Origin of the sequence: Rathayibacter sp. VKM Ac-2926, from assembly GCF_022815565.1 — a bacterium.
Taxonomy (GTDB): Bacteria; Actinomycetota; Actinomycetes; order Actinomycetales; family Microbacteriaceae; genus Rathayibacter; species Rathayibacter festucae.
This window is the reverse complement of record NZ_JALGRS010000009.1, coordinates 57410-114654: the sequence shown is the minus strand read 5'-3', so window position 1 is coordinate 114654 and position 57245 is coordinate 57410. Positions and strand designations below refer to the sequence as shown.

Sequence of the window (57245 nt, the reverse complement as noted above, 5' to 3'; positions counted from 1 at the left end):
GCACCTCCTCGAGCGTGAAAGTGCTGTTCGCCTCGTCCTTCGGCTCGACCCGGAAGAGCCGCAGCACCCCGTTCGAGATCGCGTTGAGCGCGACGATGATCGGGCTGATCACGCGGGCGATCGCGACGAGCGGCGGCGCGAGCAGCAGCACGGCGCGGTCCGGCATCGAGAACGAGATGTTCTTCGGCACCATCTCGCCGAGCACGACGTGCAGGAACGAGACGATCACCAGGGTGATCACGAAGGCGACCGTGCCCGAGAACTCGTCCGGGATGCCGACCGCGTGCAGCGGCACCTCGAGCAGGTGGTGGATCGCCGGCTCGCTGACGTTGAGGATCAGCAGCGAGCACACGGTGATGCCCAGCTGCGTCGTCGCCAGCATCAGGGTGGCGTGCTCCATCGCGGCGAGCGCGGTGATCGCGCTGCGGCGTCCGCTCTCGGCGAGGGGCTCGATCTGGGAGCGGCGCGCGGAGATGACCGCGAACTCCGCTCCGACGAAGAAGGCGTTCGCGGCGAGCAGCACCACGAGCCAGGCGATTCCTGCCCAGTCACTCATGGTCGGCCTCCTGGCGTCCTCGGTGCGGCCGGCCCACGTCGGCGAGCGGGTCGGGGATGCCCTCGCCCGCAGCGTCGGGGTCCGGGGTGAAGCGGAGCCGGTCGATGCGCCGGCCGTCGAGCCGCTCGACGCGGAGCGACCCGCCCTCGACGGGCACCTCGTCGCCGACGGCGGGCAGGCGGCCGAGCTCGCTCATCACGAACCCGGCGACCGTCTCGTACGGCCCCTCCTCGGGGATGACGACGCCGGCGCGGTCGCGCACCTCGTCGGGCCGCAGCATGCCGGGGAAGGTGGTCGAGCCGGGCAGCTTCACGACGTCGGGGCGCGAGCGGTCGTGCTCGTCCGCCACCTCGCCGACGAGCTCCTCCACGAGGTCCTCGAGCGTCGCGACGCCCGCCGTTCCGCCGTACTCGTCGACGACGACGGCGAGCTGGAAGCCGCGGCCGCGCAGCTCGGTGAGCAGCACGTCGAGCTTCATCGTCTCGGGCACGCGGAGCGGCTCCGAGCGCAGGGCGGTGACGGGCACCTCGGAGCGCTTGCCGCGCGGCACCGCGACCGCCTGCTTGACGTGCACGACGCCGACGATGTCGTCGATGTCGTCGTCCGTGATCGGGAAGCGCGAGAGGCCGGTGGTCCGGGCGAGGTCGAGGACGTCCTGGGCGGTGCTGGAGCGCTCGAGCGTGGACAGCCGCAGCCGCGGCGTCATCACGTCGCCCGCGGAGAGCGCGGAGAAGCGGAGGGTGCGCCCGAGCAGGTCGGCCGTGTCCTCCTCGAGCAGTCCGGCGCTCGCGGAGTGGCGCACCAGGCTCGAGAGCTCCTCGGCGCTGCGGGCGCCCGAGAGCTCCTCCTTCGGCTCGATGCCGGCCAGGCGGAGCAGGGCGTTGGCGCTGCCGTTCAGCAGCGCGACGGCGGGGCGGAAGACGGTCGTGAACGCGGTCTGGATCGGCACGACCAGCTTCGCCGTCGCCCGCGGCAGCGCCAGCGCGAAGTTCTTCGGCACCAGCTCGCCGAGGATCATCGACAGCAGCGTCGCGATGACGATCGCGAGCACCGTCATGATCGGCGTCAGCACCTCGTCCGGGATCCCGAGACCGCCGAACGGCACCCGCAGCAGGGTCGAGAGCGCCGGCTCCATCGTGTAGCCGGTGAGCAGCGTCGTCAGCGTGATGCCGAGCTGCGCGCTGGAGAGGTGCGTCGAGGTGACGCGGAGGGCGGCGATCGTCATGCCGAGGCGGGTCTCGCCGCGGTCGCGGCGGGCCTCGAGATCGGCGCGGTCGAGGTTGACCAGCGCGAACTCGCTCGCGACGAACACGCCGGTGCCGAGCGTCAGCAGCAGGCCGACGCCGAGCAGGAGCCACTCAGTGCCCACGGGGATCACCCCCGGTCAGCGGAAGCGGGAGCGGCTGCAGGATCGTGCCCGAGGGGATCGGGGAGATCCGAACGAGCCGGTGCGAGGGCGGATGCGCAGAAGGGGGGTCGTCCATTGTGGCGTCGAGTCTAGCGGCAGCCCGGCTCCGGCAGGGCCGCGCTCAGAGCCACTTCTTGCGCTTGAACACGGCGTAGAGCACGAAGCCGAAGACCAGCATCAGCCCGATCGCCCACGGGTAGCCGAGCCGCCAGTGCAGCTCCGGCATGTCGTCGAAGTTCATGCCGTAGATGCCCGCGACGAGCGTCGGCGCGAACAGGATCGCGGCCCAGGACGAGATCTTCCGCACCACGTCGTTCTGGGCCAGCCCGGTCTCGGTCTGCCGCCGCGAGACCAGCGTCGAGTGCACGGTCAGCGCCTTGTCCAGGATCGCCCGCAGCGCGTCGACGGCCTCCGTCACCCGGATGGTGTGGTCGAGCACGTCGCGGAGCGAGCGGTGCAGCTCGACGTGGTCGAGCGTCGCGTCGGCGCCCGGGGCCGCGTCCGGCGCCTCGGCGAGCTCGCGCAGCAGCGCCGTCAGCGGCTGCACGGAGCGCTGGAAGTGGATGACCTCGCGGGAGAGCCGGTAGATGCGCTCCGAGAGCCCGTCGTCCGAGCCGTCGCCGAAGAGCTGGTCCTCGATCTCGTCGACGTCGCCCTGCACGCCCTGCACCACCGGCGCGTACTCGTCGACGACCTGGTCGAGGATCGCGTAGAGCACCGCCTCCGGTCCGCGGGAGAGCAGCGACGGGTCCCCCTCGAGCCGCTTGCGCACCGCCGCCAGGTCCGGCGAGTCCGCGTGCCGGATGGTGACCACGAAGTCGGGGCCCACGAACACGTGCAGCTCGCCGAAGACGACCGTCTCCGCCGAGTCCACGTAGCGCGCAGGACGGAGCACCACGAAGAGCCCGTCGTCGTAGCGCTCGAGCTTCGCCCGCTGGTGGCCGCTCAGCGCGTCCTCGACGGCGAGCGGGTGCAGCCCGAACTCCTGGGCGACCGCCTCGACCTCCTCGCGGCTCGGGCGGTAGAGCCCGATCCAGGCCATGCCGTGCTCGTCGCGCATCAGCTCGAAGGTGTCCTCGAGCGAGTCGGGGTTCCGGATGCGGTGACCGCCCACGTACACGGCGTTGTCGACGATCGTCATGGGCTCGGTTCTAGCACGCGCGCGCCGGGCACCGGCTGACGGTCACCGGCGAGCGGTCACCAGCTGACCGGCAGCGCCTTGCCCTCCTCGTAGCCCGCCGCCGACTGCAGGCCGACCAGCGCGCGCTCGTGGAACTCGGCGACGCTGCGCGCCCCGGCGTAGGTGAAGGAGGAGCGCACGCCCGAGGTGATCATGTCGAGCAGGTCCTCGAGCGAGGGGCGCAGCGGGTCGAGGTAGATCATCGACGAGGAGATGCCCTCCGCGAAGAGCCGCTTGCGGGCGAGCTCGTAGGCGTCGAGGCGGTCGAAGCGCTCCTGCACGGCCTTGGCCGAGGCCATCCCCCAGCTCTCCTTGTAGATCCGGCCGGCCGCGTCGCTGCGCAGCTCGCCCGGCGCCTCGATCGTGCCGGCGAACCAGGAGCCGATCATCACCGAGGCCGCACCGGCCGCGAGCGCGAGCGCCACGTCGCGCGGGTAGCGCACGCCGCCGTCGGCCCAGACGTGCGCGCCGAGCTCGCGGGCCCGCTCCGCCGTCTCGAGCACCGCGGAGAACTGCGGCCGCCCGACAGCGGTCATCATCCGCGTGGTGCACATCGCGCCCGGGCCGACGCCGACCTTGAGGATGTCCGCGCCCGCGTCGACGAGGTCGTGCACCGCGTCGGCGGTGACGATGTTGCCGGCCGCGATCGGCACGCCGAGCTTCAGCGCGGAGACGGTGCGCAGCGCGCGCAGCATCCCCTCCTGGTGGCCGTGGGCCGTGTCGAGCACGAGCACGTCGACGCCCGCGGCGACGAGGGCGCGCGCCTTGGCCGCGACGTCGCCGTTGATGCCGACCGCCGCGGCGATGCGGAGCCGCCCGTCGGCGTCCAGCGCGGGGTCGTAGATGGTCGAGCGCAGCGCGCCGGTGCGCGAGAGCGTGCCGACGAGCGTGCCGTGGTGCAGCACCGGGGCGAAGTCGAGGTCGGCCGCGACCATCAGGTCGAAGGCGGCGCGCGCGGTGGTGACGTCATCGGCGTCGATCGAGGCGGAGGCGCCGTGCACGAGGTCGCCGAGCCTGGCGTCCTCCAGGGCAGTGGCGAGCCGCGCGGCGGGGACGCAGCCGAGGATCGTGCCGTCCTCCTCCTGCACCACGAAGCCGTGGCCCGCGACGGCCGGGAGGATCGCGAGCGCCTCCTCGACGGTCGTCGACGGCGAGGCGGTGAGCGCCCCGGAGAAGGCGACCGGCTGGTCCTTCACCCAGCGGATCGCCGCGTCGAGCTGCTGCAGCGGCATGTCCTGCGGGAGGACGCCGAGCCCGCCGCGCCGGGCGAGCGTCGCCGCGAGCCGGGGCCCGGTGACCGAGTTCATGTTCGAGGAGACGATCGGGATGCTGGCTCCGGTGCCGTCACCGGGGGCGAGCGACACATCGAGCCGGCTGGTCACGGAGGACCGGCCGGGAACGAGGAAGACGTCCGAGTAGGTGAGGTCGCCGGAGGGTGTTCCACCGTAGAAGCGCATGGAGACGACGCTACTCCGGCCCGGCTGGGGACCTTCGCCGGAGGATCCGGGCTAGGCTTGACGACCGGGACGGGACCGGGCGACGACGCCCAGATGCGTGTCGGATGCGACGGTGCCGTCCGGATGATCGAGAACGAATCAACGGAGAGAGTGGGCGATCGGCTGTGTCGAGCCAGTTGACCGGAGCGGGAACAGATCAGGGCTCGGAGGACTTCGGGGCCAACGAGTGGCTGGTGGAGGAGCTGTACGAGCAGTACAGCGCCGACAAGGCCTCGGTGGACGAGTCCTGGTGGCCGATCCTCGAGCGCTACGGCAAGCAGCTCGGCGGTGCCGCACCCGCCGGCGCGGAGGCCCCCGCGGCCGCCGCCCCCGCCGCCCCGGCGAAGGCGCCCGTCGCCGAGCGCGTGTCGACGAGCGCGGGCGGAGCGGTGAGCCACCCGGCCACCTCGGCGACCAGCACGGCGAAGACCACCTCGAAGCAGCCGAAGGCGCAGCCCATCCCGGCCGACGCGCCCGTGAGCAAGCCGGCCGAGCCCGCCGCCGCCGTGGAGGAGGACGTCGTCTCCCCCCTGCGCGGCATGGCCAAGAGCCTCGCCACGAACATGGACGCGAGCCTGTCGATCCCGACCGCCACCAGCGTCCGCACCATCCCCGCGAAGCTGATGATCGACAACCGCATCGTCATCAACAACCACCTGCGGCGCACCCGCGGCGGCAAGGTGTCGTTCACCCACCTGATCGGCTGGGCGCTGATCCGCGCGCTCAAGGACTTCCCGAGCCAGAACGTCTACTACGACGAGCCGGACGGCAAGCCCTCGGTGGTCGCCCCCGCGCACATCAACCTCGGCATCGCGATCGACATGCCCAAGCCCGACGGCACCCGCGCCCTGCTCGTCCCGAGCATCAAGCGCGCCGACACGCTGAGCTTCACCGCCTACCTCGCCGCCTACGAGGACCTCGTCAAGCGCGCCCGCGGCAACAAGCTCGCCGCCGGCGACTTCGCCGGGACCACCCTCTCGCTGACCAACCCGGGCGGCATCGGGACCGTGCACTCCGTGCCCCGGCTGATGAAGGGCCAGGGCTGCATCATCGGCGCCGGCGCCCTCGAGTATCCGGCGGAGTTCCAGGGCTCGTCCGAGAAGACCCTCGTCGAGCTCGGCATCGGCAAGACGATCACGCTGACCTCGACCTACGACCACCGCGTCATCCAGGGCGCCGGCTCGGGCGAGTTCCTCAAGATCGTGCACGAGCTGCTGCTCGGCAAGCGCGGCTTCTACGAGGACATCTTCTCCGCGCTGCGCATCCCCTACGACCCGATCCACTGGTCGACCGACATCGCCGTCGACCTCGCCGAGCGCGTCTCGAAGACCTCGCGCGTGCAGGAGCTGATCAACTCCTTCCGCGTCCGCGGCCACCTGATGGCCGACGTCGACCCGCTGGAGTACGTCCAGCGCTCGCACCCGGACCTCGCCATCGAGAACCACGGCCTCACCTTCTGGGACCTCGACCGCGAGTTCGTCACCGACGGCTTCGGCGGCTCCCGCCAGCTGAAGCTCCGCGACATCCTCGGCATCCTGCGCGACTCCTACTGCCGCACCGTCGGCGTCGAGTACATGCACATCCAGGACCCGGAGCAGCGCGCCTGGATGCAGCAGAAGCTCGAGCGCGGCTACGAGAAGCCGGGCCACGACGAGCAGCTGCGGATCCTCGGCCGTCTCAACGAGGCCGAGGCGTTCGAGACCTTCCTGCAGACCAAGTACGTCGGCCAGAAGCGCTTCTCGCTCGAGGGCGGCGAGTCGCTGATCGCGCTGCTGGACGCCGTCCTGCAGGGCGCGGCGGACGCGGACCTCGACGAGGTCGCCATCGGCATGGCCCACCGCGGCCGCCTCAACGTGCTGACCAACATCGCCGGCAAGACCTACGGCCAGATCTTCCGCGAGTTCGAGGGCACTCAGGACCCCAAGACAGTCCAGGGCTCGGGCGACGTGAAGTACCACCTCGGCACCGAGGGCACCTTCCGCGGCGCCGGCGGCGAGGAGATCCCCGTCTACCTGGCGGCGAACCCCTCGCACCTCGAGGCCGTCAACGGCGTGCTCGAGGGCATCGTCCGCGCCAAGCAGGACCGCAAGCCGATCGGCACCTTCACCACCCTGCCGATCCTCGTCCACGGCGACGCCGCGATGGCGGGCCAGGGCGTGGTCGTCGAGGGCCTGCAGATGTCCCAGCTGCGGGCGTACCGCACCGGCGGCACGATCCACATCAACATCAACAACCAGGTCGGCTTCACGACCCCGCCGCACGAGGCGCGCACCTCGATCTACTCGACAGACATGGCGAAGACGATCCAGGCGCCGATCTTCCACGTGAACGGCGACGACCCCGAGGCCGTCGTGCACGTCGGCCAGCTCGCGTTCGAGTACCGCCAGCGGTTCAACCGCGACGTGGTCATCGACCTGATCTGCTACCGCCGCCGCGGCCACAACGAGGGCGACGACCCCTCGATGACCCAGCCGCTGATGTACAGCCTGATCGAGGCCAAGCGCTCGGTGCGCAAGCTCTACACCGAGGCGCTCGTCGGTCGCGGCGACATCACCGAGGAGGAGTACGACCGGGCGCACCAGGACTTCCAGGACCGCCTCGAGCGCGCCTTCGCCGAGACGCACGCCGCGCAGACCGGCGCGATCCCGGTGATCAGCGCCGACGGCGACTCCGTGGCCGACCTCGAGCTGCCGGACGCCCAGCAGGGCGAGGACTACCCCGGCGAGCCCGAGGTGACCGGCGTCAAGGCCGAGGTGGTCACCCGCATCGGCGACGCGTTCACCTCGCCGCCCGAGGGCTTCACCGTGCACCCGAAGCTGCAGCAGCTCCTCACCAAGCGCCAGGAGATGAGCCGCTCCGGCTCGATCGACTGGGCGTTCGGCGAGCTGCTCGCGCTGGGCTCGCTGCTGCTCGAGGACACCCCGGTGCGCCTCGTCGGCCAGGACACCCGCCGCGGGACGTTCGTCCAGCGCCACGCGGTGCTGCACGACCGCGAGAACGGCCAGGAGTGGCTGCCGCTGATGAACCTGTCGGACTCGCAGGCCCGCCTGTGGATCTACGACTCGCTGCTCTCGGAGTACGCCGCGATGGCGTTCGAGTACGGCTACTCGGTCGAGCGTCCCGACTCGCTCGTGCTCTGGGAGGCGCAGTTCGGCGACTTCGCGAACGGCGCCCAGATCGTCATCGACGAGTTCATCTCCTCCGCCGAGCAGAAGTGGGGCCAGCGCTCGTCGCTCGTGCTCCTGCTCCCGCACGGCTACGAGGGCCAGGGCCCGGACCACTCCTCCGCCCGCATCGAGCGCTACCTGCAGATGTGCGCGGAGCGGAACATGACCGTCGCGCGCCCGTCGACCCCGGCGTCGTACTTCCACCTGCTGCGCCGCCAGGCGTACTCGCGGCCGCGCCGCCCGCTGGTGGTCTTCACGCCGAAGGCCATGCTGCGCCTGCGCGGGGCGTCGAGCCCGGTCGAGGACTTCACCTCGGGCCGCTTCGAGCCCGTGATCGACGACGCCCGCATCCAGGACGCGTCGGCCGTGACCCGGGTGCTCCTGCACGCCGGCAAGGTGCACTACGACCTCAAGGCCGAGCTGGAGAAGAAGCCGGACGACGGCATCGCGCTGGTCCGCGTCGAGCAGTACTATCCGGCGCCGATCGAGGAGCTGCGCGCGATCGCCGCGCGCTACCCGGACGCGGAGTTCGTCTGGGTGCAGGACGAGCCCGAGAACCAGGGCGCCTGGCCGTTCATCGCGCTGAACGTCGCTCCGCAGCTGGACCGGCCGATCCGCGTCGTCTCGCGCCCGGCCGCGGCCTCCCCCGCCGCGGGCTCGGCGAAGCGGCACGCGTCCGAGCAGGCCGACCTGCTGGGCCGCGCACTGCAGCGCTGACCGACCGACCGGAGCCGCCCCCTCGGCGGCGGCTCCGGCTCGCGGAATCGACTTCGGCTCGTCGGAATCCTCGGATCCGGCGAGCCGGACGTCGTTCCACGAGCCGGACCTCGGCGACCTCTCGCCTCACGAGAGTCCGGCACGCGGAAAGACCTCCGGCTCGCCGGAACGGGCGGCTCCAGCGAGCCGGGCACGTTCCGACGAGCCGGAGGTCGTCGAGCAGGGAGTGCGGAGCGCTAGACCCGCGCCGGAGCAGCCGCGTGGCTCGCCTGCGCATCGCGCAGCATGCCGAGCACCTGGGCGCGGAGGTCCTCCGGCGCCGTCTCCTTGCACGCGCGCTGCACGGCGACGGTCAGCACGACGCCGACCTTCGCCTCACCGGAGCAGTCGGGGCAGTTCGCCATGTGCTCGCGGATGTCGGCGGCGTCCTCCTTGCACAGCTCGTTGTGGAGGTACTCCTCGAGCTCGGCCTTCGCCTTCGTGCAGCCGCAGTCGGTCATTTCGTGCTCCCGGTGGTGAAAGCGGCGCGGATCCCGCGCTCGCGTGCGTAGTCGGTGAGTCGTTCGCGCAGCATGCGCCGGCCGCGGTGCAGCCGGCTCATCACGGTCCCGACGGGGGTCTTCATGATGTCGGCGATCTCCTGGTACGAGAAGCCTTCGACATCGGCGAAGTAGACGGCGAGCCGGAAGTCCTCCGGGATCGCCTGCAGGGCCTCCTTGACGGCGGTGTCGGGGAGGTGGTCGATCGCCTCGGCCTCGGCCGAGCGGCTCGAGGTGGCGGTGGTCGACTCGGCGCCGCCCAGCTGCCAGTCCTCGAGCTCGTCGATCGCGCTCTGGTACGGCTCGCGCTGCTTCTTGCGGTACGAGTTGATGAACGTGTTGGTGAGGATGCGGTAGAGCCACGCCTTGAGGTTCGTGCCCTGCTCGAACTGCTTGAACGCGCCGAACGCCTTCGCGAACGTCTCCTGGACGAGGTCCTGAGCGTCGGAGGGGTTCTTGGTCATCCGCAGGCCGGCCGCGTAGAGCTGGTCGATGAAGGGCAGCGCCTGCTGCTCGAACAGCGCGCGGAGATCGACCGGAGCGTCGGGAGCGGCGTCGTCGAGAGCCTCCTCGACGGTCTCCTCGATCGTCTCGGTCTCCTCGATCGCCTGCGCCTCGTCGGCGGTGCTGGGGCGTGTGCTGTCGTCGCGAGTCATCACACGCGATTCTAGGCCGCGGCGCCGGGAGGCGGCCGGTCGGGCCGGCCGGGGTCGCACGAGGTCGATCGTCGCCGTCATGCCTCGCCCTCCGCCTGATCCTGCCGTCGGTCCGTTCGCCGACTACTCTGACAACCGATGGTCTTCTCGCGTTATTCCGCTCCCGAGTTCGATCCGTACGGCGACGCCCGCGCGCTCCCCGGCGAGGAGGACTGGTCCGCGCCGTCCGCCGCCGGCGCCCTCGACGCCGTGGTCGAGCTGCCCGGCTCCAAGTCGCTGACCAACCGCGAGCTCGTCCTCGCCGCTCTGGCCGACGCTCCGTCCGTGCTGCGCGCAACGCTGCACTCGCGCGACAGCGCCCTGATGATCGAGGGCCTGCGCTCGCTCGGCACGACGATCCGCGAGGAGGGCGCCACCGGCTCCTTCGGCGCCGACCTCGTCGTCGAGCCGGCCGAGGAGCTCTTCGGCTCCACGACGATCGACTGCGGCCTGGCCGGAACGGTGATGCGCTTCCTGCCGCCGCTCGCCGGGCTCGCGCTCGGGCCGACCACCTTCGACGGCGACGCCTACGCCTACAAGCGGCCGATGGGCGCGACCATCGCCTCCCTCCGCTCGCTCGGCGTCGACGTGGCGGACGACGGGCGCGGCTCGCTCCCCTTCACCGTGCACGGCTCCGGCTCGATCCGCGGCGGCGACGCCGTGGTCGACGCCACCCGCTCGAGCCAGTTCGTCTCGGCCCTGCTCCTCGCCGGGGCCCGGTTCGACGAGGGCCTGCGCCTGACGCACGAGGGCGGCGCGCTGCCGAGCCAGCCGCACATCGACATGACGATCGCCGCCCTCGCGGCCCGCGGCGTGAGCGTCGACGCCTCGACCCCCGGCACCTGGACGATCGCGCCGCAGCGGATCGCCGGTGCCGAGGTCCTGATCGAGCCCGACCTCTCCAACGCCGCGCCGTTCCTGGCCGCCGCACTCGTCACCGGCGGCACCGTCCGCCTCCGGCACTGGCCGGCCGAGACCACCCAGGTCGGCGCGCACCTCGAGCGGATCCTGCCGCTGTTCGGCGCGAGCGTCGAGCGCGACGGCGAGGACCTCGTCGTCCGCGGCGGGGACGAGATCCTCGGCGTCGAGCTCGACCTCTCGGAGGGCGGCGAGCTCGCCCCCGCGCTCGCGGCCCTCGCCGCGCTCGCGAGCGGCCCGAGCACGCTGACCGGCATCGGCCACATCCGCCACCACGAGACCGACCGCCTCGCCGCGCTCGCCGCCGAGATCAACGGCCTCGGCGGCTCCGTCACCGAGCTGGAGGACGGTCTGCGGATCGAGCCCGCGCCGCTGCACGGCGGCCGCTGGCGCACCTACTCCGATCACCGCATGGCCCACGCCGGTGCGCTGATCGGCCTGGTCGTCCCCGGCGTCGCGATCGAGGACATCGCGACGACCTCGAAGACCCTGCCGCAGTTCCCCGAGCTCTGGACCGCACTCGCGGGCGGGGTCTGACCCGTGTCGTGGTGGACGGACAGCGGCCTCGACGCCGACGGAGTGCTCGACGACTTCGACGGCTACGACGAGTCGGACGCGCGAGTGCGGCCGAACCCCAAGGGCACCAAGCCGCGGACGAAGAACCGGCCGGCCTACGAGGACGCCGAGATCGCGATGGTCCTCGGCGTCGACCGCGGCCGCTACACGGTGATGATCGGCGACGGCACCCCGGAGGAGCACGAGTTCACGGCGGCGCGCGCCCGCGAGCTGCGCAAGCAGGCGATCGTCCCCGGTGACCGCGTCGACGTGGTCGGCGACTCCAGCGGCGACGAGGGCACCCTCGCCCGCATCGTCCGGATCCGCGAGCGCTCGACGCTGCTGCGCCGCAGCGCCGACGACACCGACGCGATCGAGCGGGTGATCGTCGCCAACGCCGACCAGATGGTGTGCGTGGTGGCCGCCGCCGATCCGGAGCCGCGCACCCGGCTGGTCGACCGCTACCTGGTCGCCGCCTTCGACGCCGGCATCACCCCGATGCTCTGCATCACCAAGACCGACCTCGCCGACCCCGCGCCGTTCCTGCGCAACTTCGAGGGCCTCGACCTCCGCGTCTTCCTCTCCAGCCAGGACGAGCCGCCCGTCGACGAGATCGCCGAGGCGCTGCTCGGCCACGAGACCGTCGTGGTGGGCCACTCCGGAGTCGGTAAGTCGACGCTCGTGAACAAGCTCGTCCCCGACGCGCACCGGGCGATCGGCCGGGTGAACACGGTGACCGGGCGCGGCCGGCACACCTCCTCCTCCACCGTCTCGCTGCGCGTCGAGCGCGGCGACCGGCACGGCTGGGTGATCGACACCCCGGGCGTGCGCTCCTTCGGCCTCGGCCACGTGAACACCGACAACATCCTCGGCGCCTTCACGACGCTCGCCGTGCTCGCCGAGGACTGCCCGCGCGGCTGCACGCACCTCCCCGACTCCCCCGACTGCGCGATCATCGAGGCCGTCGAGGGCGGGCTGCTCGGCGCGAGCGGGCCGGAGCGCCTCGACTCGCTCCAGCGCCTCCTGACCACCTTCGCCACCACCGACGGAAGCAGACGATGACCGACACCGCCCTCCCCCCGATCCCCGTCGACGAGCGCCTCGCCGCGGGCGACGCCGCCCCGGACTTCACGCTGCCGGATCAGGACGGCCGACCCGTCGCCCTCGAAAGCCTGCGCGGCCGCCGCGTCATCCTCTTCTTCTACCCGCAGGCCGACACCCCCGGCTGCACGACCGAGGCGTGCGACTTCCGCGACAGCACCGCGGCCCTGCAGGCGGCCGGCTACGAGGTGCTCGGCGTCTCGCGGGACACCCCGGAGGCGCTGCGCCGCTGGGCCGACGAGCACGGCCTCGCCTACCCGCTGCTGAGCGACCCGGACATGGCCGTGCACCGCGCCTACGGCGTCTGGGGCGAGAAGAACAGCTACGGCAAGACGGTCGTCGGCGTGCTCCGGTCGACCTTCGTCGTCGGACCCGAGGGCGCCCTCGAGTTCGCCCAGTACAACGTGCGCGCCACCGGCCACGTGCAGGCGCTGCGCAAGAAGCTCAAGCTGGCCTGATCCGCCGGGTCTCGATACGCCGCCTCCGGCGGCTACTCGACCAGCATGCATTGCAGCCGCCCGCCCCTTCGGGCGATCCATGCAGGGCACCCGCCCGCCGTTTCGGTGATCCATGCAAGGCGGCCGCCCGCCATCCTGGCGGTACATGCTGATCGAGTAGCCCGCGCAGCGGGCGTATCGAGATCCGCCGGCGGCTAGAAGCCCTCGTTGAAGCGAGGGGCGTAGTCGGCGCCGAGGGCGTCGAGCTCGTCGGCCGTCAGCTCGACGTCGACGGAGGCGACCGCGTCCTCGAGGTGCTGCATCTTCGTCGCGCCGACGATCGGCGCGGTGACCGCCTCCTGCTGGCGCACCCAGGCGAGGGCGACCTGCGCGCGCGGGACGCCGCGCTCGGCCGCGATCCGCTCGACCGTGCCCGCCGTGCGGCGGTCGGCCTCCTCCTGCTGGTGGTAGAGCGTCTTGCCGTAGAGATCGGTCTCGGTGCGCGACGTGGTCGCGTCCCAGTCGCGGGTGAGGCGCCCGCGGGCCAGCGGCGACCACGGGATCACTCCGACGCCCTGGTCGAGGCAGAACGGGTGCAGCTCGCGCTCGTCCTCGCGCTGGATCAGGTTGTACTGGTCCTGCATCGAGACGAAGCGGGTCCAGCCGCCGAGGTCGGCGGTGTACTGCGCCTTCGCGAACTGCCACGCCCACATGCTCGACGCGCCGATGTAGCGCGCCTTGCCGGAGCGGACGACGTCGTGCAGAGTCTCCATCGTCTCCTCGATCGGGACCTGCGGGTCCCAGCGGTGGATCTGGTAGAGGTCGACGTAGTCGGTGCCGAGGCGGCGGAGGCTGTCGTCGATCGCGCTGAGGATGTGCCGACGCGAGAGCCCGCCACCGTTCGCGCCCGGGCGCATCGTGCCGTGCACCTTGGTCGCGATGACGACCTCCTCGCGGACGGCGAAGTCCGCCAGCGCCCGGCCGACGAACTCCTCGCTCGTGCCGTCGGAGTAGACGTCGGCGGTGTCGAAGGTGGTGATGCCGAGCTCGAGCGCCCGGCGGAGGAAGGGCCGCGACTCCTCCTCCCCCATGCTCCAGCCGTGCGCACCGCGGTCGGGCGCGCCGAAGCTCATGCAGCCGAGGATGATCGGGGAGACCTGGAGGCCGCTGAGGCCGAGTCGGGTGGAGTCCATCCTCCGACGCTAGCCCAGTGACGCCGGCGCGGGGCGGCCGGCTCGGTGACGCTAGCCCAGCCCGGGGTCGCGGCGGGTGGCGGCGACCGTGCTCGGCAGGAAGAGCAGCACCACGGCCAGCAGGGCCGGCGCCAGCAGCGCCCAGCCGATGTCCGGCACGGCGTACTGCCCCTGGAACGCGCCGAGGGCGACGGCCATCATCACCAGCTGGATCGTCAGGGCGGAGGCGCGGATCCAGCTGCGGCGCCGGGCGGTGCCGACGGTCGTCGCGGCGACCCAGGCCAGGGCGATGAAGGAGAGCGCGACGATCGCGATCCCGCCGCCGATGGAGCCGGCCCGGGTGGTGAGGAGCTCGATCACGAGCCACCCCGTGATGCACGCCACGGCAGCGGTCTCCAGCGCCAGAACAGCGACCAGGAGGAGCAGGCCGAGGGGCCGCCGGCCGCTTCCCGGCCTGGTCGGAGGCCGGTTCCCGTCCATGATCACAGCTGCATCCCATCCAGCACTCTTGATTCGAGCCTGCCTCCGTGACAGGCTAGTGCAGTTCGTTTCACCGCTCACAGGGTCGTGGGTTACCGCCGATGTGAACACCCCGATCCTGCCGTGCCGAGAGGCATGCGTGCGAGCGGGGCGATCTGTCGGGAAGAACCGAGCACCGTCCGGTCCCGCACCCGAACCGCCTTGCGCAGCTGCGCAGGGTCTCGTGGCGTGCGCCGGTTCGGGCGCCCGGTGCATACCGATGGTCCAGGCCGTCGGTGTGACTCGATCATCCCACCCGAACACTGCGTGGTTCCTCCACGCACGCTGTCACACAAGGAGCACCCGCATGGACTGGCGCGACAAGGCCGCTTGCCTCACCGCTGACCCCGAGCTTTTCTTCCCGGTCGGCAACACCGGACCCGCGGTCGACCAGATCGAGAAGGCGAAGACCGTCTGCGGTCGCTGCACCGTCACCGAGGTCTGCCTGCAGTACGCCCTCGAGACCGGTCAGGACTCGGGCGTCTGGGGCGGCCTCAGCGAGGACGAGCGCCGCGCCCTCAAGCGCCGCGCCGCCCGCGCCCGCCGCGCCTCGTAGCGCCGGCACCGGGACCGCCCGGCACCGCACGACCCCGGCCCCCGCTCGCCCTCCGGTAGCGGGGGTCGCGTCGTTCCCGGAGACGCCCGGCGGGAGCCGCACCCGCGGGATCGGACCGGTCCGGCTCAGACCCGCGGGCCCTTCAGCCAGCGCAGCGGCACCTCGATGGTCACCTCGGTGCCGCGGCCGACCAGCGTGTGCCAGTCGATCGTGCCGCCGAGCTCGCCCTGGATCAGAGTGCGCACGATCTGCGTGCCCAGACCCGAGCCGACCTTGCCCTCCGGCAGTCCGACGCCGGTGTCGCGCACCTTGACGGTGAGCTCGTCGTCGCCGCGGGTCGCGACGATCTCGACGTCGCCCTCCCGGCCGGCGAGGCCGTGCTCGACCGCGTTGGTGACCAGCTCGGTCAGCGCGAGGGCGAGCGGAGTGGCGTACTCGCTCGGCAGGTCGCCGAAGCTGCCGGTGAAGGTGGGGTGCACGGTGGTGTTGTGCGTCGAGGCGACCTCGGCGATCAGCAGCAGCACCCGGTCGAACACCGCGTCGAAGTCGACGTTCTGCGCGAGCCCCTCGGAGAGGGTGTCGTGCACGACCGCGATCGCCGCGACGCGGCGCATCGCCTGCGTCAGCGCCTCGCGGGCGAGATCGGAGTGGGTGCGCCGGGCCTGGATCCGCAGCAGCGACGCGACGGTCTGCAGATTGTTCTTCACCCGGTGGTGGATCTCGCGGATCGTCGCGTCCTTGGTGATCAGCTCCCGCTCCTGGTGGCGCAGCTCGGTCACGTCGCGGCAGAGCACGACGGCGCCGACGCGCTCCCCGCGGTCGCGGATCGGGATCGCGCGCAGCGAGACGGTGACCCCGCGCGCCTCGATGTCGGTGCGCCAGGGCGCGCGGCCGGTCACGACCAGCGGCAGCGACTCGTCGATGACGACCTTGCCGGCGACCAGGCCCGTGGTGACCTCGGCGAGCGACTCGCCCTCGAGCTCGTCCGCGAAGCCGATGCGGTTGAACGCCGACAGCGCGTTCGGGCTGGCGAAGGTCGTGATCCCGTCCACGTCGAGGCGGATCAGGCCGTCGGAGGCGCGCGGGGCGCCGCGACGCGGCCCGGTCGGCGCGCCGAGGTCGGGGAAGTCGCCCGAGGCGATCATCGAGAAGAGGTCGTTCGCGCAGTCGTTGAAGGTCAGCTCCTGGCGGCTGGGCGTGCGCGTCTCGCTGAGGTTGGTGTGCCGGGTGACGACCGCGATCGGCTGATCGGTGGTCGCGCTGTCGGAGCCGCCGAGGCGCCGGATGACCGGCACGGCGCGCACGCGGGTGGGCGTCTCCTCGAACCAGTCCGGGGCCGAGGTGTCGACGATGCGGGCGCTCTCGAAGGCCTCGGCGACCTGGGCGCGCCACTCCGCCTTGATCTTCTGCCCGACGAAGTCGCGGTAGAAGAGCGTCGCCGCACTCGAGGGCCGGGCGTGCGCGACCGCGACGAAGCCGCCCTCGGCGGTCGGCACCCAGAGCACGATGTCCGCGAAGGCGAGGTCGGCGAGGAGCTGGAGGTCGCCGACGAGGAGGTGCAGCCATTCGACGTCCGCGTCCGTGGAGCGGCCGTGGGAGAGGACGAGATCACTGAGGGTCGACACCCGACAAGCCTAGGTCCCGTCATCGCGCGCACCGCACCTGCGGTGCCCCGCGCCCGGTTATCCACAGTCCGGCGCTGAGCCCGACGTGAGCATCGCTCGGCTGCTTCGATGAGGGCACCCCGTCGCGCTCGTCCTGCTGCGGCACGCACCGCCCGAGCCGAGAGGAGATCCGAACCGTGAGTCGCTCGTCCTGCCTTTGGAGCACGCCGCATGATCCACCCCACCAACGCGTTCGACTACCGCACCCTGCCGCTCGATGCGGACGCGGCGGCCTCCGCGACGTCGGCCGCCGCGTTCTTCGCCCCGCAGCCGGCGACGCGGGCGGAGCTGCCCGATCCCGAGCCGATCCTCGCCTGCCTGACGCTGCAGGTGGTCGAGGTCCTGGCCGGCTCCCGCGAGATCGACCAGCTGGCCCGCTGGCTGAGCGACGACGTCTACCGGCATCTGCAGAAGCGGGTGGTGATGGCCGCCCGCGCCCGCAGCCTGAAGGGCCGGTCGACGCAGCGCCTCCCGTCCACGGTCGGCCGGGTCGTCGTCACGGAGCCGCGGGACGGGATCGTCGAGGCGGTCGTCCTCGTGCACAACCGGGTCCGCACCCGAGCGGTCGCCATCCGGCTGGAGGGCACGGACGCCCGCTGGCGCGCGACCGCGATCAACGTGCTCTGAGACCGGTCAGCGCTCGCGGCTCGGCACTAGCACGCCGGCACTCCCGGGTCAGCGCTCGCGGGCGGGAGCCACCGGAGGCAGCACCACCTGGACGCCCTTCTCGCGCAGCGCCTCCTCGAGCTCCGGCGGCGGCGGCGCGTCGGTGACGAGGTAGTCGGCCCGGCCGAGCTCCGCCACCTGGGCGAAGAGGGTCCGGCCGAACTTGGTCTGATCGGCCAGGATCGCCACGCGCTCGCAGCGGGCGATCATCTCGCTCATCATCACGCCCTCCGCCAGATTGCTGGTCGAGTAGCCGTTCTCGGCGGACACGGCGCCGACGGAGATCAGGCCGATGTCGCAGTGCAGGTCGACGGCGCCGCCCGGCTCCGCGGCGGCGAAGCCCACCGGCCCGACCGTCGACTGGCCGCCGAGGCGGACGGCGCCGCCGAAGACGAAGAGGTCGCGGCAGGTCTTCGAGCCGATCTCGGCGGGGACGCGCAGGTTGTTCGTCGCGATGGTCAGCTCGCGGTGGTCGTTGAGATGCCGGACGACCGCCAGCGAGGTGGTGCCCGCGTTCAGCATCACCACCGCCCCGTTCTCGACGAGGCCGGCGGCGAGCGCGCCGATCTTCTCCTTCGCGCCGCGCTGGATGCCGAGGCGCACGTCCAGGCGCTTCTCCGTCGCGGGCATCACCGAGAGGCTCACCGCGCCGCCGTGCGTGCGGACGAGGTAGCCGTCCGCGTCGAGCTGGTCGAGATCGCGGCGCACGGTGTCGGCCGAGACGGCGAAGCGGCGGGCGAGCGTGGTGACCGTGACCTCGCCCGCCTCGGCGACGTAGGCGGCCAGATCGGCCTTCCGGCCGGCCGGCAGACGGAGCGGGACGTCGTTCGCGGCGGGGGCGTCGTCGGTGTCGGGCATGTGCGTTGTCTAACACCGCTGTGCCGGATCCTGCAACTTGTCGCACTCGGGCCGCGTTGAATCCTGCGGTCTGGTCCTCTTTTGTCGCACATCTCGGCAATTTCCTGCCGGTTCTTGCATGACCACGCATCGCCAGGTACATTCGCAGAACACAAGCGCAAGAATGCGCACACAACAGCAGATAACTGCAGAGTTGCAGGGAGTGACATGAGCAAAGGTGCTCGCATCAAGAGAGCCGTCGTCTTCACCGTCAGCGCGGCGTTCGCCGCGACGATGCTGACCGGCTGCAGCCAGGGTGGCGGCGACTCCGCGGCAGGCGGAGACGTCACCCTCGAATTCGCGCAGTGGTGGGAGCCCGAGCTCTCGGACGGCGCCCTCCGCGGCCTGATGGACGACTTCGAGGCCGCCAACCCCGGCATCACGGTCGACCTCCTCAGCGGTCCGTACGCCTCGACCAAGGAGCAGCTCTTCGCCGGCGCCGCGGCCGGCACGATGTCCGACGTCGTCGGACTCGACGGCGCCTGGATCAGCGACTTCGCCAAGCAGGGCGCGCTGGCCGACCTCGGTCCCCTGCTCTCGGACGCGGGCTTCGACGAGAGCCAGCTCTCCTCGACCGTCGTCGTCGACGGCAAGACCGCGATGGTCCCCGTCGTCAACTTCGTCTACCCGCTCTTCACCAACGACGCCCTGCTCTCCGAGGCGGGCGTCAGCGCTCCGCCCTCGACCCGCAGCGAGTTCGAGTCCGCGGCCAAGGCGATCACGGCGCTCGGCGAGAACACCAGCGGCTGGGTGCTCCCGCTCTCGAGCGACGCGCCCAACGGGATCCAGAACGACGTCATGTCCTGGGTCTGGGCCTCCGGCGGCAGCATGCTCGACGACGGCAAGCCCGACCTCACCAACGACGCCGTCACCAGCGCGGTCGACTACATCGCGCAGCTCGACGCCGACGGCGTGATCGCCCCCGGTGCCGCGACGATGAAGGAGCAGGACAAGGTCGAGGAGTTCACCAACGGCCGGGTCGGCATGATGATCGACTCCCTCTCGCACATCGCCACCATCCGCGAGTCCAACCCCGACCTGAAGTTCAGCATCTCGGCCATCCCGGCCGAGGACGGCTTCAGCGGCGAGCGCGGCATCCCCTTCGCCTCCTGGGGCATCGGGGTCTCGGCCAGCAGCGAGCACCCGGCCGAGGCCGCGAAGCTCGTGTCGTTCCTGATGAGCGCCGACACCAACTCGACGCTGTCCACCCTGGCGAACGCCTTCCCCGGCAACACCGCCTCCACGCCGGACTTCTCGGACAGCGACCCGCTGTACCAGGAGGCCTTCGACATCTACTCGGCCGGCTACCCGGCGAACGAGTTCGTCGGCCTGCCCGTCGCGGAGCAGCTGATGCGCGACTTCGACGAGCAGCTGCAGGCCGCCCTCAACGGCGACCAGAGCGTCGACGAGGCGCTGGAGAAGTCCCAGGAAGCCTGGCTCGGCGAGTTCTGAGCCGTGACGCGTCCGTCCCCGATCGCGCCGCGGGAGTCCTCTCCCGCGGCGCGGTCCCCCCTCACCCCGTCCCCGATCGAAGGAGGAGCGCCGTGGTCTCCCTGCTGAGCGCCCCCCAGCGTCCCGTCTCCGGGACGCCCGCCCCCGCCCCCGCGGGCCGCCGGAGGCGCCGCGACCTCGCGCCCTACCTCTACCTCTCCCCCACGGCGATCGTGATGCTCGTCCTGATGCTCGTGCCGGTGCTGCTGGTGATCGGGTACTCGTTCTTCGACAACGTCATCACGAACCCGAAGCCCGCCTTCGTGGGCCTCGCGAACTACCTCGAGGTCCTCGGCGACCCGAAGTTCCGCACGGCCACCGGCAACACGATCGTCTTCGTCGGCGTCAGCGTCGCCGCCCACCTGGTGCTCGGCCTCGGCTTCGCGATGCTGCTGAACTCGCCGCTCGTGCCGACCGTCGCCAAGTCGCTCTTCCGCGTGGTCTACGTCCTGCCGTGGCTGTTCACCGTCGCGATCATCGCGGTGCTCTGGCGGCTGCTGCTGAACCCGAACGGCGTGATCAACTACGCGCTGATCTCGCTCGGGCTGACCGACAAGGGCATCGAGTGGCTCGCCTCCCCCGCGACCGCGCTGCTCTCGGTGACCTTCATCAACATCTGGGCGGGCTACTCGTTCTACATGATCACGTTGCTGGCGGGTCTGCAGGGCATCCCGCACGACCTCTACGAGGCGGCGAAGGTCGACGGGGCGAGCGCCTGGCAGCGGTTCTGGAACGTCACGATCCCGCAGCTCAAGCCGATCATCATCAGCATGTCGGTGCTCGACATCATCTGGACCTCGCAGCAGTTCGCGCTGATCTGGATGACCACCGGCGGCGGCCCGATCGACGCGACCGAGATGCTCAGCACCTACACCTACAAGCTCGCGTTCAGCCGCTACGAGTTCTCGGTGGCCTCGGCGAGCGCCGTCCTGATCCTCCTCCTCACCATGGTCCTCGCGTTCTTCTACGTGCGGAACCAGAAAGCCAGGGACTGACGTGACCGCCACCGCCACCCGCCCGGCCGTCCGCACGCCGCGGCTCCTCGCTGCGAAGGCAGGGGTCTGGGTCCTCCTCCTGATCGGCGCCGCCTTCGCGGGCCTGCCGATCGTCTGGATGGCCGCCAGCTCGTTCAAGTCGAACACCGAGATCTTCGAGTACCCGCCCCGGCTGATCACCGACACGTTCTCGTTCTCGGCCTACGCCGGGATCCTGGGCGACCCGACGAAGGTCCGCTTCTTCATCAACAGCTACGTCGTCGCGCTCGCGGTCGTCGCGCTGACGCTGGTCGTCGCGATCCTCGCGTCCTACGCGTTCAGCCGCTACGAGTTCCGCTTCAAGCGGCCGATCAACATCATCATCGTCAGCGTGCAGGCGGTGCCGCCGATCACCCTGCTGATCCCGTTCTTCGGGCTGATGGTGACGCTGCGGCTCTACAACACCTACCAGGGCCTGATCCTCACCTACCTGGTCTTCACGCTGCCCTACGCGATCATCATGCTGACCGGCTACTTCAACACCCTCCCCCGCGATCTCGACGAGGCGGCGCGGATGGACGGGGCCGGCCCGATGACGGTGCTCTGGCGGATCCTGGTGCCGGTCGCGATCCCCGGAATCGTCTCGGTCGGCGTCTACACCTTCATGATCGCGTGGAACGAGTACCTCTTCGCGCTCACCCTGACCCGCACCGACGACATGCGCACGGTGCCGATCGGCATCCAGCTGCTGATGGGCCAGAACTCCTACGAGTGGAACGAGATGATGGCGATGAGCATCCTCGGATGCGTTCCCGTCCTCCTCCTCTTCCTCTTCTTCCAGCGGTACTTCATCGGCGGCATGACCGCCGGGGCCGTCAAGAGCTGAGGCGCGCGTCCGCGCGTCCGGAACACCACCACCACCACGAGAAGGACAGTCAGAGAATGCTTGTTTCCGGAAAAGACCTGCTGGACGTCGCCAACGCGAACGGCTTCGCCGTCCCGGCGTTCAACGTCAGCGACTACGCCATGATGAACGGCCTCTTCGAGATCAGCGAGGAGAAGGCCTCCCCGCTGCTCATCGCGATCCACCCCGACGAGCTCAGCCACACCGGAGTGGACATCCTGCACGCGATCATCGCCCGCGCCCACCGCTCCACCGTCCCCGTGACCATCCACCTCGACCACGGCGCCACCTACGAGCAGGTCCTGCTCGCGATCAAGTCCGGCTTCACCTCGGTGATGATCGACGGCTCGATGCTCCCCTACGACGAGAACGTCGCGATCACCAAGCGCGTCGTCGACGCGGCGCACGCCGTCGGCGTCTCGGTCGAGGGCGAGCTGGGCACGATCGGCAAGACCGACAACGAGGCCGAGGACGGCGCCGCGAACATCATCTACACCGAGCCCGACGAGGCGGTCGACTTCGTCGCCTCCACCGGGGTCGACAGCCTGGCGATCGCCATCGGCACCAGCCACGGCCTCTACCCGGCGTCGATGAAGCCCGCGCTCAAGCTGGACCTGCTCGCCGAGATCAAGAAGCGCGTCGCCGTGCCGCTCGTCCTGCACGGCGGCTCGAACAACCCCGACGCCGAGATCGCCGAGTCGGTGAAGCGCGGAGTCAACAAGATCAACATCTCCAGCGACATCAAGGCCGCGTACCACAAGAAGATGCGCGAGGTGCTGGCCGACCCCTCCGTCCGCGAGCCGAACACGATCCAGCCGCCCTCCGTCGCCGCGATGAAGGAGACGGCCGCCGAGAAGATCGACTTGTTCGGCTCCGCCGGCAAGGCCGAGCTCTACTAGGCCCGGCGAGACGCAGGAGAGCAGCGCGGTGAACGAGAGGATCGTGCTCGGACTGGGCGGGACCGTCGACTACGAGATCGACTGGGACGACGACGTCGTCCAGACGCTCGCGGACGAGTACGGGATCCGCGCGGACGAGCTGACGAGGACGGCGCCGGTCAGCACCGAGCGCGACCTCGTCGTGGCGCTCCTCGCGTTCCTCGCCGACGGTGCGGGAGGGGAGAGATTCGCCTCCTCCTCCCGCATCGTCGAGGAGTTCGCGCAGCGCTTCCCCCGGCGCATCACCCTCGGCGGCACGGGAGTGCGGGCGGGCTACGCGCTCGCCGTGCACGGCCTCGCCGCGGTGCAGCACCTGGTGAGCATCGACGACCACGTCCGCCGGCTCCTGCCCGTCGGCACCGAGTACGTCTCGAGCGCGACCGCCGACAGCACCGACCCGCACCTGATCGTGCAGTTCCCGCGCGGCGCCCGCGTGCTCCTCGGCGACCGCGTGCTGGTGGCGCCGCACCCGAACCGGGTGATCTTCGCGAACGACCCGCCCAACCGCGAGCTGCTGCTGGCGGAGGGACTCGGCGGCGTGCTGGCCGACGCGGGCGTCTTCCTGGTCTCCGGCTTCAACAGCATCCAGGACGGGGCGGTGCTGACGGACCGGCTGGAGACGCTGCAGCGCCACCTCGCGGCGCTGCCCGCCTCCGCGGACGTGATCTACGAGGACGCGGGCTTCCACCTGCCCGCTCTGCAGGACCGGGCCCGCTCCGCCCTGCTCGGCTGCGTCGACGTCGTCAGCATGAACGAGGACGAGCTGCAGGCGCTGCTCGGGCACCGGCTCGACCTGCTCGACCCGGATGCCGTGGTCGAGGCGCTGGGCGCGGCCGCGGCGCTGCTCCCCGGCCCGGTGCTCGTCGTGCACACCCGGCACTGGTCGGCGGCCGTCGGAGCGGAGGCCGAGCGCTACCGCGCGGCGCTCCTCGGCGGAGTGACGATGGCGAGCACCCGCTACCTGCTCGGCGACGGCATCACCGCCGCGGACTACGACCGCGTCGCGCAACTGCCGGCGCAGCCCGGCGGAGTCACGGTCTGCACCGCGGTCACGGCTCGGCTGCAGGCCGTCTGCACGCCCGGCCTCGTGCTGGAGACCGACCGCCCCACCACGATCGGCCTCGGCGACACCTTCGCCGGCGGCTTCGTCTCGGCGCTGGTGCGGCACCGCGCCTGACGCCGCCGACCACGCGCCCGCGCTGTCGACGACGAAGGCCCCGCATCCCGCGCTCCGCTCGAGCGGAGTCGGGACCGGGGCCTTCGTCGTGCCGGTCGGCAGGGCCGGGATCAGCGGCGCTTGGTCTGCGCGCGGCGCTCCTGGCGGTTGTTCGGCGTCTCGTCGGAGCCGCCGGTCTGCTGGCCGAAGGCGCCGGTGGTCGCGGCGTCCTCCGCGTCGTCCGGACGCGCCTCGCGGGCCGCCGCGGCGCTGGCCTTCGCCGTCGCCGCCTGCTGCACCCGGCCGCGCTGGTCGCGGACCTCGACGCCGCCCGAGTCGCTCGGCGCGGAGTAGCTGAGCTTCTCGACCGGAGCGACCGGCTCGGAGAGGCCCTTCGCGGCGACGCCGGCGACCTCGCCCTGCTTCTGGGTGACCTCGACCTCGAGGTTGAAGAGGAAGCCGACGGTCTCCTCGCGGATCTGGCCCATCATCTGCTGGAACAGGGTGAAGCCCTCGCGCTGGTACTCGACCAGCGGGTCGCGCTGGGCCATCGCGCGCAGGCCGATGCCGTCCTTGAGGTAGTCCATCTCGTAGAGGTGGTCGCGCCAGCGGCGGTCGATCACCGAGAGCACGACGCGGCGCTCGAGCTCGCGCATGGCGGGGGAGCCGAGCTGCTCCTCGCGGCCCTGGTAGGCGAGCTTCGCGTCCGAGAGGATCTCGCGGCGCATGAACTCCTTGTTGATCCGGCCGCGGCTGCCGGCCTCCTGGACGACCTCGTCGATCGACAGGCTGACCGGGTAGAGCGTCTTCAGCTCGGTCCAGAGCGCGTCGAAGTCCCAGTCGTCGCCGTTGCCCTCGCCGGTGTGCACCTCGAGGATCTCGTCGATCACGTCGACGAGGAACTTCTGGGTGCGCTCGTGCAGGTCGTCGCCCTCGAGGATGTGGCGGCGGTCGGAGTAGATCGCCTCGCGCTGGCGGTTGAGGACGTCGTCGTACTTGAGGACGTTCTTGCGGATCTCGGCGTTGCGCGCCTCGACCTGCGACTGCGCGCTGCGGATGGCGCGCGAGACGACCTTCGACTCGATCGCCATGTCGTCCGGCACGTTGCCGCGGCCCATCAGGGCCTCGGCCGCTCCGGAGTTGAACAGGCGCATCAGGTCGTCGGTGAGCGAGAGGTAGAAGCGGCTCTCGCCCGGGTCACCCTGGCGGCCGGAGCGGCCGCGGAGCTGGTTGTCGATGCGGCGCGACTCGTGGCGCTCGGTGCCGAGCACGTAGAGACCGCCGGCGGCCTGGACCTTCTCGGCCTCCTCGGCGACCTTGGCCTTGACGCCCGCGAAGACGTCGTCCCACGCGGACTCGTACTCCTCGGGGGTGTCGACGGGGCTGAGGCCCTTCGTCGACATCTCGGTGACCGCGAGGAACTCGGCGTTGCCGCCGAGCATGATGTCGGTGCCGCGGCCGGCCATGTTGGTCGCGACGGTGACGGCGCCGAGGCGGCCCGCCTCGGCGACGATCGCGGCCTCGCGCGCGTGGTTCTTGGCGTTCAGCACCTCGTGCCGCACGCCCTTCTTGGCGAGCAGGCGGGAGAGGTACTCGCTCTTCTCGACGCTCGTCGTGCCGACCAGGACGGGCTGGCCCGCCGCGTGGCGCTCCACGATGTCCTCGACGACCTGCTCGAACTTGACCTGCTCGTTCTTGTAGACGAGGTCGGCGTTGTCGATGCGCTGCATCTTGCGGTTGGTCGGGATGGAGACCACGCCGAGCTTGTAGGTCGACATGAACTCGGCGGCCTCGGTCTCGGCCGTTCCGGTCATGCCGGAGAGCTTGCCGTAGAGGCGGAAGTAGTTCTGCAGAGTGACGGTGGCGAGGGTCTGGTTCTCGGCCTTGACCTGCACGCCCTCCTTCGCCTCGATCGCCTGGTGGATGCCCTCGTTGTAGCGGCGGCCGGCCAGGATGCGGCCGGTGTGCTCGTCGACGATCATCACCTCGCCGTTGAGGACGACGTAGTCCTTGTCCTTCTTGAACAGGGCGCGGGCCTTGATCGAGTTGTTCAGGAACGAGATCAGCGGGGTGTTCGCGGACTCGTAGAGGTTGTCGATGCCGAGGTAGTCCTCGACCTTCTCGATGCCGGGCTCGAGCACGCCGACGGTGCGCTTCTTCTCGTCGACCTCGTAGTCCTCGCCCTCGATGAGGCGCGTGGCGAGACCGGCGAACTCGGCGAACCAGCGGTTCGCCTCGCCCGAGGCGGGGCCGGAGATGATCAGCGGGGTGCGCGCCTCGTCGATGAGGATCGAGTCGACCTCGTCGACCACGGCGAAGAAGTGGCCGCGCTGGACCATGTCCTGCGCCTGCCAGGCCATGTTGTCGCGGAGGTAGTCGAAGCCGAACTCGTTGTTCGTGCCGTAGGTGATGTCGGCCGCGTACTGCTCGCGGCGCTGCTCGGGCGTCTGGCCGGAGAGGATCACGCCGGTCGTCATGCCGAGGGCGCGGAACACGCGCCCCATCAGCTCGGACTGGTAGTTCGCGAGGAAGTCGTTCACCGTGACGATGTGCACGCCGCGGCTCGCGATGGCGTTGAGGTACGCCGGCAGGGTCGCGACGAGGGTCTTGCCCTCTCCGGTCTTCATCTCGGCGATGTTGCCGAGGTGCAGTGCCGCGCCGCCCATCAGCTGGACGTCGAAGTGGCGCAGGCCGAGCGTGCGGCGCGAGGCCTCGCGGACGGCCGCGAAGGCCTCCGGCAGCAGGTCGTCGAGCGATTCGCCGTTCGAGTAGCGCTCGCGCAGCTCGACGGTCTCGTTCTTCAGCTCCTCGTCGCTGAGGTGCGTGAAGTCCTCTTCGAGGGCGTTGACGGCTTTCGCGTAGTTCTCGAGGCGGCGGAGGACCCGGCCCTCCCCGACGCGAAGGACCTTTTCGAGAACTGAGGCCACGGGGTACTCCAAAACGTAGAAGACAGGTGCCCGACGGCACGGCGCGGACGGAACAACACTAGCCGTGGCGGGCTGTGCGCGGTCCGACAGGGCGCGAAGAACCCCCCGGAGGCGGACCTCCGGGGGGCTCCCGGGTCAGACCGCGGCGGCCTCGGGCTGCGCGTCCGCCTCGTCGCCGAGGCCGATCACGCCGTAGTCCCAGCCCTTGCGGCGGTAGACGACGCTCGGGCGGTCGGTGTCCGCGTCGATGAAGAGGTAGAAGTCGTGGCCGACCAGCTCCATGTAGTCGACGGCGTCGTCGACGCTCATCGAGACGGAGGGGAAGACCTTCTTGCGGATGACGACGGGGCAGTACGGCTCCTCCGCGTCGTCCTCGTCCGCGGCGACAGGCTCCGGGGCCGGCTCCTCCTGCACGGGGATCACGCCCGTGCTCAGGCGCTCGAGCACCTCGGCGTCCGCCGGCTGGATCGCGACGACGCTGAAGTCGTCGGCCGCCGCGTCGCGCAGCGAGGTCGGCCGATGCTGACCGCGATGCACCTTCTTGCGGTCCTTGGCTCGACGCACCCGTTCGAGCAGGCGCCCGAGGGCGACGTCGAAGGCCGCGTACTTGTCGGCTCCGCTCGCCTCGGCCCGCACCACGGGCCCCTTGCCGATGAGCGTGAGCTCGACCCGGTCGCCGCCGGCGGCGCCCTTGCCCTCGCTGTGACGGCTCGCCTTGATCTCGAGCGCGAGCGCCCGGTCGGCGAGGTGGGCGATCTTCTCCGACTTCTCCGTCGCGTAGGCGCGGAAGCGATCGGTGATGCCCATGTTGCGGCCTGTGATGTCGATGTCCATGACAACCTCCCAGTCGAGTACGGCGTGCCGCCTTTCTCCGGGCGGACCGTTCACGCCGTCCCCCGAGCGTAGACCCGCGGTCACCGGATCGTCCTCGGGAGTTCATCAGGAAGTCGCGCTTCCCCGCTCCGGAGTGCCGGCGAGCGCGGCCGCCCCCGCCACGTCTCCCCCGCCCGCGCGGACGGCCCGGCGCAGCTCGAGCAGGGTCGCCCCCGAGGTGACCACGTCGTCCACCAGCAGGATCCGCTCGCCGTCGAGCGGACGCCTGGCGCGGAACGCGCCGTCGAGGTTCGCGTGCCGCTCCGCCCGGGCGAGGCCGACCTGGTCGAGCGCGAGCCGGGTCCTCGTGAGCGGCCGGGCGAGGCGCCCGCCCGCCGCGCGCACCAGCAGGTCGACGGGGTCGAAGCCGCGCCGCAGGTGCCGAAGGCGCGAGCCGGGCGGTGCGACCAGCAGCGCCGGAGCGCCGTCGAGCGCCTGGAGCAGCACGGGTCGCAGCAGCGCGCCGAGCGGTCGCGCGGCGGCCACCCGTCCCTCCGCCTTCAGCGCGACGACGAGCCGCCGCACCGTTCCGGCGTACTCCGCGCCGACGCGCACCTCGAGCGGGTCGTCCGCGGACCCCAGGCGGCGGACGTCCGGTCGCGCCTGCGCGGCGAGCTCCGCGGCGCAGTCCGGGCAGGGCACCCGCGTCGCCGGCAGCCCGCAGGCCGGGCAGTCGACCGGCAGCAGCACGGCGAGGGCGTCGAGGAGGTGATCGCGCAGCATCGGGCGAGTGTGCCCGGGTTCAGGACCCCATGCCGGTCTGCGTCGCGAGGAGCTCGATGCCTGTCGCGACCGTCTGCCACGCCGAGCCGCGCTGCTGTCGCAGCTCGCCGCCCTCGGCGAGGAGGCGGATCTGCGTCGAGGCGTTGCCGGCCGCGATCTGCACGGTCCCGGTGGTCGTCCCCAGCGGGGTGTCCCCTCCGCCGAGCTGGTTCATCGTCACCGTGTCCTCGCCGGTGGAGCCGCGGACGACCGAGACGACGTCGAGCTCGTCCGTCCAGGCGGCGGCGACCGCCGTGCCGAGGGTCGAGCGCAGCACGACCGGCTCGCCGACCGCGATCGGATCGCCGTTGGCCGAGCGGGTGACCCCGGCGACGAGCACGGTCGCCTGCTGCCCGTCCTGCGCGAGGGCGAGCATCCGCGTGCCGTCGCGGGACAGCGCGAACGAGGCGATCGACTCGATCTCCGGCCAGGCGGTCGCGACCTGCAGCGACCGGGAGCCGTCGGAGGAGTAGGCGACCAGCTGGCCCGGCGACGCCGTGGGCACCGACCAGACGTAGCCGAAGGGGTCCATGCCGGGGGCCGCGAGGCCGCTCCGGGCGTCGAGCAGCACGTCGTCGACCCCGGGGGTGAGCAGCGAGACGCCGGCCGAGGTGAGGACGGCCGCCGAGGCGCTCGAGTCGGCGCCCCGCTGCTCGCCCAGCACCGCGGCCCGCGGCGAGAGGGCCGCGATCCGGTCCGAGACGGCGGTCTCGGCGAGCCCCGAGGAGCCGAGGAAGCCGAAGTCGCCGTCGGTCAGCACCAGCGGCCGGGTGTCCACCCGCGGCGAGGTCGGCAGCCCGGTCACCTCGGTCGGGATCTCGATCGGGTTCTGCTGCACCGAGAGCGAGACCCCGGTGACGTTCGAGACGTTGGCCAGGCTCCTGCCGAGCTGCAGCGCCATCCGGCGCCACTGCCGCTCGTCGGCCTCGAGCGCCGCGGAGTTCAGGTCGACGACGGCCCGCTGCGCCTCGACCGGCACCGTCTCGGCGGCGAGCGCCGTCCCGGTCGGGAAGGCCGAGACGACGGCGGACGAGTCGCGGAGCCACGGCGTCGGCCCGCGCAGCAGCTCGGTGACGATCGTGGTGCTGGTCGAGCTGTCCGCGCGCGAGGCGAACCAGCGCAGATCCGGCACCAGGTAGGAGTAGCTCGGGTCGAAGAAGTAGAGCGCGTAGGTGGAGAAGACCTGCTCGAAGGTGGTGCGGTCGATGACGACGCCGCTGGGCGGAGAGCTGATCCGCCACTCGCCGTTCTCCTGGACGAAGCCGTAGTCCAGCTCCAGCGCGGTGGTCGTCGCGACCTCGGAGTAGACGCCGGTGGCGTCGACCTCGGCCACGGGGGTGATGGTGAGCGAGAGCGTCGACGCGCCGGGCTGGGTCGAGGAGCGCTGGCCCTCGTCGACGGTGACGTGCTCGCCCGGCGTCCAGTCGGCTCCTGTGGAGAGGAACTCGCGGGCGATCTTGTAGTTGTTCTGCGGGCTCGACGCCGCGTCGATGAAGCCGGTGAGGATCTCGAACTGGTCGGCGCCGTCGGCGGGGCCGGAGGGGAGGAAGTCGTACTGCAGGTCCTGCGGCGCCGTGTCCGGGCGGCCGACGCCGACGTCGCCCCCGCGCGGGATGCCCGCGCAGCCGGCGAGCGCGGCCAGCAGCAGCACGGCGGCGACCGCGGAGCGCAGGCGCCTCACTGGACGACCCCGTGCTCGGGGACGCCGCCGAGCGGCAGCGGCGGCAGGACGATGGGGCCGGAGTAGGCCTGCTCGCCCGCGTCCACGGGCGGCAGCGGCAGCGGGGAGGCGTCGATCCGCTCGCCGCGCCGGCGCGGGACCGTGAGCCGGAAGCACGCGCCGCGGCCGGGCATCGACCAGACCTGCAGCCAGCCGTGGTGCAGCGCGGTGTCCTCCTGCGCGATGGAGAGGCCGAGGCCGGTGCCGCCGAGGGTGCGGCGGCGGGACGGATCGGCGCGCCAGAAGCGGTCGAAGACCCGGACCACCTCCTCGGAGCTCATGCCGTGACCGTAGTCGCGGACGGCGAGCGCCACCGCGGTGGCGTTGCTGTCGACCGTGACCACGATCTCGCGGCCGTCGCCGTGCTCGACGGCGTTGCCGAGCAGGTTGCGCACGATGCGGCGGATGCGGCGGGCGTCCATCTCGGCGTCGAAGTAGCCGCCGGGGGCGGAGAGCGTGAGCCGCGAGCCGTTCGCCTCGGCGATCCCGCGCATCCCCTCGATCTCCTCGCCGGCGAGGCGCACCAGGTTCACCGGCTCCAGCTCGAGCTCGGCCGAGCCGGCGTCGTGGCGGGAGATCTCCAGCAGATCGGCGAGGAGGCTCTCGAAGCGGCCGATCTGGCCGTGCAGCAGCTCGACGGTGCGCTCGGCGACCGGCGGGAAGCCCTCGCGCTGGTCGTAGAGCACGTCGCCGGCGAGCTTCATCGTGGTCAGCGGGGTGCGCAGCTCGTGCGAGACGTCGGAGACGAAGCGCTGCTGTACCCGGCTGAGCGTGGCGAGCTCGCTGATCTGCTCCTGAAGGCTGTCGGCCATGCCGTTGAACGAGCGGGCGAGGGTGGCGATCACGTCCTGTCCCCTCTCCGGGATGCGCACGTCGAAGTCGCCCGCGGCGAGGCGCTGGCTGGTCTCCGCCGCCACCCGCACGGGCGCGACCACGATCCGGACGACGACCCAGCTGACCGCGCCGATCAGGAGGATCAGCAGGATGCCGGCGATGTTGAGGACCTGCTGCACGAACTGCAGCGTGCGCTCCGCATCCGCGAGCGAGTAGCCGATGTAGAGCTCGTAGCGCCCCGCGGAGCTCGGCAGCTCGATCGTCGAGCCGACGACGATGCCCGGGAGCTGCTGGCCCGAGGCGCCGAGGCTCACCGACTGCCAGTACTGGCCGTCGGCGCCGGCCTGCACCCGCGCGCGCAGGTCGTCGCTGATGACGCCGTTCTGCAGCTCGCGGTTGTAGCTGTCCTGCGGGGCGAGCGAGGACGCCTCCTGATCGGGCGCGCGCACGACCGCGATCAGGGCGGAGGAGGAGGCGTCGCGCACCGCGGTGCGCACCGAGTTCATGACCTCCTCCATGTCCTGCCGGGTCGAGACCGTCGCGGCGTCGAGGTAGCCCTGCGCGGCGCGGGTGGCGCGCGAGGTGTCGCCGGTGACCTGGTCGAGCCGCGACTGGAACAGGTTGTCGCTGATGCTGTAGGAGAGGTACGCGCCCGTCGAGCCGATCGCGATGCCGCTGAGCAGCACGGTGATGGCGACGGCGCGGAACTGCAGCGAGCTCCGCCAGGCCCGGAGCACCCTCCGCGGCCAGCGCCGGAGTGCCGGCGCCCGGAAGCGGCGCGCGAGGCTCACGTCAGCTCGGCAGCACGGAGCCGGCGCGGTAGCCGACGCCGCGCACGGTCATCACGATGCGCGGATCGTCCGGGTCCTTCTCGACCTTCGCGCGCAGGCGCTGCACGTGGACGTTCACGAGCCGGGTGTCGGCCTTGTAGTGGTAGCCCCAGACCTGCTCCAGCAGCATCTCGCGCGTGAACACCTGCTGGGGCTTGGAGGCGAGGGCGAGGAGGAGGTCGAACTCGAGCGGTGTCAGGCCGATGCGGGTCTCGCCGCGGCGGACCTCGTGCCCGGCGACGTCGAGGCTGAGGTCGCCGACCTGCAGGACGGCGTTGGCGGCGACCTGGGAGGGGCGCAGGCGCGTCTTGATCCGCGCGACCAGCTCCTTCGGGTCGAACGGCTTGACCATGTAGTCGTCCGCGCCGGACTCGAGGCCCTGCACGACGTCGGAGGTGTCCGACTTGGCGGTCAGCATGATGATCGGGACGCCGGACTCGGCGCGGATCCGGCGGCAGACCTCGATGCCGTCGATCCCGGGCAGCATCAGGTCGAGCAGGACGAGGTCCGGCCGGGCCCGCCGGAAGGCCTCGAGGGCGCCCGTGCCGTCGGCGCAGAAGGAGACGTCCCAGTCCTCCGCGCGCAGGACGATGCCGATCATCTCGGCCAGGGCCGCATCGTCGTCGACCACCAGGATTCGCGCGCTCATGGGGTCAGGCTAACCGACGCGAGTGGGAGCACGGCCGCGCCCGACCGCGAGGGCCGAGCGCGGCTGTGACAGCATGGGAGGGATGACCGACGCAGCTCAGTGGCCACCGCCCGCCGGGGCTCCGGAGGGCGACCACGCGCGGCCGCGCGTCGCACCGGTCGCGCCCGTGTCCTGGTCTCCGACCGCGGGTCCCGCCGGCCCGCCCCCGCCGCAGGGCTGGACTCCCCCGCCCAAGCCCGGACTGATCCCGCTGCGGCCGCTCGGCTTCGGCACCCTGCTCGGCGCGCCCTTCGCGGTCCTCCGCCGCAGCCCGCGCACCACCCTCGGCGTCGCGCTGCTCGTCCAGGGCCTCGGCTCGCTGCTCGCCCTCGTGCTCTACGGCGCCGTCGCACTTCTCGCGGTCGGCCGGATCACCCAGGCCGAGGTCGCCGATCGGGACGCCGTCGCGTCGGGGTCGCTGGCGATCGTCGTGCTCGCGGCGCTGATCCCGCTCGCCGTCACCCTGGCCACCGGCGCGCTCGTGCAGGGCGTCGTCGTGCTCGAGGTGTCGCGCGCCGTCCTGGGCGAGCGGCCGACGCTGCGCGCGCTGCTCCGGCGGCTCCGCGGCCGCTTCTGGGCGCTGGTGGGCTGGACCGTGCTGCAGGGCGTCGGCGTCCTGGTGCTGGTCCTCGCCGCGGCGGCGCTCTCGGTGCCGCTCTTCCTCCTCGGCGCCCAGGACGCGGGGGCCAGCGCGGTCGTCGGCGGGATCCTGGTGCTCGTGCTGGCCGGCCTCGCCGCGACCGCGGTGGGCGTCTGGCTCGCGACGAAGCTCGCGCTGGTGCCGAGCCTCCTGGTGCTCGAGCGGCTCCCGCTGCGCCGGGCGGTCGCGCGCTCCTGGCGGCTCGTCACCGGCGGGTTCTGGCGGACGTTCGGCGCGCTCGCGCTGATGGCGGTCATCATCCAGGCGGCCGGGCAGGTCGTCTCGACGCCGTTCAGCCTGCTGATCCCGATCGGCGGGGCGCTGGTCGCGCCGACCGATCCGAACGCGCAGGTCGTCGCGTCGATCGTCGTCGCGCTGCTCTCGGTCGCCGTCGGCCTCGTCGTCGGCGCGGTCGGCACGGTGCTGCAGTCGGCGGTCACCGGGCTCGTCTACCTCGATCGCCGGATCCGGCGCGAGGGCTTCGACCTCGTGCTGATGCGGCACGTCGAGGAGCGCGCGGCCGGGCGCGAGTCCCCCGACCCCTTCCCCGCTCCGGAGCGGACCGCGCCGTGATCCGCCTCGCGCTCGCCACGGCGCCGCTCGACCCCGATGCGCAGGAGGCCCGCCGCCTGCTCCTCGAGGAGCTCGCCGACCCGCGCTACCGCGCCGCCGAGCCGAACTGGTTCGACCGCCTGGTGCAGGCCGTGCGCGACTGGTTCACCTCGCTCACCCTGCCGGGCGACGGCGTCGGCGTGCCGCTCGCGGCGCTGATCGGCGTGCTCGTGCTGGTGGCGCTCGTCGTGGTCGCCCTCGTCCTCGCGGGACGGCCGCGACTGCGGCAGCGCAGTCGCGTGACCGGGGCGGTCCTCGCCGACGACGACGGCCGCTCGGCCGCGGAGCTGCGCGCCCTCGCCGAGGCGGCGGCCGCCCGGGGCGACTGGGACGAGGCGCTGGTGGAGCGGTTCCGCGCCCTGGTGCGTGCCCTGGACGAGCGCACGATCCTCGCCGTCTCGCCCGGCACCACCGCGCACGGCTTCTCCCGCCGGGCCGCTGCCGTCTTCCCCGCCTCGGCCGACGCACTCCGGCGCTCGGCGGACGCCTTCGACCGGGTCCGCTACCTCGGCCTGCCCTGCGGGCGCGAGGACTGCGAGCGGGTCGCCGAGCTCGACCGCGCGCTCGCGGCCGCGCCGGTCCCGCTCGAGGCGCTGCGATGACCGCGCCCGCTGCTTCGCCGGCGTCGGACGCTCCCGTCGACACCGTCTCCTCCCCCACCCTCGGCGCGCTGCTGCGCCGGGGACGGATCTGGGTGCTCCTCGCGGCGATCGTCGTCGTCGGCACGGTCCTGCTGACCGTGGCGACCGGCTCCCCGGTGCCCGCCGCCGACCTCGACGTCGACAGCGCGGCACCGGACGGCGCCCGCGCGGTCGCCCAGGTCCTGCGCGAGCAGGGCGTCGACGTCGTCCGCGCCGACTCGCTCGACGAGGCCCTGCGCGCGGTCGGCCCGGGCAGCACGCTGCTGATCGACGATCCGGGCTCGGCCCTGGACGAGGAGCAGTACGCCCGGCTCGCCGAGGACCCCGCCGCGGTCGTCCTCGTCGAGCCGTCCGGCGCGGCCCTCGACGCGCTGCTGCCCGGCGTCGCCTTCGCCGGCGCGCCGCAGGAGGACGGCGTGCTCGCCGCCTCCTGCGCGCTGCCCGCTGCGGAGCGCGCCGAGGGGATCCCCGCGGGCGGCAGCACCTTCCGCGTCCTCGAGGGCGGCGCCGTGGGCTGCTTCCCGTCCGGTGACGACGCGTTCGCGCTCGTCGCCGACTCCGCGGCCGGCGGCCCCGACGTGATCGCCGTCGGCGACGCCGACCTCCTGCGCAACGGCACCGTCGCCGAGGAGGGACGCGCCGCCCTCGCGCTGGGCCTCCTCGGCGGCGAGGACCGCCTGGTCTGGTACCGCGCCGGCGCGGCCGACGCGACCTCCGCCGCCGTCGACCCGGCCGATCTCGCGCCGGGCTGGGTCACGCCGGCGCTGCTGCTGCTCGTCGGGGTGTTCGTCGCCTCCGCCGTCTGGCGCGGGCGGCGCTTCGGCCCGCTCGCCGTCGAGCCGCTGCCCGTCGTCGTGCACGCGAGCGAGACCGCGCGCGGCCGGGCCCGCCTCTACGCCCACGGCGCCACCCGGGTGCGCGCGCTGGACGCCCTGCGGATCGGCACGCTGCACCGCTCCGCCGCCCTGCTCGGCCTGGCCCCCTCGAGCGGAGTGGACGAGGTCGTCGCGGCGGCCGCGGCCCTGCTCGAGCGCGACCCGCGCGCCGTGCGCCGGCTCCTCGTCGACGACGAGCCGGCCGACGACACCGCTCTCGTGGCCGCCTCCGACGAGCTCCTGCGCTTCGAGCGCGCGCTCCGCGCCGCCCGCGCACCCAGCACGGGCACCGCCGCGGCCGGCACCGCAGGGTCGGGCACCGCAGGACCCGGCACCGGGCGCCCCGCGCGCGACCGCCTCGACCACGATCAGCCCGACCACGAACGACCGGAAGGCCCCCTCCGATGAGCGACTCCTCCCTCCCCCCGATCGCGGATGACGAGCTCCGCCGCGAGCTCGACCGCGTCCGCTCCGAGGTCGGCCGCGCCGTCGTCGGCCAGGACGGCGCCGTCTCCGGGCTGCTGATCGCCCTGCTGGCAGGCGGGCACGTGCTGCTCGAGGGCGTGCCGGGCGTCGCGAAGACGCTGCTCGTGCGCGCACTCTCGGTCTCGCTGGGACTGGACACCCGGCGCGTGCAGTTCACCCCCGATCTGATGCCCGGTGACATCACCGGCTCGCTCGTCTACGACGCCTCCACCTCGGGCTTCGCCTTCCGCGAGGGCCCGGTCTTCACGAACCTGCTGCTCGCGGACGAGATCAACCGCACGCCGCCGAAGACGCAGGCCGCCCTCCTCGAGGCGATGGAGGAGCGCCAGGTCAGCGTCGACGGCCGCACGCTCCGCCTCCCCGACCCGTTCCTCGTCGCGGCGACGCAGAACCCGGTCGAGTACGAGGGGACCTACCTGCTCCCCGAGGCGCAGCTCGACCGCTTCCTGCTCAAGCTGGTGCTGGACGTGCCGCCGCGGGAGGTCGAGGTCGAGGTGCTCTCGCGGCACGCGGCCGGCTTCGACCCGCGCGACCTCGCCGCCGCGGGCGTCCACCCGGTGCTGGAGGCGGGGCGGCTGCGCGCGGCCCAGGCCTCCGTCCGCCGCGTCGGCGCCGGCCCCGACGTGCTCGGCTACATCGTCGACCTCGCCCGTGCGACCCGCGAGAGCCCGAGTGTGAAGCTCGGCGTCAGCCCCCGCGGATCGACGGCGCTGCTCGCCGCGAGCCGCGCCTGGGCCTGGCTGAACGGCTACGGCTCGATCACCCCGGACCACGTCCAGGCGATGGTCCTGCCCGTGCTGCGGCACCGGATGCAGCTCCAGCCCGAGGCGGAGCTCGAGGGCGTGCGCACGGAGGCCGTCCTCGGAGGCATCCTGCAGCAGGTCCGCGTCCCGGTCTGAGCCGTGCACCTCACCGGACGCTCCGTCCTCGTCCTCCTCGTCGGCCTCGTGCCGGTCGTCCTGCTCGGACGCCGGGCCGAGGTCGCCTTCGCCGTGCTCGGGCTCTGGCTGCTGATCTGGCTGATCCTGGTGGGCGTCGACCTCGCGGTGGCCGGCTCCGCGCGCGCGGTCGCGCTCGAGCGGCGGACCCCCGACCGGGTGCGCCTCGGCGAGCGCGCGGAGGCGACGCTGCTGATCACGAACACGGGACGGCGCCGGATCACCGGCGTCGTCCGCGACGCCTGGGAGCCCTCCGCCGGGGCGCTCGCGACCCGCTCGCCGCTGCGGCTGCCGCCGGGCGAGCGCCGCGCGGTCCGCACGGTCCTCGAGCCGCGCCGCCGCGGAGAGCGCCGGGCGCTGCACGCGACGATCCGCTCGAACGGCGTCCTCGGGCTGGCCGGCCGGCAGGCGACCCTCGCGGCGCCCGCGGTCGTCCGGGTGCTGCCGCCGTTCCGCTCCCGCCGCCACCTGCCCTCGCGCCTCGCCCGCCTGCGCGAGCTGGAGGGGCGCACCAGCGTGATGATCCGCGGTCAGGGCACCGAGTTCGACAGCCTGCGCGAGTACGTCCGCGGCGACGACGTCCGCTCGCTCGACTGGCGGGCCACCGCCCGGCGCCGCGAGCCCGTCGTCCGCACCTGGCGGCCCGAGCGCGACCGGCGGGTGGTGCTCGTGCTCGACACCGGCCGCACCTCCGCCGCCCGCATCGACGACGAGCCGCGCCTGGACACGGCGATCGAGGCGTCACTGCTGCTGTCGGCGCTGGCCGCCTCGGCCGGCGACCGCATCGACGTCCTCGCCTTCGACCGCGCCCGGCGCGCCCGCGTGCACGGCGCGACCGGCACGGAGGTGCTGAGCCGCGTCGTCGACGCGCTCGCCCCCGTGCAGCCGCAGCTGATCGAGACCGACTGGTCGGCTGTGCCGGGCCAGGTGCGCACGCTGGTCTCGCAGCGCTCGCTCGTCGTGCTGCTCACCGCGCTCGACTCCGTCGGCGCATCGGAGGGGCTGCTCGCGGTGCTCCCGCAGCTCACGAGGCAGCACACCGTGGTCGTCGCCTGCGCGATCGACCCCGAGCTGGCCCGGATGGCCGCCGACCGCGGCGACCGCGGTGCGGTCTACGCGGCCGCGGCGGCGGAGCGCTCACTCGCCGACGCGGACCGGCTGGCGGCCGCCGTGCGGCGGCTCGGCGGCGACGTGGTGCTCGCCTCGCCGGAGAAGCTGCCGCCCGCCCTCGCCGACCGCTACCTCGCGCTGAAGGCCACCGGCCGGCTCTGAGCCCGGACCTCGCGCTCAGCCCTCGCTGATGCTCCGCGAACCGGCGTCGAAGCGGCCGAGGTCGCCCGTCTCCCCCGCGCGCACGGCCCGGCCGCCGAGCACCAGGAAGTACGCGATGAAGCCGCCGAGCGCGAGCGCGCCGATGCCGATCTTCAGCCACCACGGCCACGGCGCCGGCGTCACGAAGCCCTCGATCACGCCCGAGACGAGCAGCACGAAGACCAGCCCGATCGCGACCGTGAACAGGCTCCGCGCGTCCTCCGCGAGCGCCTGCCCCCGGGTGCGCGGCCCGGGCGCGATCCAGGCCCAGAAGATCCGCAGCCCGGCCGCCGCGGCGACGAAGACCGCCGTCAGCTCGAGCAGGCCGTGCGGGAGGATGTAGAGGAAGAAGGTGTCGCCCTCGCCGACGTGGAACATCACGGCGATCGACGTGCCGAGGTTCTGCGCGTTCTGCAGCAGGATGTACGGCACGTAGACGCCGACGATGCCGAAGGCGACGCACTGCGCCGCGATCCAGGCGTTGTTGGTCCACACCTGACCGGCGAAGGACGCGGCCGGGTTCTCCGAGTAGTAGTCGACGAAGTCCTCCTGCGCGAAGCGGCGCAGCTGCTCGTCGTCGCCGAGCGCGGCGAGCAGGCGCGGGTCACCGAGGATCCAGACCGCGAAGAGGCCGGCGACCAGCACGGTCGCCAGCGCGACGGCCAGGGTCAGCCAGCGGATCCGGTAGAGCGCGGCGGGGAACGAGACGACGGCGAAGCGGGCGACCGCGGCGAGCGGATCCTCGCGCGTCCCGGTCAGGCGGCCCCGCGCCCGCGAGAGCGAGACTGCCAGGCGCGTGCCCACGGCGGTCGACCCCGCGGTCGAGGAGATCGCGGCGAGATCGGCGGAGGCGGACTGGTAGCGCTCCACGAGCTCGTCGGCCTCGCCGCCGGTCAGCCGGCGCTTGCGCGCGAGCTCGTCCAGGCGGGTCCACTGGCCGCCGCGCGCGGCCGAGAGAGCATCGATGTCCATCTGCTGAGATGATAGCCGGGGCCGACGATCGAGGGAGCTGCTGCATGTCCGACGACCGCGACGACGCCCGCCTCGACAGCACCGGCTTCGACACGGCGGGCCTGGTCACCGGCGAGGCGATCGCCCTCGAGATCCCCGTCACCTCGTTCGTCCTGCGGGCCGCCGGCGCGATCATCGACCTCGTCGCGGAGTTCCTGCTCGCCTTCGGTCTGTTCTACCTCGTCGCCGTCCTCGCGAGCGACGGCGGGCTCGACGCCGCCGCCTCGGCCGCCGTCGCGATCGCCGCCCTGGTGGTCTCGATCGTGCTGGTGCCCGTCGCCGTCGAGACCGCGACGCGGGGGCGCTCGCTCGGCAAGCTCGCCGTCGGCGCCCGGGTCGTCCGCGACGACGGAGGCGCGATCGGCTTCCGCCACGCCCTCGTCCGGGGTCTCACCGGCGTGCTCGAGATCGTGATGACAGCAGGTGGGCTGGCCGCGGTGGTGGGCCTGCTGTCGCGCCGTTCTCGCCGGCTCGGCGACGTGCTCGCCGGCACGCACAGCCAGCTCGAGCGGGTACCGGCCGCGCCCCCGCTCGTCGTCGAGATCCCGGCGCCGCTCACCGGCTGGGCGGCGACCGCCGACGTGGCCCGGCTGCCCGACGCCCTGGCGCGCCGGCTCGCCCAGTTCCTCCGCCAGCGCTCCGGGATGACCGAGCCCTCGCGCTCGCAGCTCGCCCGCTCGCTGGCGCAGGAGGCCGCCGCGTTCGTCTCACCGCTCCCGGCCGCACCCGCCGAGGACTTCCTGCTCGCCGTCGCCGCGCTGCGCCGCCGCCGCGAGGAGCGGGCGCTGGAACTCGTCGACCGGCGGATGAGCCGGCTCGCACCGGTGCTCGCGGACGCGCCGCGCGGCTTCCCGGTGCGCGAGGCCCCTCGGGCTCCGCGGGGAACTCGGGCTGCACCGAGCGCTCCGGCTCCGCAGGACGCTCAGGCCGACGGCGGCTCGAGATAGCGCACGGTCTCCCAGCCCCGGGGCACCAGCAGCCGCCGGTCGTGCTCGGCGCACAGGTCGTAGCCGTGCGGATCGGGCTGCGGGCTGAGCGGCCCGACCGCGACGAGCGAGTCCCGGTAGTCGTAGGTGAGCGTCACGACCGCGGGGAGGCTGCACCCGGTGCGCGAGCACTGCCGTCGGTCCATCGCGCCACAGTAGCAAGAGGCCGCGGGGCCATAAGCTGGTCCAATGCCCCGCGCACGCCGTTCCACCGCTCGTCAGTCGAGCTCGGTGCGCGGCGGCTCGCGCGACCGGCACGGCCGGGGCATCCGCGGCGCCGTCACCGGCCCGCACCTGCCGCCGCTGCAGACCCGGGCGGACTTCTTCGAGACGACCATCGGCTCGGCCTTCGACTACCTCCGCGACGCCTGGCCGGACGAGCTGGCGGGGATCCGGGTGGAGCTCGCCTCCACGCCCGACGTCGACCCGGCCCGGCTCGAGGGCACGGGCATCGCGCGCTGGCGGGTCGACCACGCCGCGCGGCGCATCACGCTGTACCGCGTGCCGATCGAGCGGCTGGCGAAGCTGCACCGCCGCGACGAGTGGCACCAGCGGATGATGATCGAGAGCTACGTCTTCCGCGCGGTCGCGGAGCTGCTCGGCCGCGACCCCTGGGACATCTCCCCGGACCGGTTCCGGCACCACTGAGCCTCCGGCACCAGCGTCCGGCACCACTGAGCCTCCGGCACCAGCGTCCGGCACCACTGAGCCTCCGGCACCAGCGTCCGGCACCACGGAGCCGAGCGGCGCCTCCGAGACGCCGACCGCTCAGTGCGAGTAGACGGTGACCGGCGAGGACAGCGGCCCGGGCGGCACGATCGCGTAGCCCGCGATCCGCCCCTCGCTCGCGATCGAGACCGACGCCTGCACCGGCTGATCGCTCGTGACGACGACGGCGTCGACGCCGAGCTCGGCCGACACCGAGGCGAACGGACCGATGTCGAGCGTGCGGCTGCCGGCCTCCGACTCGAGCTGCACCGACGCCGAGGTGTCGCTGCCGTTCGCGAGGTGCAGCACGGCCCCCGCCTCGCCGGTGTTGCCGACGCCGAAGGGAACGTCGGTCGCGGTCCCGGAGACGAACCAGGCGAAGTCCGTCCCGGCGCCGCCGGTCGACGTCGTGCGCCCGGCCGCCACGACGGGCTGGTCCGAGGTGAGCGTGACGCGGTAGGAGCCGTCCGCCAGGCCGGAGAGGGGGACCTCGCCGACGCGGCCGGCCGGGACCACCACCTGCGTCGAGGTGCCGATGCCGCTCGGGTCCTCGTTGGCGACCTCGATCGAGACGGTGCTGTCCGCCTCGCCGGGCGCGAGGATCCGCAGGACGGGAGTGCCCTCGCCGCCCGTGCCGTCGTCGCCCGCCGTGTCCGCCGGGGGCGTCGCGACGGTGAAGCCGGAGATCACGGTGAGGGTGGCCGGCGTCGCCGCGGGGCCGGTCGTCTCGACGCCCTGCGGCGTCAGGCCGGAGATGGCGCTGCTCTGGATGCTCGCCGCGATCTCGCCGCCGCGCGCGGTCATCCGCACGACCGGCTGGACCACGTCGGGAGCGAGCCCGGCGAGCGGGAGGGCGCGGACGGTGCCGGCGGGGACGACGATGCCGGTGGCGCCGGTCGCCGGGACGACGCCGTTCTCGCCGTAGAGCGAGAGGTCCACGGTGGCCGCGACCTCGCTGGCGTTGGCGAGGACGAGCACCGAGGTCCGGCCGACGTCGGTCGATCCGGCGACGAGCCAGCTGTCGGCCGAGGGCTCCGCGCAGCCGAGCGCCGAGAGGCCGGAGAGCTGCTCGGTGGCGATCGACTGCGTCGTCACGCCGCCGGGCGTCGGGTCGGACTCGGCGGGGACGGCGAGCCGGGTGATGCCGGTGCCCGGGGCGGCCACGTCGGCCTCGTCCAGGACCGACTGGTCGCCGGTCGCGTCCCGCGGCCAGAGCGAGGTGCCCGAGTCGTCGAGGGCGCGGAGCTCCTCGGGGTCGCTCGCGTCGATCAGGCTGCCCGCGCAGACGAGGGTGCCGTCCGCCGCCACCGGCGTGACGACCACGCCGTCGGCGGCGACGGTCGCCAGCGGTGTCGGCAGGATCTGCGGCAGCACGACCGCGGCGACGGCCAGGGCCAGTCCGGCGGCGCCGGCGGCACTGCGGAGCACGGTCCGGCGGTGGCGGGCGGCCGAGACGGTCCGGTCGCGGGCGCCCGTCGGCTTCGCCGGAGCGGGCTTCGAGCCGCCGCGCTCGGCACGCCGGTCGGCGCGGGAGGGGCGGGACGGGGACTGCGACATGCGCTTCTCCTGGTCGGCGGGGTCAGGTGTCGCGGATCCGGGGTTCGACCGGTCAGGCATCGTCGGTCCCGTCGTCGAACTGGCCGGTGGCCTCGCCGGGCTCGTCGTCGATCCCCGCGACGGCGGCTCCCGAGCGGGAGCGCTCGAGCGAGAGGCCGGTCGGGACGGCCAGCAGGAAGGCGACCAGGAACACGATCAGCAGCGCGATCGTGTAAGCCACGCCGAAGGGGCCGACGACGCCCTGCGGCGCCGCGTCGATCCGGGTGCCCTCGGTGTCGACCGCGGTCCAGAGCAGGCCGTACTGGGTGTCGCCGACGGCGGAGAACGCGGCGTTGCCGTCCAGCGAGACCGCGGCGCGGGCGCTGACGGCCGAGGCCGCGTCACCGGCGTCGGTGCTGGTCGGCGGGGCGAGCACGACGAAGCGGACGCCGAGGTCCTGCAGGGCCGCGCCGATGTCGTAGCCGGTGCGCGAGACGAGGTTGCCGGCCAGCTCGTCGATGGCGTCGGTCTGCTCGGTGCCGGTCGCGGCGAGGGTCGACTGCTGGTCGAGGGTCGCTCCCGCGCCGCGCTCGAGGCGCGCGAGGATCCCGCCGTCCGACTGCGGGACGAGCACGATCGTGCCCACCCGCGGCTCGTTCTGCGCCTCGGCGGCGACGTAGGCCGGCAGCGAGCGGTCGGAGCCGGCGGTCGTCACGGTCCCGCCGCCCGTCGGGAACAGCACCGCCAGCGGAGCGACCGCCACGACGGCGGCGGCGGTCACGACCAGCGCCGGGACGACCCGGTAGGACGGCAGCGCGGCGACCGAGAGCGAGAAGCCGACGACCAGGCCGAGCCAGTACAGGCTGAGGCCCGTTCCGCTCCAGACGGCGACCGCCTCGGATCCGGTGGTCACGACCTGGATGCCCTGTGCGAGCGCCGCGGTCAGCAGGCCGGCGGCGGCCACGCCCACCCCGCCCAGGGCGGACAGGTTGTTCGGGAGCAGCAGCGCCGCGAGTGCGGAGATCACCAGGGGCAGCACGAGCACCGCGGTCGCAAGACCCGCCGCCGACGCGGGGATGCCGAGACCGCCGAGGAACTCGAGCCACCCGGTCGTGACGCCGGACGGGAACCCTGCGAGGAGCGAGAAGAAGTCCGCCCGGGCGGAGGGCAGCGGCACACCGGGGTCGGCGAGGATCGCGAACCAGTCGCCGCGCTGGGCGTGCGCGACGATGATCGGGAAGAGCAGGGCGAGGGCCGGGATCGGCAGTCCGGCGAAGCGCCCGATCCGGCGCCCCGAGGTGGCCAGCACGACGATCCAGATCAGCGCGAGCGGCACGGCGAGCACCGGCGCACAGGCGACGACCGCCGCCGCGAGGATCGACGCGGTCGCCGAGGACGACCACGAGCGGTAGGCGCCGAAGCCGGCGAAGAAGAGCCAGGGCAGCAGGACGTGCACCAGGATCGCGGCCGGGCGGCCCTCGGACTGAGCGGCGAAGAAGGCCGGCGCGAGCAGGTAGACGAAGGCTCCGGCGCCGCGGGCGATCGGCCGCGCGGTGAGGCGGGCGATCATCATCCACGCGCCCATCGTCGCGAGCGGCAGAGCCGTGAGGTAGAGGAGGACGATCGAGAAGCTCGGCGCCCAGAAGGTGAGCGAGCCGAGCACGGCGAGCACCGCGGCGAACGGGTCCGCCGCGCCGATGAAGCCGGAGCCGAGGTCGCGCCAGCCGTACGCGGCGTTCCGCCACAGCTCGCCGACCGACGGCGAGAGGGTGAGCAGACCGCCGCCGCCCATGGCGGTGGCGGCGAGCAGGCGCGCGTAGACGATCAGCCCGGCGATCGCGGCGACCAGGACGATCCAGACTCCGCCGCCCTGGAAGAAGTGCAGCGGGTGCCGCTCGCGGCTGGCCTGCACCCGGACGGCGTCGTGCCGGACCGAGCGGAGCTGGCGGACCACGTCGAGCGGGATGCGCAGCGGCGCGATGGCCTTCCAGCCGACGTTCTTCGACGAGCGGAGGACGCGCCTGGCGTGGAAGACCTTGGTGCCGCCGAACGCGACGACGAAGGCCGCGAGCAGCTCGCCGCCGACGAGGCCGGGCTGCTTGCGCAGGAGCCGGACGGCCGCGCGGCCGACGGCGAGCGGCACGAGCGAGAGCCAGTGCAGGACGAGCAACGCCACCGGGGCGTAGGCGAGGCGGCGGTGCAGCTGCGCGGTGCGGTGCTGGCGGGCGCGGCGGCGCTCCCCGCTGTCGATCCGGCGGCCGTCGGGGCGCTGGAGGCCGATGCGCGCGGTGGTGACCCGCGCGTCGGGGACGCGGCTGACCCGGTGTCCGGCGAGGCGGGTGCGGATCGAGAAGTCGAGGGCGTCGTCGACCACGGGCAGCCCGGGGTCGAAGCCGCCCAGCTCCTCCCAGAGCGCGTGCCGCACGAGCATGCCGCCGGCGGCGACGGCGAGCACGTCGGGCGTGGCGTCGTGCTGGCCCTGGTCGAGCTCGTCCTCGACGAGGTGCACGGTGGTGCCGTAGTTGGTGATCGACTCGCCGTAGCTGCGGATGTAGCCGGAGCGGGTCCAGTCCATGACCTTCGGTCCGGCGACCGCGACGGAGGGCGCGACCTCGACCGCGCCGAGGAGTGCGGCGAGCGCACCCGGCTCAGGAGCGGAGTCGGCGGCGAGCAGCCACAGCCACTCGTCCTCCCCCGACGGCGCCTGCATGACGCGCACGGCGCGGGCGACGGCCTGGCCGAACGGGAGGTTCTCGGCGACCTGGACGAACTGGGTCGGACCCCAGCCGGAGAGGAGCTGCCCGGTCGCATCCTTCGATCCGCCGTCGACGAACACGGTCGCATCGGGCTGTCGGGTCTGGGCCCGCAGCGCCGCGAGGGTGCGTTCCAGGTAGGCCGCGCCGTTGTGGGCGACCAGGACGGCGGTTACTCGGGGATACATCGCGGACCACCCTAAGCGATGGGCGCGGGGCGCCCCGCGGCGGCTCGCCGCCTCCGGTGAGCGGCGGTCGTCACGCCCGGCGGCGCAGCTTGCGGCGCTCGCGCTCGGAGAGGCCGCCCCAGATGCCGAAGCGCTCGTCGTTCTCGAGCGCGTACTCGAGGCACTGCGCCCGGACCTCGCAGGAGGTGCAGATCTTCTTCGCGTCGCGCGTGGATCCGCCCTTCTCGGGGAAGAACGCCTCGGGGTCGGTCTGCGCGCAGAGCGAGTCGACCTGCCAGGAGAGGGCGCCGCCGGGCGCCTCGCTGCCCGAGTCGATGCCCTGGCGGACGCCGGGGACGCCGAGCCGGACGGGATCGACGAACCAGTCCTCGGGGACCGCGCTCATGCCGGAGGTCCGTTCGTCGCCCGGAGCTCTGTCGTTTCCGCGACCTCTGTCGTTTCCGAAGCCTCTGTCGCTGCCAGAGACGCTGTCGGGAATCGCCATACCGTCTCCTACCCCGCCCGCGAACATGATCGGCGACCGGCTCCTCCCGGAGGGTGGGCCGCCTCAGTAATTACACCGGTGTCATTCGCTGAGGTCAAGTCGCGGACCATAAACCCTCAACCCGCCGTGGAGGGTTCACGACACACCGGCGTGTCGCGACCGTGTCGAAGCTCCCGGCCGGCGTCAGGACCCCGCGGCGCTCCGGGCGCGCCAGGCGCTCTCCACCATCTCGGCGACGGTGTGGCGCATCTCCCAGCCGAGGTCGCGGGCCGCGGTCTCGCCCGAGGCGACGATGCGGGGCGGGTCGCCCGGGCGGCGCGGCGCGACCTCCGGGGTGAAGGCGATGCCGGTGCTGTCGGCGATCGCGGTCATGATCTCGCCGACCGAGGCGCCGGTTCCGCTGCCGAGGTTGTAGACGGGCTCGATCGGCTCGCCGGCGGCCAGGCGCTGCGCCGCCGCGACGTGCGCGAGCGCGAGATCGGCGACGTGGATGTAGTCGCGGACGCAGGTGCCGTCCGGAGTGGGGTAGTCGTCGCCGTTGATGCGCGGCGTCCGGCCGGCCAGCAGCGCCTCGAACACCAGCGGGAAGAGGTTGTGCGGGCTGGTGTCGTAGACGTCCGGGTAGCCGGAGCCGACCACGTTGAAGTAGCGGAGCGAGGCGTGGCGCACCCCGTGCGCGCGGCCGGCGTCGGCCAGCAGCCACTCGCCGATCAGCTTCGACTCGCCGTAGGGCGACTCGGGGCTCTTGGGGGTGCTCTCGGTGACGAGCTCGACGTCGACCGCGCCGTACACCGCGGCGCTGGAGGAGAAGACGATGGAGCGGACGCCGGCGCGCTCCATCGCGGCGAGCACGCGCATCGTGCCGGTGACGTTCTGCTCGTAGGTGTGCAGCGGGCGCTGCACCGAGACTCCCGCGTACTTGAAGCCGGCGACGTGCACGACGCCCTGGATGTCGTGCTGCGCGAAGACCTCGTCCAGCAGCGCCTCGTCGAGGATCGAGCCGCGGTGGAACGGCACGCCCTCGGGGACGAAGCCCTCGTGGCCGGACGACAGATCGTCGAGGACGACGGGGTCGATGCCCTGCTCGGCGAACGCGCGCACCACGTGCGCTCCGATGTACCCGGCTCCCCCGGTGACCAGCCATGCCATGTGGATCCTCCTCGATGACGGGCGCCGCGCGCGCACCGACGCAACCCTAGCGGCGGGGTGGCGCGGGCCAGGTGGCGGGATCTCGTGGTGTCGCGATATCCTGCCGCCGTGCTCCACTCCGTCGCCGTCCTCGCCCTGCCCGGGGTCGCCCCGTTCGAGTTCGGCGTGGTCTGCGAGGTGTTCGGGATCGACCGGCGCGACCACGGCGGGCCGGTGTTCGACTTCCGCATCGCGACCGCGGATCCGGGGCCGGTGCGCACCTCGCTCGGCTTCGAGCTGACGATCGCCGACGGCCTCGAGGCGGCCGAGGACGCCGACCTGATCGCCGTGCCGGCGCACCCGATCGGCCCCGCCGACGAGCGCGTGCTCGCCCTGCTGCGCCGCGCCCACGAGCGCGGGGCGTGGATCGTGAGCGTCTGCAGCGGCGCCTTCGTGCTGGCCGAGGCGGGACTGCTCGACGGGCGGCGGGCGACGACGCACTGGATGCACGCCGACGAGCTCGCCCGGCGCCACCCGGCGGTCGAGGTCGACCCGGACGTCCTGTTCGTGCAGGAGGGCCGGATCGTCACGGGCGCCGGGACCGCGGCCGGGATCGACGCGTGCCTGCACATCGTCCGCGAGGAGCTCGGCGCCGCGGCCGCGAACGTCGTCGCGCGCCGCATGGTGGTGCCGCCGCAGCGCCACGGCGGCCAGGCGCAGTTCATCCCGACGCCGATCCCGGAGGCGCGCGCGGACTCGCTCGCCGACGTCACCGAGTGGATGCTGCACCACCTCGACGAGGAGCTCAGCGTCGACCTGCTCGCCCGGCGAGCGCTGATGTCGCCGCGCACCTTCGCCCGCCGCTTCCGCGCCGACCTGGGCACCACGCCGCTGGCCTGGCTGAACCGCCAGCGGCTCCTCCGCGCCCAGCAGCTGCTGGAGGAGTCCGACCTGACCCTCGAGGCGATCGCCACCCGCGTCGGCTTCGGCACCGCTGCCGTCCTCCGCCACCACTTCGCCCGCGTGCTGCAGACGACGCCGGCGGCCTACCGCCGCACCTTCGCGTCGGCGGCCGCGGCCGCCTCCTGACCGGCGCGATCGCCGACGTCTCCCTGCTCGGAGTACACCGTGCTGCGCGCGTGCTCCGCGCGCCGAGCGGAATCATGCTGATCGAGTAGCCCGCGCAGCGGGCGTATCGAGATCCACCGCTGCAAGAACGGCGGGCTGACGGAGGTGGGTCTCGATACGCGCTGCGCGCTACTCGACCAGCATGGTGCGCCCCGCGGGCTGCTCGATCGGCAGGCAGGCCGTCAGACGGTGGCGACGAAGAGGGTGCCGCGGCCGGTGACCGAGAGGGCGCGCTCCGACGGCGTCACGTACACGCTGCCGCCGCGCTCGACCTCGACGGAGCCCTCTGCGCCGTGCACGGTGAACGCGCCGGCGGTGGCGATCGCGATGGCCGGTCCGTCGAGCTCGACGCGCACCGGCTCGTCCGAAGTCGGCTCGACGACGGCGAGCAGGAAGTCCGGCACGTCCGGCCGGTAGACCCGCAGCCCGGGCGCGGGCTCCTCGGCCGGCAGGTACGGCACCGGCAGCGGCGAGAACTCGAGCACGCTGACCAGCTCGGGCACGTCGATGTGCTTGGGCGTGAGCCCGCCGCGCAGCACGTTGTCGGAGGCGGCCATCAGCTCGACCCCGGTGCCCGCGAGATACGCGTGGATGTTGCCGGCGGGCAGGTAGAGCACCTCGCCGCGGGCGAGCCGCACGCGGTTGAGCAGCAGCGAGAGCACGACGCCCGGGTCGCCCGGGTAGGCCTCGGCGAGCGAGCGCACCGTCTCGGTCTCGAGGCGGTCGTCACCGTGCGACGCTCCCACCACCGCGGCGATCAGCGCCGCGACCTCCGCGCGGTCGCCGTCGGCGAGCAGCCAGGAGACCGCCCGGCGGAGCACGACCGTCGGCTCGCCCTCGAGCTCCGCGGCGAAGCGCGTGATCGCCGCCGCCTCCTCCCCCGCCGCGCGACCGGCCAGCTCGGCCAGCAGCGCCCGGGTGCCGTCGAGCTCGCGGAAGCCGCAGAGCGCGTCGAAGCTCTCGGTGAGCGCGTAGATCAGCTCGGGCTTGTGGAACGGGTCCTTGTAGTTGCGCTCGGCCGCGTCGCGCGGGACGCCGGCCTCGTCCTCCTCGACGAACCGGCGCTGCGCCGTCGCTGACGACGGGTGGGCCTGGAGCGAGAGCGGTGCGCCCGCCGCGAGGATCTTCAGCAGGAACGGCAGCCGCGGCGCACCGGACACGGGGTCGACCGAGCCGGCGACTCCGGCGAGCGCCGTCTCGGGCTCGCGGGCGATCCACTCGGCGAGGGTCGACGCGCCGACGGAGGCGGGGTCGAGGATGCGGGCCGGCGAGCCCGGATGCGCCCCCAGCCACAGCTCCGCCTCGGGTCGGCCGGACGGCGCGGTGCCGAGGGCGTCCGAGATGCCGGTGAGCGAGCCCCAGGCGTAGTCGCGGGGGGTGTTGCCGATCGGGATGAACACGGCGAGGGCCTTCCGTTCCGGGAGCGGTGTGCGAGACGGCACCGTCCGGATCCTGCCGGGGCGGGCCGGGCCCGACGCTAGCAGGATCTACAAGAGCGGCCCCGGAGGAGCGGCCGCCGCTTGGCGCCGATCGCCAGCGTCCGCGCCGCCCGGGCACCCCCTTCGTACGCTGGGGGGAGCCGCACCGCCGCCGCTCCTGCGGGCCGAGTCGCTGCGCGCCCGAGCGATGGAGCGATGAACCATGGACAGCACGACCTTCGAACTGCTCACCGCCGACTTCTACGGCTTCGAGTCGCGGCTCACCCCCGCCGAGAAGGAGCTCCTCGTGGGCGTCCGCGCGTTCCTCGAGGAGCAGGTCCGCCCGATCGCCGACGAGTACTGGGAGCGCGCCGAGTTCCCGCGCCAGCTCATCCCCGGGATCCATGCCACCGGTGTGATCGGCCTCTCCTGGCCCGAGACGCGGACGATCGAGAACTCGTCGGTGTTCCGCGGCTGGGTCGCCCTCGAGTTCGGCCGGGTCGACGCGAGCATCGCCACCTATGTCGGCGTGCAGAACGGCCTGGTGATGGGGACGGTCGGCGTCGCCGGCTCCGAGGAGCAGCGGGCCGAGTGGCTGCCGAAGCTCGCCTCGGGCGAGGTGATCGGCGCCTTCGGCCTGACGGAGCCGCACTCCGGCTCCGACTCCGCGCAGGGCCTGCGCACCACCGCCCGCCGCGAGGGCGACACCTGGATCCTCGACGGCGAGAAGCGCTGGATCGGCAACGCGACCTTCAGCGACGTCACCGTGATCTGGGCGAAGGACGTCGCCGACGGCCAGGTGAAGGGCTTCCTCGTCCCGACCTCGACCCCGGGCTACCGAGCCACGGCCATCGCCCGCAAGCAGAGCCTGCGCACCGTGCAGAACGCCGACATCGTGCTCGAGGGCGTCCGCGTGCCGGAGTCGCTGCGACTGCAGGGCGCGAACTCGTTCCGCGACACGGCGAAGGTCCTCCGGCTGACCCGCGCCGAGGTCGCCTGGCAGGCGATCGGCGTCGCGATCGGCGCCTACGACGCCGCCCTGCGCTATGCCCGCGAGCGCGTCCAGTTCGGCAAGCCGCTGGTCGGGCACCAGCTGGTGCAGGACCTGCTGGTGAAGAGCATCGGCAACATCACCGCGAGCATCGCCCTGGCCACCCGGGTCTCCGAGATGCTCGACGCGGGCGAGCAGCGCGACGAGCACTCCGCACTCGCGAAGGCCTACACGACGGCGCGGATGCGCGAGACGGTCGCCTGGTGCCGCGAGGTGATGGGCGGCAACGGCATCGTCCTCGACTACGGGGTCGCCCGGTTCTTCGCCGATGCCGAGGCCCTCTACTCCTACGAGGGCACCCGGGAGATGAACACGCTCATCGTCGGCCGCGCGATCACGGGCAGCGCCGCGTTCGTCTGAGGCGCAGCCCGCCCGCTCGCCGGCCGCCCGCTCCCTAGACTGTTCGCCATGATCCGACGCGCCGCGCCCGCCGCTCCCCGAGCGCTCGCGGTGGCCGTGCTCACGGTGATGCTGGGCGGCCAGGCGCTGCGGAACCTCGCGGGCTGGTGGGGCTGGGGGGTCGTCGTCGCGGCGCTGCTGGTCGGCGTCGTCGTGCTGCTGGTCCGGGTGCGGCCTCGGCTGCGCTGGAGCCGGACGCCCAAGGCGCTCGTCGCCTTCCTCGCCCTCGCCGTGCTCTCGCTGCTCTGGTCGGCGTACCCCGGGGCGAGCGCGATCGGCGTCGTCGCGCAGCTCGCCACCTCGCTCGGGGCGGTCGCCCTCGCCCTGACGCTCAGCACGGCGCAGTTCGTCACCGCCCTCGGCCGCGCGCTGCGGATCACCGTCGGAGCCTCGCTCCTGTTCGAGCTCGTCGTGGCGGTCGTCGTCCGCGCGCCCGTGCTGCCGTTCGTCATCGACCTGCCGGCCGGCCGCATCCCGGACGCCTTCTACTGGTCGCAGGCCGCGCTGTTCACCGGCGAGCCGATCCAGGGGCTCGTCGGCAACCGCAACCTGCTCGGCTTCCTCGCCCTGCTCGGCCTGATCGTCGTGCTGATCGAGCTGGCCGCGCGCAGCCTCCGTCCCCGCTGGGGCGTCGTCTGGATCGTCCTGTTCGCCGCGACGCTCCTGCTCACCCGCTCCGCCACCGTGCTGCTCTGCGTCGTCGCCGTCGCGGCGGCCGCGGCCTTCGCGCTCTGGGCGCGACGCCGTGGCGAGTCGGAGCGGCGGCCCGTCTACGTCACGGCCGCGGCGACCGCCGTCGTGCTCGCGGGCGGCGCGATCGCGGGCTGGGGCACCCTGCTCGGCCTCCTCGGCAAGAGCGAGGACGCGACCGGCCGGCTCGACATCTGGCGCTCGGTCTGGGCGCTCGCCGCCGAGCGGCCCGTCCTCGGCTGGGGCTGGGTCAGCTACTGGGCGCCCTGGGCCGCCCCGTTCGACACCCTCGCCGAGCGCAAGGGCGTCCTCTACCTGCAGGCGCACGACGCCTGGCTCGACGTCTGGTTCCAGCTCGGCATCGTCGGGCTGGTGCTCTTCACCGCCCTCGTGGTCTCGACCCTCTGGCGCGCCTGGTTCCGCGCCGTCGACCGCCCGCGCCGCAGTGCGACGACGGCGCTGCCCTACTCGGCCGTGTCCCTCGCGCCGCTGCTGCTGCTCGCCGCCCTCCTCGCGCAGGCGCTGTTCGAGAGCCGGCTCCTGATCGAGAGCGGCTGGCTCCTGCTGGCCGCCCTGGCGGTCCTGACCAAGCAGCCCGCGAACGAGGAGGAGGACGCGCTCACCGCCGAGCCGATCCCCCTCGCCGGCCAGCGCGCCGTCCGATGAGGGGCGGTCGGCCGTCGGCTCTGCCGGCCGCCCTCGCGGACGCCCTGGCGTCCCCGCAGTTCGCGGCGGCCCTCGCGCAGACCTCCCTCGTCGTCGTGCTCTGCGCGCCGGCGGTGCGCGGGATGATCGGCTGGCCCGGCTACATCGCGGCGATCGCGACGCTCACCGCCCTCGCGGCCGTCATGCTCGTGCTGCGGCGCGAGCTGCTCGACTGGGAGGGGCTCCTGCCGACCAGCATCCTGGTCTTCCTCGGCTGGATCGCCCTCAGCACGCTCTGGAGCGGCTACCAGTGGGCCACCGCCTCGAGCGTGCTCTACCAGCTCGCCCTCGCCTTCCTCGCGATCGCGATCGGCCTCACCCGCGACATCATCCAGGTGATCCGCGCGGTCGGCGACGTGATGCGGTTCGTGCTGATCGGCTCGCTGGCCGTCGAGGTGCTCTCCGGCGCCCTGATCGACCGGCCGCTGCGCTTCCTCGGCGTCGAGGGCCTCCTGGCCGTCGGCGGCCCGATCCAGGGGCTGGTCGGCACCCGCAACCAGCTGGGGCTGGTCTGCCTGCTGGCGGTCGTCACCTTCTCGGTCGAGCTGATGACCCGGTCCGTGGCGCGCGGCCCGGCCCTCGCCTCGCTCGCGCTCGCCGTGGTCACCCTGGTGCTCACCCGCTCGGCGGTCAGCGCCGGCGTGCTCGTCGTCGCCGCGGTCGTCGCGCTGATCCTGCGCTGGGTGCGCCGCGCCACCGGCGAGCAGCGGCGGCGGCGGCAGTACACGACGCTCGCGGTGCTCGTGGCGTCCGCGCTCACCGCAGGGCTCTTCCGCTTCCGGATCGTCGACCTGCTCAACGCGGGCAGCGAGTTCGAGTTCCGGGTCACCCTCTGGCAGCAGGTCTGGCGCTTCACCGACCTGGCGCCGATCATCGGCTGGGGCTGGGTGGGCTACTGGCGCACCGACCTCTACCCGTTCAACGCGATCGACTTCCTCTCCGGCCGGCCGCACTCCTCCAGCCTGAACGCGGTGTTCGACCTGGCGCTGCAGGTGGGCGTCGTCGGGGTCGCCCTCTTCCTCGTGCTGGTCGGCCTCGCGCTCTGGCGCTCGTGGCTCATCGCCTCCGAGCGGAAGGCGGTCGTGCACGTCTGGCCGGTGCTGGTGCTCAGCGTCCTCGTCGTCACCTCGCTCGCCGAGAGCTCGCTCCTCGTCGACGCCGGCTGGCTGCTGCTGGTGATCTGCGCGATGCGCGCCGCGCAGGGGCTCAGCTGGCGGCGGCTCCTGCACCCCGGCGACCGGCCCGGCGGGCTGCCGCGACAGCCCTCAGCACCGCCAGGTGCTCCTCCCGGCAGCGCTCCCAGCTGAACCGGGCCGCGCGCTCGACGCCCTTCGCGCCGAGCTCGGCGGAGCGCTCGATCGCCTCGAGGATCCCGTCCGCGATCGAGCGCGGCGCGAGCGGATCGACGAGCACCGCGGCGTCGCCGCAGATCTCGGGCAGCGAGCCGGAGTCGGCGGCCGCGACCGGGCAGCCGGAGGCCATCGCCTCGATCGGCGGGAAGCCGAAGCCCTCGTAGAGGCTCGGGAAGGCGAGGACGGCGGCGCGCCGGTAGATCTCCGCCAGCTCCTCGGTGCCCACGTGCCCGCGCCACTCGACGAAGTCGGGCAGCGGGCCGAGCTTCTCCAGGTCGCCTCCGGTGAGCACCAGCCGCAGGTCGTGGCCCTCGGCACGGAGCAGGCGCATCGCCTCGAACAGCCGCGCGTGGTTCTTGTGCGGCCAGGCGCGCGCCGGGTAGAAGACGAAGTCCTCGCGCGCGCCCAGGTGCGGGCGGAAGCGCTCGGTGTCCACGCCGAGGTGGGACACGTGGATCCGCTCCTCCGGGATGCCGAGCAGCTCGACGATCCTCCCCTTGGTGAAGGCGCTGATGGTGATGATCGCGTCGGCCCGGCGCGCGGTCGCCTCGTAGGCGATCCGCCGGAAGACGCGCTCGACGCGCGGGAAGAGCTGCGGGAGATCGCGGTGCTGGAGGTCGAAGACCATCTGCACGTGCCCCTGCCGGCGCGACGGCCAGGGCAGCGGGACGGTGAAGGGGAAGTAGAGGATCTCGTCCGGCCCGAGCAGGCGCCGGAGCCGGAGAGTGCGCGCGAACGCTTGGAGCATCCCCGTCGCCCGGCGCCGGTGGCCGGCGCCGCTGACGACGCCCTCGGCCACGATCTCGGGCACGCCCTCGCTGAAGCCCCGCGCGTTCTCCGGCACGAGCGCCTGCACGCGCAGCCCCTCCTCCCCCGGCCGCGTCACGAGCAACCGGGTCAGCGCGCGGGCGTAGGTCTCGCCGCCGCCCATTCCGCCGGGATCGACGGTGAGCACGGCGAGCGTGACGGCGAGGCGTTCCGGCATGGCGTCCGATCGGATCGAGGCACCCTCGCGGTGAGGGCCGGGTCAGACTACCCGCGCCCGCCCTCCGCCCCGCGGAGCGTTCGCGGCGGGTGCTCCCCGGCGCGGCGGAGGCCGGTGGGTAGTATGTAGCCCGCTGTCACCGACCCCGACGAAACGGACCACCACGTGCCCCGCGCTTTGATCACCGGAATCACCGGCCAGGACGGCCTCTACCTCGCCGAGCTGCTGCTCGAGAAGGGCTACGAGGTCTTCGGGCTCGTCCGTGGGCAGAACAACCCCAAGTACGAGCTCGTCCGCCGCACCGTCCCCGAGGTGACGCTGCTCACCGGTGACCTGACCGACGTGTCGAGCCTCGTGCGCGTGCTCGCCGCCTCGCAGCCCGACGAGGTCTACAACCTCGGCGCGATCTCGTTCGTCGCCTACTCGTGGGAGAACGCGTCGCTCACGACCGACGTGACCGGCAAGGGCGTGCTCAACATCCTCGAGGCCGTGCGCCTCTACGCCGGCGACGACATGTCGCGCGTGAAGTTCTACCAGGCGTCCTCGTCCGAGATGTTCGGCAAGGTCCAGCAGGTCCCCCAGAGCGAGGAGACCCTCCTCTGGCCGCGCTCGCCCTACGGCGTCGCCAAGGTCTTCGGTCACTACATGACCATCAACTACCGCGAGTCCTACGGCATGCACGCCTCGTCGGGCATCCTCTTCAACCATGAGTCGCCCCGCCGCGGCCCGGAGTTCGTCACGCGCAAGATCAGCCTCGCGGTGGCCCGCATCAAGCTCGGCCTCCAGGAGACGCTGGAGCTCGGCAACCTCGACGCCAAGCGCGACTGGGGCTTCGCCGGCGACTACGTCGACGCGATGTGGCGGATGCTGCAGCAGCCCGAGGGCGACGACTACGTGGTCGCCACCGGCGAGACCCACGAGATCCGCGAGTACCTCGACATCGCCTTCAACCACGTCGGCATCGAGGACTGGACCCCCTACGTCACGCAGAACCCCGCGTTCATGCGCCCGGCCGAGGTCGACCTGCTGATCGGCGACCCGGCGAAGGCGCGCGACGTGCTCGACTGGCAGCCGAAGGTCTCCTTCCCGGAGCTCGTCTCGATGATGGTCGAGAACGACCTCGCCGAGCAGTCCGCTCTGATCAAGTAGCCGCCGTGCCCGCAGCGTTCGTCACCGGGGCGAGCGGACAGGACGGGGGCTACCTCGTCGAGCGTCTGCTCGCCGACGGCTGGGAGGTCTCCGCGCTCGTGCGCGACGAGGACGCCTCCCTGCCCGCGTCCGTCCGCCCCTTCCAGGGCGACCTCCGTGACGCCGCCGGCCTCGGCCGCGTGATCGCCGAGGCGCGGCCCGACACGGTCTTCCACCTCGCCGGGATCTCCTCGGTGGCGCAGTCCTGGCAGGAGCCGGTGCTGACCGCCGAGGTGACCGGCACGGCCGTCGCCGCACTGCTCGAGGCCGCGCTGGCCCTGCAGGACTCGGCGGGCCGCGAGGTGCGCTTCGTGCAGGCCTCCTCCTCGGAGATCTTCGGCGCGGCGACCGAGAACCCGCAGACCGAGTCGACGCCGATCCGCCCCGTCTCGCCCTACGGCGCGGCGAAGGCCTTCGCGCACCACCTCGTCGGGGTCTACCGCGGCCGCGGCCTGCACGCGTCCTCCGCGATCCTCTACAACCACGAGTCGCCCCGCCGCCCCGAGAGCTTCGTCACCCGGAAGATCACGGCCGGCGTCGCCGCCATCGCCGCGGGCACCGCGACCGAGCTCTCGCTCGGCAACCTCGACGCCCGCCGCGACTGGGGCTGGGCGCCCGACTACGTCGACGCGCTCGTCCGCGCCTCGCGCGCCGAGCAGGCCGGCGACTACGTCGTCGCGACCGGTGTCGCGCACTCCGTCCGCGAGTTCGTCGGCGCGGCCTTCGCCGCCGCCGGCATCGACGCCTGGGAGGACCGGATCCGGATCGACCCGCGCTTCGCCCGCCCCGTCGACGCCCCGGAGATGCGCGGAGACGCCTCCAAGGCCCGGGCCGAGCTCGGCTGGGCGCCGACGGTCGCCTTCGAGGAGATCGTCGCCCGGATGGTCGAGCACGACCTCGAGCTCTCCCGCGCCGCGGGCTGAGCACCCGCCGCCGTCCAGCGCCCGTCGCCGTGCGGCGGCGCAGGCGTTACGTACAATGATCTGGCTGCCGCCCCGGCAGTGCTAGGGCTGGGAGTCCGATGAGCAGCAGGAAAACGACGATCACGCGCGCGGCCGACCGCGTCGACGCGATCGCACAGGAGCCGTTCCATCAGAGCGGGACCCAGCCGGGTCAGCGCTCGGGCGGCTTCGTCTCGTCGCTGATCGACATCTTCCGGCACCGCGAGCTGCTCAAGCTGCTCGTCAACCGCGAACTGAAGGCGCGCTACAAGGACTCGAGCCTCGGCTTCGTCTGGACCCTCATCCGCCCGCTCGTGATGCTGATGATCTACTACGTGGCGATCGGCCAGTTCCTCGGCGCCGCCCGCGGCATCCCCGTCTTCGCGATCTTCGTCTTCTGCGGCCTGACGCTGTGGAACCTGTTCAGCGAGATCGTCGCCACCGGCACGACCTCGATCCTCGCGAACGCGGGACTGATCAAGAAGGTCTACCTGCCGCGCGAGATCTTCCCGGTCGCCACCATCGGCGCCGCGCTGTTCAACTTCGCCGTGCAGTTCCTGGTGCTGATCGTGGGCGCGATCGCGCTCGGGGCGCTCAACGTCAGCTGGCAGCTGCTCTTCATCATCCCGGCGCTCGCGGTCACCCTGGTCTACGGCCTGGCCCTCGCGCTCGCGCTCTCGGCGCTCAACGTCTACCTCCGCGACATCCAGTTCCTCGTCGAGGTCGGCCT

49 protein-coding genes (2 of these 49 running past the window's edge) are annotated in these 57245 nt (G+C 72.8%); 25 read left to right on the top strand and 24 right to left on the bottom strand.

Translation table 11 applies throughout. The features are described from left to right. From MT351_RS13735 to MT351_RS13720, 4 genes are all read right to left on the bottom strand, one after another. Positions 1 to 556: the 5' portion of a hemolysin family protein gene (locus tag MT351_RS13735; RefSeq protein ID WP_123444413.1), read on the bottom strand. It extends 488 nt beyond the left edge of the window; only the first 556 of its 1044 coding nucleotides appear in the window; it begins with the start codon at positions 554 to 556; its stop codon lies beyond the left edge, outside the window. After that, complete coding sequence (locus MT351_RS13730; protein ID WP_243582421.1) at positions 549 to 1925, bottom strand: hemolysin family protein; 1377 nt, start codon at positions 1923 to 1925, stop codon at positions 549 to 551. The genes MT351_RS13735 and MT351_RS13730 overlap by 8 nt, the downstream gene beginning before the upstream one ends. Positions 1926 to 2085: 160 nt before the next feature. Next, positions 2086 to 3105 (bottom strand): magnesium/cobalt transporter CorA, encoded by a 1020-nt coding sequence (gene corA / locus MT351_RS13725; protein ID WP_132435824.1) that lies wholly within the window; start codon positions 3103 to 3105, stop codon positions 2086 to 2088. Between the two features lie 56 nt (positions 3106 to 3161). Further along, on the bottom strand, positions 3162 to 4601 hold the full coding sequence (locus tag MT351_RS13720) for a GuaB1 family IMP dehydrogenase-related protein (RefSeq protein ID WP_132435825.1): 1440 nt from the start codon (positions 4599 to 4601) through the stop codon (positions 3162 to 3164). A 164-nt stretch (positions 4602 to 4765) separates the two neighbouring features. On the opposite strand from MT351_RS13720, the gene MT351_RS13715 reads away from it, so the two are divergent. After that, positions 4766 to 8524, top strand: a complete 3759-nt coding sequence (locus MT351_RS13715) for a multifunctional oxoglutarate decarboxylase/oxoglutarate dehydrogenase thiamine pyrophosphate-binding subunit/dihydrolipoyllysine-residue succinyltransferase subunit (RefSeq protein ID WP_207901630.1) — start codon at positions 4766 to 4768, stop codon at positions 8522 to 8524. A 236-nt stretch (positions 8525 to 8760) separates the two neighbouring features. Here the strand turns inward: MT351_RS13715 and MT351_RS13710 are convergent, their stop codons facing one another. Next, positions 8761 to 9024 carry a zf-HC2 domain-containing protein gene (locus tag MT351_RS13710; protein ID WP_123444408.1) on the bottom strand — a complete coding sequence of 88 codons (264 nt, stop codon included), beginning with the start codon at positions 9022 to 9024 and terminating at the stop codon, positions 8761 to 8763. Next, positions 9021 to 9719 (bottom strand): sigma-70 family RNA polymerase sigma factor, encoded by a 699-nt coding sequence (locus MT351_RS13705; RefSeq protein WP_123702688.1) that lies wholly within the window; start codon positions 9717 to 9719, stop codon positions 9021 to 9023. The genes MT351_RS13710 and MT351_RS13705 overlap by 4 nt, the downstream gene beginning before the upstream one ends. 138 nt (positions 9720 to 9857) lie before the next feature. Between MT351_RS13705 and aroA the strand changes: the two genes are divergently transcribed. From aroA to bcp, 3 genes are read left to right on the top strand one after another with little or no spacing between them, the layout of a single operon-like run. Next, complete coding sequence (aroA, locus tag MT351_RS13700; protein WP_243582420.1) at positions 9858 to 11213, top strand: 3-phosphoshikimate 1-carboxyvinyltransferase; 1356 nt, start codon at positions 9858 to 9860, stop codon at positions 11211 to 11213. A gap of 3 nt (positions 11214 to 11216) precedes the next feature. Next, positions 11217 to 12293 (top strand): ribosome small subunit-dependent GTPase A, encoded by a 1077-nt coding sequence (gene rsgA / locus MT351_RS13695; RefSeq protein ID WP_173250401.1) that lies wholly within the window; start codon positions 11217 to 11219, stop codon positions 12291 to 12293. Continuing rightward, positions 12290 to 12790 (top strand): thioredoxin-dependent thiol peroxidase, encoded by a 501-nt coding sequence (bcp, locus tag MT351_RS13690; protein ID WP_132435828.1) that lies wholly within the window; start codon positions 12290 to 12292, stop codon positions 12788 to 12790. The genes rsgA and bcp overlap by 4 nt, the downstream gene beginning before the upstream one ends. 194 nt (positions 12791 to 12984) lie before the next feature. Here the strand turns inward: bcp and MT351_RS13685 are convergent, their stop codons facing one another. Beyond that, on the bottom strand, positions 12985 to 13962 hold the full coding sequence (locus tag MT351_RS13685) for an aldo/keto reductase (protein ID WP_132435829.1): 978 nt from the start codon (positions 13960 to 13962) through the stop codon (positions 12985 to 12987). Between the two features lie 51 nt (positions 13963 to 14013). Next, on the bottom strand, positions 14014 to 14322 hold the full coding sequence (locus MT351_RS13680; RefSeq protein WP_243582419.1) for a hypothetical protein: 309 nt from the start codon (positions 14320 to 14322) through the stop codon (positions 14014 to 14016). A 466-nt stretch (positions 14323 to 14788) separates the two neighbouring features. Between MT351_RS13680 and MT351_RS13675 the strand changes: the two genes are divergently transcribed. Beyond that, entirely contained in the window at positions 14789 to 15037 is a 249-nt protein-coding gene (locus MT351_RS13675) for a WhiB family transcriptional regulator (protein WP_056045195.1), read from the top strand. A gap of 125 nt (positions 15038 to 15162) precedes the next feature. On the opposite strand, the gene MT351_RS13670 is transcribed toward MT351_RS13675, so the two are convergent. Beyond that, a complete protein-coding gene (locus MT351_RS13670) occupies positions 15163 to 16662 on the bottom strand; it encodes a sensor histidine kinase (RefSeq protein ID WP_123702681.1) in 1500 nt (499 codons plus the stop codon). A gap of 210 nt (positions 16663 to 16872) precedes the next feature. On the opposite strand from MT351_RS13670, the gene MT351_RS13665 reads away from it, so the two are divergent. Further along, entirely contained in the window at positions 16873 to 17328 is a 456-nt protein-coding gene (locus MT351_RS13665) for an Rv3235 family protein (protein WP_221181084.1), read from the top strand. 48 nt (positions 17329 to 17376) lie between these two features. Here MT351_RS13665 and MT351_RS13660 read toward each other — a convergent pair whose 3' ends face one another. Then, positions 17377 to 18225 (bottom strand): DeoR/GlpR family DNA-binding transcription regulator, encoded by an 849-nt coding sequence (locus MT351_RS13660; protein WP_132435831.1) that lies wholly within the window; start codon positions 18223 to 18225, stop codon positions 17377 to 17379. A gap of 207 nt (positions 18226 to 18432) precedes the next feature. Between MT351_RS13660 and MT351_RS13655 the strand changes: the two genes are divergently transcribed. From MT351_RS13655 to MT351_RS13635, 5 genes are all read left to right on the top strand, one after another. Then, complete coding sequence (locus MT351_RS13655; protein WP_243582418.1) at positions 18433 to 19716, top strand: sugar ABC transporter substrate-binding protein; 1284 nt, start codon at positions 18433 to 18435, stop codon at positions 19714 to 19716. Between the two features lie 92 nt (positions 19717 to 19808). Continuing rightward, positions 19809 to 20750, top strand: a complete 942-nt coding sequence (locus MT351_RS13650) for a carbohydrate ABC transporter permease (RefSeq protein ID WP_243582417.1) — start codon at positions 19809 to 19811, stop codon at positions 20748 to 20750. 1 nt (position 20751) lies between these two features. Continuing rightward, on the top strand, positions 20752 to 21615 hold the full coding sequence (locus tag MT351_RS13645) for a carbohydrate ABC transporter permease (RefSeq protein ID WP_243582416.1): 864 nt from the start codon (positions 20752 to 20754) through the stop codon (positions 21613 to 21615). Positions 21616 to 21671: 56 nt separating this feature from the next. Then, entirely contained in the window at positions 21672 to 22532 is an 861-nt protein-coding gene (locus tag MT351_RS13640) for a ketose-bisphosphate aldolase (RefSeq protein WP_132435833.1), read from the top strand. A 28-nt stretch (positions 22533 to 22560) separates the two neighbouring features. Beyond that, complete coding sequence (locus tag MT351_RS13635) at positions 22561 to 23748, top strand: ADP-dependent glucokinase/phosphofructokinase (RefSeq protein ID WP_132435834.1); 1188 nt, start codon at positions 22561 to 22563, stop codon at positions 23746 to 23748. A gap of 110 nt (positions 23749 to 23858) precedes the next feature. On the opposite strand, the gene secA is transcribed toward MT351_RS13635, so the two are convergent. The 6 genes from secA to mtrA all read right to left on the bottom strand — a co-directional run bounded on the left by secA (position 23859) and on the right by mtrA (position 32322). Further along, complete coding sequence (secA, locus tag MT351_RS13630; protein ID WP_243582414.1) at positions 23859 to 26654, bottom strand: preprotein translocase subunit SecA; 2796 nt, start codon at positions 26652 to 26654, stop codon at positions 23859 to 23861. Positions 26655 to 26789: 135 nt separating this feature from the next. Continuing rightward, positions 26790 to 27488: a ribosome hibernation-promoting factor, HPF/YfiA family gene (gene hpf / locus MT351_RS13625; RefSeq protein ID WP_123444397.1), complete on the bottom strand. Its 699-nt coding sequence runs from the start codon at positions 27486 to 27488 to the stop codon at positions 26790 to 26792. 105 nt (positions 27489 to 27593) lie between these two features. Continuing rightward, positions 27594 to 28250: a ComF family protein gene (locus MT351_RS13620; RefSeq protein WP_132435835.1), complete on the bottom strand. Its 657-nt coding sequence runs from the start codon at positions 28248 to 28250 to the stop codon at positions 27594 to 27596. A gap of 19 nt (positions 28251 to 28269) precedes the next feature. Continuing rightward, positions 28270 to 29970, bottom strand: coding sequence for a GerMN domain-containing protein (locus tag MT351_RS13615; protein WP_132435836.1), 1701 nt, complete (start codon positions 29968 to 29970; stop codon positions 28270 to 28272). Continuing rightward, positions 29967 to 31634 carry an MtrAB system histidine kinase MtrB gene (mtrB, locus tag MT351_RS13610; protein WP_132435837.1) on the bottom strand — a complete coding sequence of 556 codons (1668 nt, stop codon included), beginning with the start codon at positions 31632 to 31634 and terminating at the stop codon, positions 29967 to 29969. The genes MT351_RS13615 and mtrB overlap by 4 nt, the downstream gene beginning before the upstream one ends. Position 31635: 1 nt before the next feature. Then, positions 31636 to 32322, bottom strand: coding sequence for an MtrAB system response regulator MtrA (gene mtrA / locus MT351_RS13605; RefSeq protein ID WP_123444394.1), 687 nt, complete (start codon positions 32320 to 32322; stop codon positions 31636 to 31638). 82 nt (positions 32323 to 32404) lie between these two features. Here mtrA and MT351_RS13600 point away from each other — a divergent pair, with 82 nt between their 5' ends. From MT351_RS13600 to MT351_RS13580, 5 genes are read left to right on the top strand one after another with little or no spacing between them, the layout of a single operon-like run. Next, positions 32405 to 33574, top strand: coding sequence for a hypothetical protein (locus MT351_RS13600; RefSeq protein ID WP_243582412.1), 1170 nt, complete (start codon positions 32405 to 32407; stop codon positions 33572 to 33574). Further along, on the top strand, positions 33571 to 34215 hold the full coding sequence (locus MT351_RS13595; protein WP_132435839.1) for a DUF4129 domain-containing protein: 645 nt from the start codon (positions 33571 to 33573) through the stop codon (positions 34213 to 34215). The genes MT351_RS13600 and MT351_RS13595 overlap by 4 nt, the downstream gene beginning before the upstream one ends. Then, the gene (locus MT351_RS13590) at positions 34212 to 35537 is read left to right on the top strand and encodes a DUF4350 domain-containing protein (protein WP_132435840.1); all 1326 of its coding nucleotides are present in this window, start codon (positions 34212 to 34214) and stop codon (positions 35535 to 35537) included. The genes MT351_RS13595 and MT351_RS13590 overlap by 4 nt, the downstream gene beginning before the upstream one ends. Then, a complete protein-coding gene (locus MT351_RS13585) occupies positions 35534 to 36514 on the top strand; it encodes a MoxR family ATPase (RefSeq protein ID WP_132435841.1) in 981 nt (326 codons plus the stop codon). Before MT351_RS13590 ends, MT351_RS13585 begins: the two co-directional genes overlap by 4 nt. A 3-nt stretch (positions 36515 to 36517) precedes the next feature. Then, positions 36518 to 37825 (top strand): DUF58 domain-containing protein, encoded by a 1308-nt coding sequence (locus MT351_RS13580; RefSeq protein ID WP_132435842.1) that lies wholly within the window; start codon positions 36518 to 36520, stop codon positions 37823 to 37825. A gap of 15 nt (positions 37826 to 37840) precedes the next feature. Here the strand turns inward: MT351_RS13580 and MT351_RS13575 are convergent, their stop codons facing one another. After that, positions 37841 to 38836 (bottom strand): stage II sporulation protein M, encoded by a 996-nt coding sequence (locus MT351_RS13575; protein ID WP_132435843.1) that lies wholly within the window; start codon positions 38834 to 38836, stop codon positions 37841 to 37843. A gap of 44 nt (positions 38837 to 38880) precedes the next feature. Between MT351_RS13575 and MT351_RS13570 the strand changes: the two genes are divergently transcribed. Beyond that, positions 38881 to 39822, top strand: a complete 942-nt coding sequence (locus tag MT351_RS13570) for an RDD family protein (protein WP_132435844.1) — start codon at positions 38881 to 38883, stop codon at positions 39820 to 39822. Here the strand turns inward: MT351_RS13570 and MT351_RS13565 are convergent. After that, a complete protein-coding gene (locus MT351_RS13565) occupies positions 39798 to 40007 on the bottom strand; it encodes a DUF3499 family protein (RefSeq protein ID WP_123444386.1) in 210 nt (69 codons plus the stop codon). The two genes, MT351_RS13570 and MT351_RS13565, sit on opposite strands and share 25 nt — an antisense overlap. Positions 40008 to 40050: 43 nt before the next feature. Here MT351_RS13565 and MT351_RS13560 point away from each other — a divergent pair, with 43 nt between their 5' ends. Beyond that, positions 40051 to 40509: a metallopeptidase family protein gene (locus MT351_RS13560; RefSeq protein ID WP_123734335.1), complete on the top strand. Its 459-nt coding sequence runs from the start codon at positions 40051 to 40053 to the stop codon at positions 40507 to 40509. 120 nt (positions 40510 to 40629) lie between these two features. On the opposite strand, the gene MT351_RS13555 is transcribed toward MT351_RS13560, so the two are convergent. The 4 genes from MT351_RS13555 to galE form a co-directional block, all read right to left on the bottom strand. Continuing rightward, positions 40630 to 42126, bottom strand: coding sequence for a DUF5719 family protein (locus MT351_RS13555; RefSeq protein ID WP_132435845.1), 1497 nt, complete (start codon positions 42124 to 42126; stop codon positions 40630 to 40632). Between the two features lie 52 nt (positions 42127 to 42178). After that, positions 42179 to 45046 carry a glycosyltransferase family 2 protein gene (locus MT351_RS13550; RefSeq protein ID WP_243582410.1) on the bottom strand — a complete coding sequence of 956 codons (2868 nt, stop codon included), beginning with the start codon at positions 45044 to 45046 and terminating at the stop codon, positions 42179 to 42181. A 70-nt stretch (positions 45047 to 45116) separates the two neighbouring features. Beyond that, complete coding sequence (locus MT351_RS13545; RefSeq protein WP_123444423.1) at positions 45117 to 45431, bottom strand: WhiB family transcriptional regulator; 315 nt, start codon at positions 45429 to 45431, stop codon at positions 45117 to 45119. Between the two features lie 282 nt (positions 45432 to 45713). After that, a complete protein-coding gene (galE, locus tag MT351_RS13540) occupies positions 45714 to 46679 on the bottom strand; it encodes a UDP-glucose 4-epimerase GalE (RefSeq protein WP_132435847.1) in 966 nt (321 codons plus the stop codon). 108 nt (positions 46680 to 46787) lie between these two features. Between galE and MT351_RS13535 the strand changes: the two genes are divergently transcribed. Then, the gene (locus MT351_RS13535; protein WP_132435848.1) at positions 46788 to 47747 is read left to right on the top strand and encodes a GlxA family transcriptional regulator; all 960 of its coding nucleotides are present in this window, start codon (positions 46788 to 46790) and stop codon (positions 47745 to 47747) included. A 221-nt stretch (positions 47748 to 47968) separates the two neighbouring features. Here the strand turns inward: MT351_RS13535 and manA are convergent, their stop codons facing one another. Continuing rightward, complete coding sequence (manA, locus tag MT351_RS13530; protein WP_243582408.1) at positions 47969 to 49228, bottom strand: mannose-6-phosphate isomerase, class I; 1260 nt, start codon at positions 49226 to 49228, stop codon at positions 47969 to 47971. A gap of 199 nt (positions 49229 to 49427) precedes the next feature. Here manA and MT351_RS13525 point away from each other — a divergent pair, with 199 nt between their 5' ends. The 3 genes from MT351_RS13525 to MT351_RS13515 are packed head-to-tail and all read left to right on the top strand — an operon-like array spanning position 49428 to position 53356. Then, positions 49428 to 50615, top strand: coding sequence for an acyl-CoA dehydrogenase family protein (locus MT351_RS13525; RefSeq protein WP_127886096.1), 1188 nt, complete (start codon positions 49428 to 49430; stop codon positions 50613 to 50615). Positions 50616 to 50663: 48 nt separating this feature from the next. Further along, positions 50664 to 52010 (top strand): O-antigen ligase, encoded by a 1347-nt coding sequence (locus tag MT351_RS13520; protein WP_132435849.1) that lies wholly within the window; start codon positions 50664 to 50666, stop codon positions 52008 to 52010. Continuing rightward, entirely contained in the window at positions 52007 to 53356 is a 1350-nt protein-coding gene (locus MT351_RS13515) for an O-antigen ligase (RefSeq protein WP_132435850.1), read from the top strand. The genes MT351_RS13520 and MT351_RS13515 overlap by 4 nt, the downstream gene beginning before the upstream one ends. On the opposite strand, the gene MT351_RS13510 is transcribed toward MT351_RS13515, so the two are convergent. After that, a complete protein-coding gene (locus tag MT351_RS13510) occupies positions 53256 to 54386 on the bottom strand; it encodes a glycosyltransferase family 1 protein (RefSeq protein WP_132435851.1) in 1131 nt (376 codons plus the stop codon). The genes MT351_RS13515 and MT351_RS13510 overlap by 101 nt on opposite strands. Before the next feature lie 165 nt (positions 54387 to 54551). On the opposite strand from MT351_RS13510, the gene MT351_RS13505 reads away from it, so the two are divergent. The 3 genes from MT351_RS13505 to MT351_RS13495 form a co-directional block, all read left to right on the top strand. Continuing rightward, on the top strand, positions 54552 to 55535 hold the full coding sequence (locus MT351_RS13505) for a GDP-mannose 4,6-dehydratase (protein ID WP_123444375.1): 984 nt from the start codon (positions 54552 to 54554) through the stop codon (positions 55533 to 55535). Between the two features lie 5 nt (positions 55536 to 55540). Then, positions 55541 to 56497, top strand: coding sequence for a GDP-mannose 4,6-dehydratase (locus MT351_RS13500; protein WP_132435852.1), 957 nt, complete (start codon positions 55541 to 55543; stop codon positions 56495 to 56497). Between the two features lie 98 nt (positions 56498 to 56595). After that, positions 56596 to 57245: the 5' portion of an ABC transporter permease gene (locus MT351_RS13495; protein WP_123735234.1), read on the top strand. The gene runs 322 nt beyond the window's last position; only the first 650 of its 972 coding nucleotides appear in the window; the start codon lies at positions 56596 to 56598; its stop codon lies beyond the right edge, outside the window.

Coding starts and splice junctions, on each gene's coding strand:
- MT351_RS13590 (WP_132435840.1), top strand. CDS start 34,212: ATGACCGCGCCCGCTGCTTCGCCGGCGTCGGACGCTCCCGTCGACACC.
- MT351_RS13720 (WP_132435825.1), bottom strand. CDS start 4,601: ATGCGCTTCTACGGTGGAACACCCTCCGGCGACCTCACCTACTCGGAC.
- MT351_RS13545 (WP_123444423.1), bottom strand. CDS start 45,431: ATGAGCGCGGTCCCCGAGGACTGGTTCGTCGATCCCGTCCGGCTCGGC.
- bcp (WP_132435828.1), top strand. CDS start 12,290: ATGACCGACACCGCCCTCCCCCCGATCCCCGTCGACGAGCGCCTCGCC.
- MT351_RS13685 (WP_132435829.1), bottom strand. CDS start 13,962: ATGGACTCCACCCGACTCGGCCTCAGCGGCCTCCAGGTCTCCCCGATC.
- MT351_RS13655 (WP_243582418.1), top strand. CDS start 18,433: ATGAGCAAAGGTGCTCGCATCAAGAGAGCCGTCGTCTTCACCGTCAGC.
- MT351_RS13620 (WP_132435835.1), bottom strand. CDS start 28,250: ATGCTGCGCGATCACCTCCTCGACGCCCTCGCCGTGCTGCTGCCGGTC.
- MT351_RS13550 (WP_243582410.1), bottom strand. CDS start 45,046: ATGTATCCCCGAGTAACCGCCGTCCTGGTCGCCCACAACGGCGCGGCC.
- MT351_RS13665 (WP_221181084.1), top strand. CDS start 16,873: ATGATCCACCCCACCAACGCGTTCGACTACCGCACCCTGCCGCTCGAT.
- galE (WP_132435847.1), bottom strand. CDS start 46,679: ATGGCATGGCTGGTCACCGGGGGAGCCGGGTACATCGGAGCGCACGTG.
- MT351_RS13555 (WP_132435845.1), bottom strand. CDS start 42,126: ATGTCGCAGTCCCCGTCCCGCCCCTCCCGCGCCGACCGGCGTGCCGAG.
- MT351_RS13560 (WP_123734335.1), top strand. CDS start 40,051: ATGCCCCGCGCACGCCGTTCCACCGCTCGTCAGTCGAGCTCGGTGCGC.
- MT351_RS13510 (WP_132435851.1), bottom strand. CDS start 54,386: ATGCCGGAACGCCTCGCCGTCACGCTCGCCGTGCTCACCGTCGATCCC.
- MT351_RS13585 (WP_132435841.1), top strand. CDS start 35,534: ATGAGCGACTCCTCCCTCCCCCCGATCGCGGATGACGAGCTCCGCCGC.
- aroA (WP_243582420.1), top strand. CDS start 9,858: ATGGTCTTCTCGCGTTATTCCGCTCCCGAGTTCGATCCGTACGGCGAC.
- MT351_RS13640 (WP_132435833.1), top strand. CDS start 21,672: ATGCTTGTTTCCGGAAAAGACCTGCTGGACGTCGCCAACGCGAACGGC.
- MT351_RS13575 (WP_132435843.1), bottom strand. CDS start 38,836: ATGGACATCGATGCTCTCTCGGCCGCGCGCGGCGGCCAGTGGACCCGC.
- MT351_RS13570 (WP_132435844.1), top strand. CDS start 38,881: ATGTCCGACGACCGCGACGACGCCCGCCTCGACAGCACCGGCTTCGAC.
- MT351_RS13525 (WP_127886096.1), top strand. CDS start 49,428: ATGGACAGCACGACCTTCGAACTGCTCACCGCCGACTTCTACGGCTTC.
- corA (WP_132435824.1), bottom strand. CDS start 3,105: ATGACGATCGTCGACAACGCCGTGTACGTGGGCGGTCACCGCATCCGG.
- hpf (WP_123444397.1), bottom strand. CDS start 27,488: ATGGACATCGACATCACAGGCCGCAACATGGGCATCACCGATCGCTTC.
- MT351_RS13515 (WP_132435850.1), top strand. CDS start 52,007: ATGAGGGGCGGTCGGCCGTCGGCTCTGCCGGCCGCCCTCGCGGACGCC.
- MT351_RS13565 (WP_123444386.1), bottom strand. CDS start 40,007: ATGGACCGACGGCAGTGCTCGCGCACCGGGTGCAGCCTCCCCGCGGTC.
- MT351_RS13520 (WP_132435849.1), top strand. CDS start 50,664: ATGATCCGACGCGCCGCGCCCGCCGCTCCCCGAGCGCTCGCGGTGGCC.
- MT351_RS13675 (WP_056045195.1), top strand. CDS start 14,789: ATGGACTGGCGCGACAAGGCCGCTTGCCTCACCGCTGACCCCGAGCTT.
- mtrA (WP_123444394.1), bottom strand. CDS start 32,322: ATGAGCGCGCGAATCCTGGTGGTCGACGACGATGCGGCCCTGGCCGAG.
- MT351_RS13600 (WP_243582412.1), top strand. CDS start 32,405: ATGACCGACGCAGCTCAGTGGCCACCGCCCGCCGGGGCTCCGGAGGGC.
- MT351_RS13660 (WP_132435831.1), bottom strand. CDS start 18,225: ATGCCCGACACCGACGACGCCCCCGCCGCGAACGACGTCCCGCTCCGT.
- MT351_RS13710 (WP_123444408.1), bottom strand. CDS start 9,024: ATGACCGACTGCGGCTGCACGAAGGCGAAGGCCGAGCTCGAGGAGTAC.
- MT351_RS13705 (WP_123702688.1), bottom strand. CDS start 9,719: ATGACTCGCGACGACAGCACACGCCCCAGCACCGCCGACGAGGCGCAG.